Genomic DNA, 55,868 nt, shown 5'->3' with positions numbered 1-55,868 from the left:
AGATTACTATCGAGATTGATCCCGCCGTGAAGGACTATTTGGTTCAGCGGGCGATGAAGCGGATGGAATGGGGGGCTCGGTTGTTGAAGCAGCGGGTGCGGAAATACGTCCGCCTGAAGGTAGTCAGGCTGTTGATTACTAAGCAGCTGAAGTCGGGAGACACCGTGTCGGTTGTTCTGGAAGACAGCAAAAAAATGGTTTTCGACAGTTTGGAAACCGCAGCCTAATCCCTTAGAGATCAACCTCTAAGGGATTTTTTATTTGTGTGTCTTAGCTGTATATATCATTAAAATTTAACAATATGTCTTGCAAGTTTTAATGATAGGCGTTATATATAAATATATGTCGATTTTAATCATTGAAGACGAAAAGAAGTTGGTGAGTATATTGAAAAGAGCGCTAAAAAGTGAACGCTATTCCGTTGAGGTGGCTTATGACGGCAAAGAAGGTTTGGATAAGGCAATGAAAAATAATTATTCTTTGATTCTTTTGGACATCATGCTTCCGAAGAAAGACGGCCTTGCTGTCTGCAAGGAGTTGAGAGAGCATCAGATTCATACACCCATTATTATGCTCACCGCGATGGGTAGCACAGAAGAACGGGTCGCCGGCCTTGATGTTGGCGCTGATGACTATCTAATAAAGCCCTTTGGCCTCAATGAACTATTCGCTCGCATTCGTGCTGTGTTGCGTCGTAGAAAAACAACTGATCCGGATATAACAAAGATTGCTGATTTAGAAATGGACAAGAAGAAGCACGAAGTTACCCGTGCCGGTAAAGTTATTTCGCTTACGCCGAAAGAGTATAAGCTTTTGGACGTACTACTTTCTAATCATGGAGAAGCAGTAAATAGACGAAAGCTTATTGATAATGCCTGGGGACCTGAATTTGAGGAGACAAATAATGAGTTGAGTGTTCATATAAGATACCTACGTAGGAAGATTGATGGAAATAGAAAGAAACCTTTAATACAAACAATACGCGGCACGGGCTTTGTTCTAAAAGAGTAGCTCGGTACGTCTTGAAAATATAATGAAAAAAAAACAACTCGCCATAACCGCTAAGGAAAAGGAAGATGTTCGGCGTAAGCTGGCGGTGACCGCCAAGCAGCTTGCGGTAACTGCCAAGGAAAAGGAAAGTGTCAGACAAAAGCTGGCTGTGACAGCAGAAACACTCCGACTCAAAGCCAAACAGCTTGCCCTAATCGCTAAAGAGAAGGAAAGTATCAGAGACAAATTGGCCGTAACCGCCAAACAGCTTGCCGCGATTGCTCGAGAAAAGGAAAGTATCAGGAGTAAACTTGCTGCGACGGCCGCAGAAAAGGAAAGTATCAGGCGTAAGCTGGCGGTGACCGCCAAGCAGCTTGCGGTAACTGCCAAGGAAAAGGAAAGTGTCAGACAAAAGCTGGCTGTGACAGCAGAAACACTCCGGCTTAAAGCCAAGCAACAAAATAAAATAAAAACTAAGTTAAAAGAGTCGGAAATCAGATACCGGCGACTTTTTGAGACCGCCCACGATGGAGTGCTTATCCTTAATTCTCAAACCGGTCAAATAACAGACGTAAACCCTTTTTTAGAGAAATTACTCGGCTATTCTAAAAGTGAATTCTTAAATAAAAAATTATGGGAAGTTGGGGCGTTTAAAAATACAAAAGCATCTCGGACGGCTTTTAAAGTTTTACAAAAAGAAGGTCATTTGCGTTATGAGGATTTACCACTAGAAACAAAATCCGGACAGTCTATTGAGGTTGAGTTTGTGAGCAATTCTTACATGGCCGGTGAGACGCGCGTTATTCAATGTAACGTACGGGACATAACTGAACGCAAGAAACTGGAACTGGTGAAAGAGACAGCCAGACTCCTCGAAGAAGAAAGATTGAAAGTAGCATCAATTGCGGATGCCACCCATGAACTCCGTACCCCTTTGGCAATAATCCAAGGCAATGTGGATTTGGCTATGCTAGATAAGTCAAAAAACCCAAAGTCATTGAGGAGCGCTTTTTTGGCTATAAACTATGAAATAAAGCATCTCTCCGGTATTCTTTCGGATCTCACCCTGATAACTTCCAGAAAGGGGGAGTTAGAAAATAGAATTGTATATGACAAAGTAAATCTTAGGTCTCTTATCGCGGTCATCATAGGAAGATGTAAGGCGATTACTTATAAAAAAAATATCTCCATAATTGCCAGGAAGATACCGAGCCTTATTATTTTAGGGGATAAGGTGTATCTGGAAAAAATGCTCACCAATCTTATAAAAAATTCTATCCTCTATGGCAACAAGAACGGTCATACAGAAATTCTCGCTGAGCAGTCCAAGGGATTCGTTACAATAAGCGTGGCTGATGATGGAATCGGCATATCCAAAGAAGACCTACCTCATGTGTTTGAACGATTTTATAGAGCAGATAAGTCTCATAATTCTGACGGAAACAGCATCGGGCTAGGATTATCAATTGTAAAATGGGTCGCCGAGGCCCATGGCGGTAGTGTCAGTGTAAAAAATAAAAGTAAGGGCTGTATTTTCAGCGTCTCTTTGCCAATAAAGAGGGCACGATAGGATGGTTAAGTTTAGATTAAAGTTATCCACAGTTGGTATATTAAAATTTAACTTGCTTTTAATATAGCCCGGGTGTACCTTATAAGAAGGTCGATACTAGAGAGTAGGTAGTAATAAACAAGTAATAATAAATAAATAATAAATACATGAAAAAGTTTAATAAGAATTCAATAGTAACTTTGGCTGTCTTCTCCTTGGCACTCGGTCTAGCTGGGGTAACCACTCTGTTTGCAGCTGTCCCGGCGACTTCAGTTGACCTTTTGTCGGCGGGTAATTTCGTGATTCTATCAAAAACCGGAATTACTGATGTTCCTACGTCTGCGATTACTGGCAATATCGGAACAAGTCCGATTACGGGCGCGGCTATTACCGGATTAGATTGTGTAGAAGTGACTGGGATGATATACACAGTTGACGCTACTGGCCCTGCATGCAGAACAACAGATGCAACACTGCTGACTCAGGCCGTAAGCGACATGGAAGCCGTATACCTTGATGTTGCTGGGCGACCAGCAGGAGTTGGTTCTTTCTTGAATGTAGGGGCCGGAACTGTCACCGGTCAAACCCTTCTCCCTGGTACTTACACATGGGATTCCGCTGTGACGATACCGACAGATCTTATGCTCGACGCCCAAGGCGACGCGAATGCGGTCTGGATCTTCCAGATAGCGGGAACTCTTGATATGGCCGCTGGCAAGCGGATGCTCTTAAGCGGTGGCGCCCAGACCAAGAATATTTTTTGGCAGGTTGCCGGTGCTGTGACCCTTGGAGCGGGTTCGCACTTTGAGGGAAATCTTCTGGCTAAAACAAACGTTGCTATGATAACCGGCGCAACGTTAAACGGAAGAGCATTGGCGCAAACGGCTGTTACGTTACAGTCCAACGCCATTTCACTTCCGAGTAAGTAACTCTAGCGGAAATGTCCGAGGCGAATGCCGAGGAAGAATTCACTTAGGTTATGTAAAAAACTGCGGCCTAGGCCGCAGTTTTTTATTAGTGCCCCCGGTAGGAATCGGCTACAAGTCGCCCCGCTTTCGTCCAACCGCGAAAATAGTTTTTGAGCAGCATATCTCGGAGGCAGTTCAAGCGGGTTTTTGGTTATAATATCTCTTTAACCAAAATTGAACTGCCGAGAGAAAAGAGCCTTTTTGGCGCTGGCCAAAAAGAGCTCTGGTGATGCGAGAGAACTGTTTGAGCAATATGCCCCCGGTAGGAACAGGGGTTTCGCTTTGCTCAACCTCGAACACCTTCGCCGCACCCCGACCCCCTCCGCCAGTTGGCGGATCGGACACCTTCTGGTTTCCGAATCCTTCCAACACGGGGTGCGGCTGTTCGATTCCTACGGAAAGCATGAATTTAAAACCAGGACTTAAGTCCTGGTTTTAAATTGTGCCCCCGGTAGGAATCGAACCCACATCTAACGGGTAGAAACCGTGCGCTCTGACCATTGAGCTACGGGGGCAATTTGAAAATTACTTCGATATTTATCGGGGCGCTGGGAATTGAACCCAGGCTACAGACTCCCAAAGTCTGAGTACTACCGTTATACTACGCCCCGTTTTCAAAACACGTGCACTACTCGCTTCGTTCAAGCTTCGGCGAATCGGGCCGGTACCTGCCTGCCGGTTCACCCGCCCATGGAGGGCAGGCAGGTACTACTCCCCGATATTAAAAATTACGTCTAACTCGCCCATCGAAGAAACGAATTTTTTATTCAATTCATTGATGGCTTGAGCTTCATCGTTAATTTTGTTGATTAAGTCATTAACCTGGCCATCTAAATAGACAACCCAGGGCTTTTCAAACTTTACTTTCAAGGTTTCAAAAAGTTGCGCTAAATAACTATTGTAGTAGATAAGCCTGCTTACCAAAGCAACCTCTGAAGCCACTGCTTCGGTGGCAATTTCTTTGGCCCTCAATGGTCTAATCCTTTGCATCTGCTCCGCCATTGTAGTTAATTGCTCGGAGAGCCGAATTGCTTCCACTTGATTGTCTTGGTTTTGAATAATCGCTGCAGAGATGGCAATCAAAGCTTCGGTGTGGTCACTGGCCCGGTCATATTTCGCGACTGTGTCCAGCAGGGCAAGATTGGCGCGGGAAATTTCCACAATTTTTTGCGCCACGTTGGATCCTTTGATGCGAGCCTCCGAAAATTCTCCAGGCAGAAACTTAGCCGGAAAAACCACATAACGCAAAACTAAGACCAGTGCCGTGGCCATGATTACAGTCACAATATGCTTGGTTTTAATCTTATCCATAAGACAGACCCGCCTCCTATGAGGGGCAAGCTACTATAACTTTATCTATTTCTTTACTTTAATCAAGACGCTGGTATGATATTGTAGAAAACAGGATTTGACGACTGCGGGTATCGTATAATGGCATTACCTTAGCTTTCCAAGCTAAAGACAGGGGTTCGATTCCCCTTACCCGCTCAGCCCCCCCCTGCCCGCTCAGAGATAGTCCAACATTTGACTTTTAAAGTCAAGTGTAGTACAATCTATAAACTTAGAGCCGCAAGGCTTTTTTATTATGAATTTACGTAACATCGCAATTATCGCTCACGTTGACCACGGCAAAACCACTTTAGTGGATGCGCTTTTGAAGCAGTCGGAAAATTTTAAAATCAAAAGCGACGGAAATAAAGATTTGATTATGGATTCCAACGATCTTGAACGAGAGCGGGGAATTACTATTTTTGCAAAAAACGTCGCGGTAAAATATCACGACTATAAAATTAATATCGTGGACACCCCAGGTCACGCTGATTTCGGAGGAGAGGTGGAGCGCATTATGCGTATGGTGGACGGTGTGCTTTTGGTAGTAGATGCCAAAGAAGGTCCGATGCCACAGACGAAATTCGTATTACGTAAAGCTATCCAGGCCGGCCATAAGGCAATTGTGGTAATTAACAAAATTGATAAGCCGGGCGCTCGCCCAGAGTGGACCTTGAACGCTACCTTCGATTTATTCGTTGAATTGGGTGCTAATGATGATCAGGCTAACTTTCCGGTCATCTATGCTTCCGGAGTACAAGGCAAGGCAGGCTTGGAGGCAAATTTAGATGCAATGAAAGACATTGAGCCGGTCTTTGACGCGGTAGTGAAATATATTCCTGCGCCGCAAGTGAATGAAGGTAAACCGTTGCAGGTACTTACTGTGAATCTTTCCTACGACAACTACAAAGGCAAGATTGCTGTCGGCCGAATTTATGCCGGAGTTTTGAAAAAGGGAGTTCCGGTAATGCATATCAATCGCGCCGGTGTTATGAAAAAGATTTCACTTACTTCGGTGATGCTTTTTGACGGTTTGAATCGGGTTGAAGTGGAGTCTGCCGGAGCGGGAGACATTGTGGCAATCGCCGGAATTGCTGATGTTTCTATCGGAGAGACTCTTGCTGACATTGATCATCCGGAAGCTTTGCCGATTATTAAAATCGATGAGCCGACTATCAAGATGACTTTTGGCGTGAATACTTCTCCATTCGCCGGAAAAGACGGTAAGCACACCACTTCCCGTAATTTAGATGAACGTCTTAAGCAAGAATTAGAAACTGACGTTGCTTTGTCGGTAGCTTCGACCGGCTCACCGGATCGTTGGGTAGTCGCCGGCCGCGGCGAGTTACATTTAGCGATTCTTATTGAAAAAATGCGTCGCGAAGGATTTGAACTGGAGGTTTCTAAGCCTCAAGTTATTTTCAAAGATATTGACGGCAAGAAGCAGGAGCCGATGGAGTTAGTTTCCATTGAAGCGCCGGAGGCCTTTTCCGGAACGGTTATTGAAATGCTCGGCAAGCGTTTAGGTGAAATGAAAGATATGAAAGTGGATCGAGGCCAAGTTTTTATTGATTTCGCTATTCCTACTCGCGGTTTAATCGGTATCCGTAATCCTTTTTTGACCGCCACGAAAGGCAATGGAATTATGAATAGTATCTTTTTGGGCTACGAGCCGATTAAGGGAGATTTGGATGACGGACAACACGGTTCTTTGGTTTCTACTGATAACGGAATCTCCAATAGCTATGGTTTGTTGAATTCACAGGATCGCGGTCATCTTTTCATAGGTCCGCAGGTGGATGTATATGAAGGCATGGTTGTTGGTGAGAATGCTAAGGCCGGTGATATCTTGGTAAATATCTGCAAAACAAAAGAATTGACTAACTTCCGTACCAAAAACTTCGGTGTGCAGGAGGGATTAGAGGTTCCTCACACGATGGGCCTGGAAGATGCCCTGGATTATATTTCCGATGATGAATTAGTGGAGGTTACTCCGAAAAATATCCGTCTCCGCAAAGCGTTTCTTACCACGCATGAACGCAATAAATTCGACCGGGCAGCGAAGGATAAAAAGCAGGCATAAAAATAACCCCTCACGGGGTTATTTTTTTATTCTCTGAATCTTCCCTGTCTTCTTTCAGGCGGCGCTGGCGGCGCAAATCAGCTTTTTCATAGCGGCGCTTTTCCTCATCAGTTTCCGGAATGGCTTGAGGCAAAGTAATCGGCCGGCTATCATCTCCGATTCCCACGAAGGTGAAGTAGGCGCTGACAACGTGGCGCCGTTCTCCGGTTCGCGGGCTTTCAGCGTAGACCTTCACCCCAATTTCCATTGAGGTTCTCCAAACCCGGTTTACTGCGGCTTTGTAGACCAACACCTCGCCCTTTACGGCTGGGCCGATAAATTTGAGAGAGTCCACTTGCAGGGTGACGCAATCCACTCTGCTGTGTCGGCGGGAAACAATTGCGGCTACCTTGTCGGCAACTTCCATGACTCGTCCGCCGAATGCGGTGCCACGCGGATTGATATCGGTTTCAAAGAGAATGTAGGGGTAGTCGTTAATCGCTGACTCTTTCGCGGTCTTCGGTTCCAGGCTCATCCATTACTCCTTTAATGTTCCGGCTGAAGTTTAGCAATTAAGTTATCAAAAAACCAGACTTTAGTCTGGTTTTTTGATCGGTGGACCTAGGGAGAATCGAACTCCCCCCTCCTCGTTGCAAACGAGGCGTTCTACCACTGAACTATAGGCCCTGGCGGAGGGTGGAGGATTCGAACCTCCGAGGGAATTTCTTCCCAACCGCATTTCGAGTGCGGCGCGTTAGACCACTCTGCCAACCCTCCATGGACCCCTGCCAAAATATTAGCAAAGGCCTAGCAAAACGCCCATCCGCCAACTGGCGGACGGGCGTTTCACTCAATTTGTTTAGGCCTAAACAAATACTAGACTTTATTGCCCATGATGCGGAACATCTTTGTGCCGCAAACTTCGCACGTGCCAGTCATAGCCCGGCGAGGCTTTCCTCCTTTTCCCTGCATTGCTACTTCCGTAGCATTGACCATCTTTCGGTCTTTGGCCTTACATTTAACGCAATAGCCTGTTGTAACGTCTGCCATTTTGTTTTGATTTTTTAAATTTAGACCTTTTAAGCTTTAGCCGCCTTCGGCGAGCCTATTTAAGCTTATGGGGTAATTGTAGCATATTTACTCCGTTTAAGCTAGATTAAGGGTAAAGCTCCTATAATTCATGCCCTCGTAGTTCAATGGTTAGAACGACTCACTCCTAACGAGTAAATTGAGGTTCGATTCCTCGCGAGGGCACTCTGGGATCCTGTTAAATAAGGCTTTGACGAAAATCAAGGCAAAATATACAATACTTTCAACGAGGGCCTATAGTAAAACGGTATTACGCTCCCATGGCATGGGCGAGGCCGGGGTTCGACTCCCCGTAGGTCCACGAAAAAGTTTTTGCCGGAATCCCTGATTTTTGTTAGAATCATTTTAGTTTTTTTGAAAGGGAAAATAGTGAAACAGTATCTAGCTGTCTTGAAGGATGTTTGGGAAAATGGTGATGGCCGACCCGATCGTACTAGTATTGGGCATAATCGTTCGGTATTTGTTAGAGAGATGCGCTTCAAAATGACCGACGGTTTTCCAATCGTTACGACCAAGCAGGAGCCATTCAAATTGGTTAAAGCAGAACTCTTGTGGTTTTTGACTGGTAGCCAAGACAATAAAGAATTGCAGAAAATGGGTTGTCATATTTGGGACGATAACGCTAATTCAGATTATTGGAAACCAAAAGCGAAATTTGACGGGGATGTCGGGAGAATTTATGGAGTTCAGTGGCGTAAATGGCGAACCTATGGTGGTGTAGAAATTGATCAAATACGCAACCTAATTGAAGGAATCAAAAAGGATCCTTTCGGGCGGCGACATATGGTTACCGCTTGGAATCCTGGCGAATTGAATGAAATGTGTTTGCCTCCTTGTCATACGTTATTTCATTGCTATGTTAATAGCGACCACAAACTTTCTCTGCATCTTTTCCAAAGGAGCTGCGATATGGTTCTCGGCGTCCCGTTCAACATTCCGTCTTACGCATTACTTCTCAATATGATTGCGCAAGCCACTGATACTGTTGCGCACGAATTAATCATGACTTTGAGCGACGTTCATATTTACACTGACCTCGATCATAAAAATGCAACTGAATTGATGCTTCAGCGGGAGCCATATCCTTTGCCGAAATTGTGGCTTAATCCGGACATTGATGACATCGACAGGTTTACCATGAACGACATTAAGCTGGTTGATTATAAAGCGCATCCCCATATTTACGCGCCGATGGCAGTATGAAACTCTCAATCATCGCGGCCTGCTCACAGGGAAGAGTTATCGGTAAAGATGGTCAGTTGCCTTGGCGTCTGCCTGCTGATTTGAAGAGATTCAAGAAGATTACTTCTGGCCATGCGGTAGTAATGGGCAGAAAAACCGCTGAATCAATCGTCGGATTGCTTGGCGGGCCATTACCCGGACGGGTTAATTACGTGCTCACGCGCAGCTCCGACTTCAATCCGCTATCCGCCCTTTCTGGCGGAGGCGGAGCCGGATTTCACAAAGTGAAATCTTTACACGAAGTTGTGGCATCTATTGAAATGACCGGCGAAACAGAATTGTTTTTCATCGGCGGCGCGCAAGTTTTCAGTGCGGTGCTACATCTGGTAGACAAGCTGTATCTGACTTGTATCGATGAGGGCTTTGAGGGAGATGCTTACTTTCCGGAAATAGTTTGGGAAGAATGGAATTGGGTTGAGCAAGAAATGCATCAGCCCAGCAAAGGTAATCCTTATACTTATCATTTCGCCGTATTGGAAAGAAAAAAATAACCCCGTGGCGCACTTCGCGCTTTACGGGGTTTTTATTCTGATTTTTTATCGAAGCAGAGCAGGGAACGGACGATGCCCAATTTTGGCTTCAATCTTTCCTCCATCTGACCGATCATAATTTCGGCATCACCGAATCGGAGTACGACCTCCGCTTTGCTTTTGTTGGGGGCGTAGTAGTCGGCACAACGGAAAGGCCGGGTACTGAAAAGAGATTTCTCTCGCAGCTTCCAATAGAGCAGCCAGGCGTAAATATAAGTTATCGAGTGCTCAATTTTAGAGGGCAGATTTCCAAGCCTTTTTGTGCCGGGAATACTGCTAAGCTTAAGCACTTGGCTCGACAGCAAGTACCATTTGTTCGGCTGGTAGTGGTTGTTGAGTTTGTGGGCGAGTACTCGGTAGAGCTGTTTGTAATTGGTCGGCTGATTGGTGTTCGCTTCAAGATTCAGGGCGTGGGGAGATACCCGGTAGAGTTGCTTATGGTCAGCCGTAGCATTGGCAATCGACCAAGCATTAAGGATTGGCTCGCTGCGGATAGTGGAAACCATGATCTTTTGGAATTTATTTTGAAAGAGCTGTTCGATCATCTGCACGGAAAGGAATCCCCGCCCTTCCGGATTTGGCGGGTAAACATTTTGTAGCCGGCAGGGGATTGCCGGGAAAAGAATATATTCCCAGTGGCGTTTGGCGAGATGATAGAGAGTTCTTGTGCTGAAGGGCACTCGCTGATAATCGGCAGGATTCACCCAAGCCTTGGCTTCCGGAAAAAGTTCCAGCACTTCCTCAATAGTAATGCAGGCGCGCCCCATGATTCTGGAGGCGCTTGCGGCACTGGCGCCGGTCTGCGCTCCGTTCATGAAGCCTCCTCGATTTACGCAATCTCTAGTTTCAAGGTACGCAAATAGTATATGAACAAGTTGACTGGATAGGCAAGGAACGGCATACTATTCCTCGGAACTTTGAGGCGGCGAAAGGGAGACTGGAATGATTGAGATCGAGGCACGGAGTGGGTTTAATCTTCCTCCACACGTTCAGACTTGGAATTATTTGGATAGCTGCCGGTCGGAGTTTAAAGTCGGCATCTGTAATCTACTCAAACAGCTTTCTAAGTCTAAATCAGCTCCTTTGCTGAACACCGATGAATTTTGGTCAGCGTGCCGGCAGGAGCGTACGATTACCGCGCTGGCTATCGATTATGGAAATCCTCTCGAAATGAAAGTGGCGGGGATGGCGATGATGTTTATTCATCAGAAGTTCTCTGTTATCAATGGCTATATTGAAGATGTAGTAGTTGACGAAAATTATCAGCGTCAAGGAATCGCCGTTAAGCTAATGGAGAAATTACTTGAAGTTGCTCAAGCGTTGCATCTGAAGAGTGTTAACTTGTCTTCCGGTAATGGTCCGGACAGAGCCGCGGCCCACAAGCTTTATTTGAAGTTGGGTTTTGAAAAGCGCGACAGTACTCTTTTTCGCAAGAAACTATAAAACTGCCCTAGGGCAGTTTTTTGTTTTGGCGGAAGCGGAAATTGGATTTACGCTTCGGTTTGTGCCGGACGGCCCCAAACCTCGCCGAACCATTCGCGTCACCCCGACCCCCATTCGGACACCTTCGGTTTCCGAATCCTTCCTGGACGGGGTGACGCTCGGTTCGAATCCTTCAGCAAAATTAAAAACACCCCGGTTGGGATGTTCTCAATTTTGGCGGAAGCGGAAGGATTCGAACCTTCGAAGCCCTTGCGGGCTTACCGCATTTCAAGTGCGGCGCGTTAGACCACTCTGCCACGCTTCCATTTGACTAAAGACATTATAAGTTTTTTTAGTGATTATTTCAAATAAAAAATCCCCGCATCGCTGCGGAGAATATGTGGAAATAGGGGACTAGCTCATATCTACCGTGAATTCATGTCCGCAATGCGGGCATCTATAGGGAACCAGATTTCCGTCGTATTCAGGGCAGGTCTCTTCGGCGTCGTTATGAATGATGGTTTCCTTGGTGGGATCGAATGGGGCGTGGTCCCAAGGATTCTCTTTCGTGCAGTGGCGTTCAATACTCGGATTCTGGTCTTGACTCATCGCGGTTCCTTTTCCCAAGGATAGACGATCCACTCCTTTTTCTTTTCGTGGATCCAGATGTCCGGAATGAACGTACTCTGGCGGTGATAAAAAAGTGTGGCTATAAAGTATCCTCTGTCTTTGAGAGGCTTGAGCTGTTTGCCGGTATCGGCAATATCGTCGACGATGAAAGTTGTTTCGAGATGCTCTTGTTTGCGAGAGCCCCAATTGATGATCGGATCGAATGGATCTTCGGCTCTGATGGGAATTTCCATTCTGTGCGACAGGCAGACAGCCAGCGGCCAGCCGCCACGCGGAATCCCATATACATATTTGAAATTTCTTCCGCTCGCTTCGACTGCTCGCGCGATCTTTTCCACGTCCGCGTCAAATTGTTCCCACGGGTAGTAGAATTTCTGTACGTTTTCGGGAACTTCGACCATCCAATTTCCCCTTAATAAGAACTGGCGTCATTCTATGATAAAATCATTAAGTATGCCAGTAATGCGGGACATATTGCAGAGATCATTTTGGGCCCTGCCTATTGGGGAGGCTTTGGATATTTTAGAGACTACTCGCAGCGGTTTGTCAGAGGCCGAAGTAAAAGAGCGCCGGAATTTATTCGGTGTCAATGAGCTGCCGAGGAAGCTGCGACTTTCAGCCCTGAAGATATTCTTTTCGCAATTCAAGAGCCCGATGTTGATTTTGTTGATGACCGCTAGCGGTGTGACGTTGTTTTTAAAAGACTGGAAAGACGCCGGCGTAATTCTTGCGGCAGTGGCGGCCAATATTATTTTAGGATTTTATCAGGAGAATAAGGCGGAAGCGGCTTTATCACATTTGAAAACTTATATAATAGAACGTACCCGGGCTTTTCGGGATGGTCAAGAGTTAGAAATTGATGCGATTGGTCTGGTGCCGGGAGACATTATTCATCTTACTCAAGGCGATCGAGTACCCGCTGATTGCCGGCTGGTTTATCTGAATGATTTCGTAGTAGATGAAGCGATTTTAACCGGAGAATCTTTGCCGGTGAATAAAACCACCGAGCCCTTAAGCTTTAAGGCCGTCTTGGCCGACCGAAAATCAATGGTTTTCAGCGGCACCCTGGTGGTGCAGGGCTTTGCCAATGCCGTAGTCTGCGCTACCGGTCATGATACGGAGCTTGGCCGCATTGCCGGCTTGGTGGCCGCTTCAGAAAAAGAAACCACACCGCTTCAACGGGCAATTTTCCGCTTTAGTATGAAGACTAGTGCGGTATTGATGTCGCTGACGTTGATTGTTTTCTTTATTGGGCTATATTCCGGCCGGCCGATTTTGGAAATGTTTTTAATCTCGGTTGCTATTGCGGTTGCGGCTGTGCCGGAAGGTTTACCGGTAGCGCTGACGGTTATCTTGGCGATTGGCGTGCAGAGATTAGCAAAAAAGAACGGGGTAGTTCGTAAACTGCTTGCCGCGGAAACTCTGGGCAATACTTCAATTATTTTGACCGATAAAACCGGCACGTTAACGCAAGCCAAAATGGAGTTGGCTAAGATTGTGGTTTTTTCTAAGAGCTACAATGAAGACGAGATTCTGCGTCTGGCCCTTTTAAATACAGATGTAGTGGTGGAAAATTTCCGCGAGCATTACTCCAAATGGCGAATAATCGGCCGCCCCTTGGAGGCGGCATTAGTGAAGGCGGCCGCGCGAGTGGGAATTTTGCTGCATGATGTAAAAAAGAAAGTTGAATTGCTGGATTATTTGCCATTCACTTCCAAAAATAAATACTCCGCTTCTTTAATGAAAGACGGCGATGAATTCCCTTTTCGGTTGAATGTTTTCGGCGCGCCGGAGATATTAATCCGCAATTCAGATCTGCCGGAAGAAGAAAAGAAAAGGATGATTAAGGAGGTAGACCAGATGGCGTATAGCGGAGAGCGGGTCCTTGGGTTGGCAATCAAGGAAATAAAAGGTCAGAAGGAATATTCTTTGCGGGAAAAATCCAATATGCAGGGTCTGCATTTTCTGGGAACGGTTTCTTTCCGAGATCCGTTGAGATTGGGAGCGAAGGAGGCGATTCAGAAAGTCCGGCAGGCGGGCGTGCGCACCGTTATTATTACCGGAGATCACCGCGGTACGGCGGAGGCGATTGCTGAAGAGCTGGGCTTTCACGTTGATGAAGATGAGGTAATCGACGGCGCGGAGTTGGATGCGATGTCGGATGTGGAGTTGAAAAATAAGCTGGCAATTTTGAAGATCGTGGCTCGGGTCAGTCCGGAGGGTAAGCTACGCGTCGTAAAGGCTTTTAAGGAAGCAGGTGAAGTGGTGGCGATGACGGGGGACGGTATTAACGACGCCGCCTCATTGAAAGAAGCCGATATTGGGGTGGCGATGGGTTCCGGCACGGATGTAGCAAAGGATGTTTCCGATTTGGTGTTGCTTGATGATAACTTTTCCACAATTGTGTCAGCTATCGAGGAGGGTAGGAGAATTCTGGAGAATATCCGGAAAGTAATCGTTTATCTTTCGACTGCTTTGTTCGGTGAGTTGATCTTAATCGGAGGCGCATTATTGTTCGGTTTGTCTTTACCCCTGACCGCTATTCAGATTCTTTTCGTGAATTTCATCGCCGATACTTTCCCGGCATTAGCATTGGCTTTTGAGGATCGGATTGATCAGGTAATGACGAAGCGGCGTAAAACATCTATTAATTTGTTTGATAAAGAAATGGCCCTGCTGACTTTGCTTATTGGCGTGCCCACTAGCGCATTGTTCTTTATTTTTTATTACTATCTGGCCACTCATGGTTTCGATTTGGAAATTGTGAAGACGGCGCTTTTCGCCTCTTTCACCACCTCCTCTTTGTTTGTGATCTTTTCCGTCCGTAGTTTGCGCGGGCCAATTTTTTCTTATAACCCGCTATCTAATCCATTGTTGATCCTGGGAGTTGCCGTCGGTTTCACTTTAGTACTCGCCGCTATTTATTGGGCGCCATTACAGGGAATTATGGGCACGGTAGCTCTTCCGCCGATCTGGCTGGCGGGAGTGGTGGGTGTGGGCATATTAAATATTTTCGCAATCGAAATCGGAAAGCTAATCTCCCGTCGCTGGAAGTTGAATGGGGATTGAGTTAAAGTGTTGTTAGAAGTTTGAGAGGGCGAACTGATGAAATTCCTGTTCTTTACCGGATTTGCCGGAATACTTGGCGGCTTGGCGCTTGGTTTAATTTCCGGAGATCATTTGCTGGGAATTTTGGTGTCAGTTGCCGGAATCGGAACGCTACTTTTCTCTCTGCCATTCATAATGGCTCCGTTCCCTGTGTATTTAATCAATCCCATTCCGCTGGACTTAAGGATGACGCTTTCTCACAAAGGTGGCGAGCCTGATGATATTGGAGAGCCCAACCAAGGGGAATCGCACAGAAAGAAAGAGGAGGAGTCGGATGATGAGATTGACCCTGATGACCAATTCGGACTTTTCAAAGATAATCCGGATGACAAGCCTAAGCCGCGCTAAGCGCGGCTTTTATTTTTACTGATTTTATAGCAACAACGAGGGCGTATTGCTTCGAGGAACATGCCGGAGCTTCGCCAGCTTGGCCTTAATAGTGGCGAAGCGAGGGAGAGGCAAGTCAAACCGCAGGAGTTTGGCTATGCCGTTTCCGAGAGGTAATACGCCCGAGTCCCTATCCGGCCTTGGCAACGACTAACCCGATAATCTGCTTTGCGCCGGAATCCTTAAGTTGATGAGCGGCCTCATTCATAGTGGCGCCGGAGGTGAAGACGTCGTCTATCAGAATTATATTTTTTCCTTTGATTAATTCCGGTTTCGCCACTCCGAACGCCCCGATGATATTTTTCTTTCTGGCTTCCCAGTCCCGTATTTCCATTTGTGGTGGTGTGTTTTTTGTTCGGACCAGCGCTGTTTTATTCAGTTCTATTTGAAAACTTTCCGAAAAAATTCTGGCAATCAATTCTGACTGATTGTACCCGCGATTGCGCAGGCGGGCTTGGGAGAGCGGGACCGGAATAACGATGAACCTTCCCCAATCCAAATCCAGCTTAGCGGCATATTTTATTAAAATGTCGGCCAAGGGCTTGGCTAAGCCGGTGCGGTTTCGGTACTTAAGGCGCCAAATAGTCTGGCGGACTGCTTGCTGGTCATAGTTAGTCGCGGCGCCCAATAAGTATTGAGCTCCCTTGTGGCAGATTTTTTTATTGTTCGGAAGGCGGGCGCGGCAGATTGCGCAGAATAAAGTCTTGTATATAGGAAGCCGGTTGGAAATTACCGGATTGGGAAAAATACTATCCAGTAAAATATCTTTGATTTTCGCGAGCCAGTTAATATAAGATGTCACCATGTTGGATGAGTCATATCTTTGCATAGACATCGGCACCAGTTCAATCAAGGTGCTGGAAAAAAATGCCTTTGGAAAAGTGTTGAGTTGGGGAATATTGGAGCGTCCCTCTAAGTCATTTCACTCCAGCATTCGGCCAATTGATGCCGAAGATGCAGCCGGAGCGCTAACCAATCTTTTGTCTTGCATGGGCGTAAGCACGCAATCGGCGGTAATGTCCCTGCCTTCCTTTTATGTTTTTACCGTCATTGCCGATGTGGTTGACCCGAAATTTATACCCGCTAATCCCGCAACTTATAGGCTGGAAGCTACGCAGTTGGATGACGGGCGTTACTTTATTGTGGCGATTCCTAAAGAGGTTTCGGAAAAATATGAAGCTATCGCCGATTTGTGCGCCCTGCGTTTAGTCCGGTTGGAATTGGAAAGTTCGGCAATTGCGCATCGTTTTCAAAATGACTTAGGGCGTAAGTTGGTGGTTGATATTGGAAGCCGGTCCACCACTTTCTCTGTCGTTCGCAATGGTTCAGTAGAATATGTTTTCCACAGTGATTTTGGCGGCGCTTCGCAGGCTTTAGACGGCGTCCCATACATAAAGAGTTATGTGTGGGATGTTATAATGAATAAAACGCGGGAGATTGCTGAAAAACAGAAGATTGAGCAAGCGCTTTTTTCAAATTCCGTTTTCAATATTGCCAATGGACTACAAAAAATATCTTCACAAGCTTTTAACGGACACAGTTAACGCGGGGGCATCCGATTTGCATATTAACGTCGGAATCAAGCCCCATGTGCGCGTGGACGGAGAGCTTGCCGCCATAAAAGACGAGGCGGAAGTTAACGCGGAAACCGCCAGCGGGATTGCGGAGGCTTTATTCAGCGAAGAACAAAAAGAAAAATTTTATGGGCAAAAGGAGCTGGATTTTAGCTATAGCCATGAGGCTGGGGTGCGTTTCCGTATCAATACTTATTTCCAAAAAGGGCATGTTTCCATGGCCGCTCGTTTAATTCCGGCGAAAGTGGACAGCATTGATGCCTTGGAATTGCCGCCCATCTTGCATGATTTTGCTAAATTGACTCAAGGCTTCGTGCTGATCGTCGGTCCGGCCGGTCACGGGAAATCAACTACTCTAGCCGCCATTTTGGATGAAATAAATCGCACTCGGGCGGAGCACATCGTTACCATTGAAGACCCTATTGAATATTTATTTGATCCCGATAAAGCAGTTATCTCTCAGCGTGAGGTGAATACCGATACCGTTGGGTTTCACCGCGCTCTAAAATCGGTTTTGCGGCAAGATCCAGACGTAGTGATGATTGGCGAAATGCGTGATGTAGAATCTATCTCTACTGCTATGACTGCGGCAGAAACGGGCCATTTAGTGCTTTCTACTTTGCACACCAACTCCGCCGCGCAAACGATTGACCGTATTATTGACACCTTCCCTCCGGAGAAGCAATCGCAGGCGGCATCACAATTGGCGGCAACCTTGGTAGCCGTAGTTTCCAAGCGATTAATTCCGAAGATTGGCGGCGGACGCGTGCCCGCTTGTGAGGTGATGTTGGTAAATTCCGCAGTCCGTAATCTAATCCGTGAGAAGAAAACTCATCAGATCGATTTGGTGATTGAAACTAATCTCAAGAGTGGAATGGTCACCTTGAATCGTTCGCTCGCGCAACTTGTGAAGGCGAAAAAAATCACCTTGGAAAGCGCGGAATTAAACTCGCTCAATCCCGGAGAGTTGAAATTGTTGGTTGATAAGATTTAATGTTGGCTTCAGTTATTTTATTTTTGGGAGGTACTGCCATAGGCAGTTTTTTGAATGTTTTGGCTTTGCGGTATGAGGACGGCGGAAAAATATTCCGGCAAGATATTTTAACCGGCCGCTCCCGATGTCCTTATTGTAAGAAAATTCTCCGTTGGTATGAATTAATTCCGCTTTTGAGTTTTTTGTTTCAATTAGGACGTTGTCGGCGGTGTGGCAAGGCTTTGGGTTGGCAGTATCCGATTGTGGAGATTGCCGGAGGTTTAATTTTCGCCCTGACGCCGCTATATCTTCCAAACGCGCCAATTTGGATCGCGATTTTGCTTACCTTATTACTAATCACCCTGGTCGATCTACGCCTTTTGGTAATTCCCGATCAACTGAATGTTTTGCTGGCGCTGCTGGCAATCGGGTTATTTATTAAAGACTTTTCGGGGCCTATTTTAATAAATCATTTGCTTGGAGCGGTGGTGGGATTCCTGATTATCGGATTGTTGGTATTGGGGAGCAGAGGAAGGGGAATGGGTATAGGTGATTGGAAGTTTGTTGCAGCCTTGGGTTTGTTGTTTGGTTGGCCGAAAATCTTGATTTTATTGGCGCTGGCATTTGTAGCGGGTGGAGTTGCCGGAGCGGTTATTTTGCTCTTGAGAATAAAGAAACTAAAAGATGCTATTCCGTTCGGCCCATTTTTAGCGCTAGCTTCCTTGCTGACGATTATTTTCGGAGACGTGATAATTCGCCTATACCTGTAAGATAGTTTTGGGGTAAAATTACCCTATATGAATAGGGTGGATGCCAAACAACGCATTGAGAAGTTGCGCGCGGCGATAAATAAATATCGCTATTTTTATCACGTTTTGGATAAGTCTGAGATTTCCGATGAGGCCTTGGATACCCTGAAAAAGGAGCTGTTTGATTTGGAGGCTCAATTTCCCGATCTAATTACATCGGACTCGCCGACCCAGCGGGTTGCGGGAAAACCGCTGGATGAATTTCATAAAGTGAAGCATGAAGTCCGGATGACTTCTTTGAACGATGCCTTCTCCGAAGACGATGTGCGCAGTTGGATGGAAAGAATGACAAACTATCTTGGCCATGAGCCTAAGGCGGAGTTTTATTGTGATTTAAAAATGGACGGTCTGGCGGTGGAGCTGGTTTATGAAGACGGCTTGTTCGTGCAGGGAAGCACCCGGGGTGATGGAGAAATAGGGGAAGATATTACCCAAAATTTGAAAACCGTAGATGCTATTCCGCTTAGGTTAGAAGTCGGTAGTCGTGAGTCGTCAGTCCCTAGTCATCTCGTGGTGCGAGGCGAGGTTTTTCTTTTTACAAAAGAATTTCAACGGATTAATAAAGAACAGGAGAAGAAAGGAGAAAAGGTTTATGCTAATCCTCGAAATTTAGTTGCCGGCTCTATCCGTCAACTCGATCCGAAAATCGCCGCCTCTCGGAAGTTGCATTTTTACGCTTATGCAATTTCAGGCGAAGGAGAGAGATATTTGAAAGATTATCCGACTCACGATTCTGAATATAAAATGCTTCGGAAATTCGGCATCGCTCCGAATCCGGATGGTAAAGTCGTGAGCTCTTTGGAAGAAGTTTTTAAATTTCATTCCGAGATTGGCAAAAAGCGGGAGAAGTTGGCCTACGAAATTGATGGCATCGTTGTGAGTATTAATGACAAGCAGCTCTACAGCCGGCTTGGAATAATCGGAAAAGCTCCGCGTGGTGCCGTTGCTTATAAATTTTCACCAAAGGAGGCGACTACGATAGTAGAAAGTATCCAGGTGCAGGTTGGGCGCACCGGGGCGCTGACGCCCGTAGCAGTCCTGCGGCCGGTAGAAGTGGGCGGAGTTACTGTTAGCCATGCCACGTTGCACAATGCCGATGAAATAGAACGGCTAGGCTTGAAGATTGGGGATACGGTAATCGTGAGCAGGGCGGGCGATGTCATCCCGCAGGTGATGAGGGTTTTAACTGAATTACGCACAGGGAAGGAGAAGAGTTTCAAAATGCCTGCTAAATGTCCAGTGGACGGCTCGGCGGTAGTGCGTGATGGCGTGGCTTATAAGTGCTCCAACAAAAATTGTGGTGCCCGTCAAAGGGAGTCGTTGTATCATTTTGTTTCCGGCAACGGATTTAACATTGAAGGGTTGGGGCCGAAAATTCTGGACCGTTTTATGGATGAGGGGTTAATCAGCGACGCGGCGGATATTTTCACTTTGAATAAAGGGGATATCGAAGCGCTGGAGCGTTTCGGTGAAAAATCGGCGGAAAATATTATTGCCGAGATTGAGGAGCGCAAAAAGATCCCGATAGAGAAATTTATTTATGCCTTGGGCATCATCCACGTCGGCGAAGAAACTGCCCGTCTGTTGGCGCAAAAGATAGTAGCAAGTAGTAAGAAGCAAGTAGTAAGGCCGGCAGAGGTGCTGGAGTTTTTTGAGACGATGAGTGAGCGGGACTTGCAGGTCATTAAAGATGTAGGCCCGGTGGTGGCAAAGAGTATTGCTGAATATTTTGCTGATCATCGGCATCGGGATTTTATAATGAAAATGGATAAGGCGGGCGTGGTGCTTGAAACAAAATCTTTGGCGCCGAAGAGTCAGAAGTTTCAAGGAAAAATTTTCGTCTTAACCGGCACCATGGAGGGGATGTCGAGAGAGGAGGCGAAGGAAAAGATCCGTGCTTTGGGTGGGGAAACCAGTGAATCAGTTTCCAAGAATACCAGTTATGTAGTGGCCGGAGCCGAAGCGGGTTCAAAATTAGACAAGGCGCAGAAGCTTGGCGTTAAAGTTCTAAACGAAAAAGAATTTTTAGACATCTTGTCTAAATAGGATTTTTATTGTATTCTCTTCCTAGTTCTAAAAGCGGAGGCATGATATGAGTTGGCAGCTGATTTGTTGCTTTGGATTAGGATTCATATTGACGTTGACCGGTTGTTATGGGGTTTGGGACGCATATTTGGAAGAGAAGCGTAAAGACGCTCGTATAGTCTACATTGCCATTGGACTGATAATGGCAGTTTCTGGGATATTTTTTATGGGACTCGCCTTGTGGAAGATGATTCAGTTCTAGCCCTTAAAGGGGCTTTTTTGTTCATTCGCCATACTTTATACTTGATACTATATACAAAATACTTATGAGCGATATTACTAAACATTCTTTGGAGCACTTAGCCGATTTATCTCGTCTAGAGCTTTCCGAAAAGGAAGAGGAAAAATTTCTGAAAGACCTGGAGAGTATCCTGGGCCATTTTAAAGAGCTGGAAGCCTTGGACACTTCAAATATTCTGCCGATGACCGGCGGCACGAGCCTGACGAATGTTTTTCGGGAAGACGGCGAGCGAAAGTCCAGTCTAGCCGCCGCTCCGGTAGTGGATGCTTTTCCGGATAAAGAAAGGGGTTATTTAAAAGTCCCGGCTGTTTTCGAATCACCCGATGCCAATATTATTCGCAATATTAAATCTTAAATCAGCATTATTCGCGATTACTCCATGCATTTACACGATCTAACAATTAAAAAGTTTCATGAAGGACTTGAGAAAAAAGAATTCTCGGCTTTTGACGTTACTAAAACTTTTTTTGAATATATTGAAACCAGAGACAAGGAAGTAGGCGCTTACTTGAGTATTCATAAAGACGAGGCTTATAAACAGGCGGAGTTAGTTGATTTGAAAGTTGCGAAGAATGAGTCGGTTTCTTGGCTTGCGGGTGTGCCGATGGCGATAAAAGATAATTTACTTATTACTGGTTTGCCGGCGACGGCGGCCTCCAAGATGTTGGAAAATTATAAAGCCGCTTATGATGCGACGGTTATCAGTAAATTAAAATCTGAAGGGGCCGTATTTTTAGGAAAAACTAATATGGATGAATTCGCGATGGGTTCTTCCACGGAAAATTCTGCTTTTCAAAAAACGCGGAATCCGCACGATTTGGATCGGGTGCCAGGCGGTTCTTCTGGTGGTTCGGCTGCGGCAGTCGCCGGGCATATGGCGGTAGCGGCGTTGGGCTCGGATACCGGCGGCTCTATCCGTCAGCCGGCTAGCTTTTGCGGTGTTGTTGGCTTAAAGCCTACTTATGGAGCGGTTTCTCGGCATGGCGTGATTGCGATGGCGTCCAGCTTGGATCAGATTGGTCCTATCACTAAAACCGTAGAGGATGCGGCGATTCTATTCAAGACTATTTCCGGTCAGGATAAATTTGATTCTACGAGCGCTGTTCCGCCAGCCGGCGGAAAATATGGCGAAGAGCTCTGGAATCCGAAACTGGAAGATATTAAAAAATTAAAGATTGGAATCCCGAAAGAATATTTTGGTCCTGGCTTGGATCCGGTGGTAGTGAAGGCGATGGAGGAGGTTATGGAGTCACTGAAAAGTCTAGGTTTGGAATTCAAAGAAATTTCTTTACCGCACACGCAATACGCGCTCTCCTGCTACTACATCATCATGCCAGCGGAGGTCAGCTCCAATTTGGCGCGCCTTGATGGAGTTCGTTATTCTCCGGTTAATGGAGTCTCTCGCGGGGATCATGATTTAGCCGAGCTTTACAAGAAAAACCGCAGCCACGGTTTTGGCGCGGAGGCTAAGCGGAGAATTATTTTAGGAACCTACGTTCTGTCATCGGGATATTACGATGCCTACTACGCCAAGGCGCAAAAAGTGCGCCAGTTGATTAAAGATGATTTTGATAAGGCATTCCAAGAGGTGGATGTAATCTTTACTCCCGTTGCGCCAACGCCCGCTTTTAAGTTCGGCGAGAAAATGAGCGACCCGCTGGCGATGTATCTGTCCGACATCTTTACCATCCCTGTGAATATGGCCGGACTGCCGGCGGTGTCCATTCCTGCTAAGATTAAGTTAGGCCACGCCGAAGGACAGGCAGGCTTGCCAATAGGTTTTCAATTAATCGGTAAGCATTGGCGAGAAGCGGATATTTTGGGTATAGGGCAGTTTTACGAAAAACTTTCCGGTTAAAATCAATGGAGCAATATTTACAACAGTTCGCGGATGGGGTGCTTTATTTTCGTTCGATTATGGGTGATATAATCGGCCCGAATTTGTATATTTTTGAACTTATGTCGTTGGTGATTTCCGGAGTATTACTTTGGGGGATAATTTTTACCGCTACTCAAAGTAATTATTTAAATAAAAGGATCGAGGAGTGGATGGATTACTTAGGTTATGGTGACGTGGGGAAGTTGCGGCGGTTGAAGGCTTGGAAGCAAATCGTGAAGAAGATGGCTAGCCCTAATTCTACCGATTGGAAGTTGGGAATTATGGAAGCCGATCGGATATTTGATGATATGATTCGTGCCGCGGGTTATCGCGCAATCACTACAGAAGAAAGGTATAAACAGATTCCTCCGGAATTCGTGGCTAACTTTGAAGATATTCAAGCCGCTCATAAAATTCGCAATCGTTGCGTGCAAGAACCGGATTTTGCATTATCGAAAGAAGAAGCAATTAAGGTTTTGCGTGTCTATAAGAAGTCTTTCCAAGAGTTTGGTTTGTTGGACTAGCATTGGGTTTAGCGCATAATTAAAAATGACCCATTGGGTCATTTTTAGTTATGCGCGGTGGACGGGACTCGAACCCGCGATCTCCTCCGTGACAGGGAGGCGCTTTGGCCAGCTAAGCTACCACCGCATACTTGGAAAGTATAATGATTTTTAGATTTTTGGGAAGATGTGGCGCAATTGCCTTTTCAACTTTTTTCTTGTAAGTTGTGAGTAGAATTTTTAAAAATAGGATTGAGCCATGGCTACTATTCACCATCGGTTCTTGGGCAAGCAGGAGGGGGACTTTAATCCGAACCAGCCGGACACCCACCAATTTCTGGATCTGTTGGACGTTTCTTTTTGCAGCCGGCCTGATGATCCTCAAAAAATCTTTTTCCCAAGCTGCCAATTTACTACTCGGGTAGTCGCTTTGGGAGCCGAAGACAACAAGATTGTTTCAGAAGTCGTCACTACAAAGAGGCCGGCAGACGGAGTTGTAATTGATAAGACTTATGTTGCGGGCCTAATTTTTAATGCGGATTGTCCCGTGGTTTGTATTTTCGAGCCTGCTAAGAGCAGATTTGCCGTGTTGCATGCCGGATTCCGCTGCCTGATGCCGGCGGTTGATTCGAAGGGTAAGCGAGGGCGCGGAATCATCAAAGCTGCTTTCGAGGATTTCAAATTTGATGTATCCGATGTGAAGGTCTGGGCTGGAATGGGTATCGGGCCATGTTGTTACGGCGCCGAGCATTGGCCGGAGATGAAAGATCAGTCAGTGGATATTCCAATCGGTAAGGCCACTCGTGGAGCCAGAGCCGGAAAGAAATCTATTGATTTGATTCAGCTTATCTATAAGCAAGTAGTAGCACAGGGAGTTAAGCCCACTAAGATTGAGCTGGACGCGGAATGTACTTGTTGTAAGGGATATTTTCTGGCTCCTCGTTTTCACTCCAACTGCCGAAGTGGAAAGCAGGCCGGTCGTAACGCTGTCGGTTTCTGGATGACCTAGTTTCCCATTCCAACAAAAATCCCTGCAATGCTGCAGGGATTTTTATTTCAACTTTCGCACTATTTTTTTAAATTGCTCACCTCGGTCTGCGTAGTCCGTAAACATATCGAAACTGGCTGCTCCAGGAGAAAGTAGGATGGCTACGGGGGAATCCATTTCCTTGGCGGTTTTATAGGCGATTTCTGCTGCTGCCTTCAAGTCCCGCACCTGTTCAATCGGCAAACGAATTTCTCTCATTGAGCCGCTAATTTTAGCTTTATTCTCTCCGTAAAGCACCAAGCTTTCTATGCGGTCGCGGTGATTGTTTAGTTCATCGGCAAGAGGAGCGTAATCCAAATTTTTATCTTTCCCCCCCGCGATTAAAATTACCGGCGTCTCGGCAATCAGGGTTGATACTGCAGCAGCGGCGGTATTCGGATTAGTGCTGGCAGAATCATTGTAAAATTTCACCATTCCTTTTTTTGTGACCAACTCCAAGCGATGCTCCAACCCTCGGAAATTTTCGAGAGTAGTGGCGATTACTTTCTCCTGGCAACCCAGATGCTTGGCTACGGCGGCGGCGAGTATCCGGTTCTTGTTGAGGTTATTCGGAGCATTCACGGCAATCTTTTTTCCTAAGCACAATGAAGCGATTTTTGCGCCGGGCCGGTTGTCGGAAAAATAAAACACCACTCCAGGATTTACTTGGTGATTGCAGATGTTGGATTTGGCGGCGAGGTATTCCTCCAAATCTTTATGAACATCCATATGATCGGGGAAGATGTCAGTGATTACAGCAACGTCCGGAGATTTGTCCAAGTCTTGAAGTTGGAAGCTGGAGAGCTCTAGAACTACCAGAGTTTTGGCATCCACTTTCGGTAGTATTTCCAGAGGTGATAGTCCGATGTTTCCGGCGAGCAAAACTTTTTTACCGGATCTTTTTAAAATTTCAGAGATTAATGTTGATGTTGTGCCTTTCCCTTTTGTGCCGGTCACGCCGATGATTTTAGCCGGGCAGAGTTCAAAAAAGAGTTTCGTCGCGCTGGAAACTTTCTTCCCTGATTTAATTGCCGCCTGAATTTCCGGAAGGTTGTAGGGGACGCCGGGAGAGCGGAAAATCAAATCGAAAGAATTAAGTTCTTTCAGATAATCCGGGCCGTCTTGTTGGTCCAAGACAACAACCTCCGCCTTTCTGTATTGCGGAGCTTTTTTTAAGAACTTCAGGACCGATTTGCCTTCGCGTCCGGAGCCGATAATAGCGATCTTCATTGTTGCCTGTATTATACATCAGAATCGGGGTTTAGAAAATAAAACCCCTAACGTCTTCGTTGTGCCCCCACAAGGAACAGGGCCTCGAGTACTCGGCTCGAACACTTTCGCCGCACCCCGACCCCCTCCGCCAGCTGGCGGAGCGGACACCTTCTGGTTTCCGACGAGCACTACCCCGCGGGGTAGTGCTCTGCCTTCCAATACGGGGTGCGGCTGTTCGATTCCATAAAGACAAAAATTTTAAAACCGGCCTAATGGCCGGTCTTAAAATTTGTGCCCCCACAAGGAATCGAACCTTGGTCAACTGCTTAAAAGGCAGCTGCTTTACCATTAAGCTATGGAGGCGTCCGCTTACTTTTTAATAGTATACATTTTAATACATTTCGCGAAATTAGTAAATTCCTTGTAAAATTATCCCGCAGATAATATAATTAAAATCACTTTTAATCGCATATGCCATTTCGAACTAAAAATCTTTTATTGCTTTTATTGGTAACGCTTCTCGCCGGAGTTTCGGCGCTTTTTATTTTGCCTCAAGGATTCGGCAATCAAGTTTTGCCGTGGCGCTTAGGCTTGGATTTGGTGGGTGGCAGTTACCTTGTATATGAAGTGGATATGAACGGTATCGCTTCCGCAGATCGCGGCTCGGTTTTGTCTGGCTTGCGGGATGTAATGGAGCGCCGTGTGAATGTGTTCGGCGTGAGTGAGCCGAGAGTTACCACTGCCAAGCGTGGAGACTCCCATCAATTAATCGTGGAATTGGCCGGAATTAAAGATTTGGAGGAGGCAGTGAAGCAGATTGGCCGGGTGGCGTTGCTGGATTTCCGTGAGGTGAGAATCACCGGAACAGGAGAGCAGGAGAAGGCCGAATTTATTCCGACGGGATTGACTGGCAGATTTTTAAAGAAAGCGCAGATCGTTCCTGATCAGACCACCGGTCAGTCCATTATCGCTATCGATTTTGATGCGGAAGGCGCCCGGCTCTTTGAGGCCTTAACGAAGCGGAATATCGGCAAGCCTTTGGCTATTTTTCTCGATGGCGATTTGATTTCCAATCCGACCGTGCAGGAGGCGATTTCCGGAGGCAGTGCGCAGATTAGCGGAAATATGGACCATAAGGAGGTTAGGCGATTGGTGAGCTTGTTTAATGCCGGCGCTTTACCGGCCCCCATTCATATAATTAGTCAGCAGACTATCGGGGCCTCTTTGGGCATAGACTCTTTGGAGAAAGCAATTAAAGCCGGATTGGTTGGCACTTTGGCAATCATTATCTTTATGTTGCTCTACTACCGCTCGTTGGGCTTCGTGGCTTCTTTGGCATTGGTATTCTACATTGCCTTTGCTCTTGCCGTCTTTAAGCTATTTGGAATCACTATGACTCTAGCCGGCATCGCGGGATTTATTCTGTCTATCGGAATGGCGGTGGATGCGAATATTTTAATTTTCGCCCGTATGAAAGAAGAGTCGGCAAGAGGGGTTTCGCGGTCCGGCGCCTTGGAAGAGGGTTTTCGCCGCGCTTGGCCATCTATTAGAGATTCCAACATTTCCACGATGCTCACTTCGATTATCCTTTATTATTTCACTTCCAGCTTCGTAAAAGGCTTCGCTTTGACGTTATTGCTGGGCGTAGTGGTTAGTATGTTTAGCGCCATTATTGTAACCCGTATAATTTTACGGGCATTTTCTAGGCAATAAACAATATGAAAATACTCAACATCATAAAATATAAATTTGTTTTCTTGGTAATTTCCGGCACTTTACTGGTGGCTAGCGTTGCGGCAGTTGGCTACTTTGGTTTGAAGCCCGGAATTGATTTCTCCGGCGGTGTTGCTTGGCAGCTACAGTTCACGGAAAAAGTTCCGACCCGTGAAGAGTTGGCCAGTCTTTTCCCGAGCTCGATTGTTACCCCTCAAGACGGAGGCCAGTTCTTAATTCGAATGCAAGAATTAATTGACGCTGACCGTCAGAAAAGTTTTGACAGCTTAGAAAAATCATACGGTCCCATCGAGGAATTGCAATTCCAAAATATCGGTCCAGCGGTAGGGGAGGATCTTAAGCAAAAAGCAATCTGGGCATTCGCGCTGGTTCTGCTCGCCATTTCTTTATACGTCGCCTTCGCTTTTCGGAAGGTATCCAAGCCCGTCAGTTCTTGGAAGTACGGAATTATCACCTTAGTTACTTTGTTTCATGATGCTTTGATTCCGGCGGGATTGTTTGCTGTTTTGGGACACTTTTTTCACTTAGAAGTGGATACTAATTTTGTAGTCGCAATTTTGGTGGTAATAGGATTCTCGGTTCATGACACAATCGTGGTCTTCGACCGGATTCGGGAAAATTTGAGACTTTCAGGCGGCGATAAGGCTGATTTTAATGGTTTAGTAAATACCAGCATAAATCAGACTTTGGCGCGCTCCATCAATACTTCCTTAACGCTCATTTTGACCTTAATAGCCCTCTATTTCCTCGGTCCGGCCACTCTTCAATATTTCATATTAATGATCCTCGTGGGTACCGCTTTCGGCACTTATTCTTCTATCTTCGTTGCCAGCCCACTTTTGACTCTTTGGCGGGGAAAGGCCTAGGCTTGACTCTAAAGGGGTAGTGTGATAGAATTCACTCGAATTTAAAATAGGTATTTTTACACAGCTTGTGTGGCTTGACCCTCAAGTAGGAGTGTGGTAATATCAAACCAATAAAAAATATGGAGGTTCCCAAATTATCTAGTTTAATAAAAGTTTGTTTGGCTGGCTTGAACGATCGGCAGCAAGAAATTTTAGAAGGTCGCTACGGCTTAGTAAAAGCTGATTCTTTGACGTTGGCGGAATTGGGCGGCCAGTATGGCTTGACTCGGGAGCGCGTTCGTCAGATTGAAGCTTTGGCTCTTAAGGCTTCCCGCCAGAAGACTGGTAATTCCGAATTTTCTGAATTTGTAAAAAATGTCAGCGTCGTTTTAAAAAGCGCCGGTGGTTTGAAGCGTGAAGATTTGTTGATTGGGGATTTAGTGAAGACCTCCAACATTACTCCGGAACAGGCAAACCGCGTTAAGTTCTTGCTGGAGATTTGCGCCAAGTTCTCTTTCTCCAAGGATGACAAGGATTTTTTCCCGTATTGGTATCTGACCGAAGCCGATCAGAAGAAAGCCGTTGGCTTTATCGGTTCTTTGGTGAAAATCGCCGACCGAAGTGATTTTTCTGCCAGCTTTGCGGCTGTCTCTAAGAATTCTGGATTAAATGAAGCGACTGCCCGCAATTACGCTGCTATTTCCAAGAAAGTAGCAATGAATATTTACGGAGACCTTGGCTTGTCTGACTGGCCGGAAATTAATCCTAAGACCGCCCGAGATTGGGCGTACTTGGTTTTGAAGAAAGAGCAGAAGCCGTTGCATTTCAATGATATCGCCGTTGCAGTTACCAAATTGCGCAATAAACCGGCCCACGCTCCGACCGTTCACAATGAATTAATTAAAGACGAGAACTTTGTGCTGGTTGGCAAAGGAACTTATACCTTGAAAGAGTTTGGTGTTACTCCGGGAACCGCCCGCGAAATCATCGCTCACTATTTGAAACAGCACGGTCCTTTGAGCGCCAAAGAGGTAGTGAAGAAGGTTTTGAATGAGCGTCTTTTCAAGGAAAATACCGTCTTGATTAACTTGCAGAACCGCAAGAATTTTAAGCGCTTGGATGATGGTCGTTATTCTATTTTAGCCTAATAGTCGGGACGTGTCCCACACATAACCCTTATAGGGGCATGTGTAGGATGGTACGTGTACCAGACATATAGAAACTAAGTAGAGTGGTATAATTAGTTTGTGCCTGAATTTTTTACAGGAATTTTAAATAGTATCTTTTCGGTTATTGCCGTTGCTTGGTGGGCAATCCTTCCCGTCGCCCTATTTTACGTTTTTTGGAAGCTTTGGATGTACTACATCTTCGTTAGTTATCTGAAGACAATGAATTGGGTGGTGCTGGAAGTGAAAATCCCGGCCGGTATTGAGAAAACCCCCAAAGCTATGGAGCAGATTTTTTCTGCGGTTTATGGAATCTATTCTTTTGATTTTCGTTTGTTTCAAATTTATTTGGAAGGGCATTTGCGTGAAGACTGGATATCTTTTGAGTTGGTTGGATTTGCTGGAGGGGTTCATTTCTATATCCGCACCCCCAATGGTTATAAAAATATTGTGGAATCAGCAGTTTACGCTCAATATCCCGACGCGGAGGTGCACGAAGTTCCTGATTATATGGATATTTTTCCGCGCACTCTGCCGAATAAAACTTACGACATCTGGGGCACTGATTATCATTTGATACGTGAGAATGCCTACCCGATAAAAACTTATGAATATTTTGAAGAGATAGCGCCCGAGCGGCGGTTGGACCCGATTGCGGCTATTACCGAAGTAATGTCTAAGCTGAAAAACGATGAGATGATTGCTATTCAGATTTTCGTGAGTCCGACCGGCAACGGCTGGAAAAAAGAAGCGGAGGCGCTTCGAGATAAACTAGTGGGCCGGAAAAAACCCACGCCGAAAACTTTTGCCGGCGTCGTCCATGAATTTTTTATGAATTTCGTTCACGCTCCGGCGCGGCCTCCGGTTTGGGCGGAAGAAGTGAAAAAAGAAGAATCTAATAAATTAGTAGCAATGACTGGCGGTGAAAAAGACGTGGTGGAGGCGATTGAAAAAAAGATTAGCCAGCTCGGATTTGAAACTAATGTTCGGTTCGTTTTTATTGATAAGCGCGAGAAGTTTACCCGTTCCCATATCGGTTCGGTGATGGCGACCTTTCATCAGTTCAGCACTCAAAATCTGAATGGATTTCGGCCGAATGTGGATACAATGACTTTAATCCGCGGCAACGTGAAACTCTTCAAACAAACCCGACTTTGGTATAAGAAGCGTAAGATGTGGGAGTCTTTTAAGCGTTTGTACTGGCCAAGGCGGACTTCGATTTTGAATATCGAAGAGTTGGCTACTATTTATCACTTCCCGAGTATCGTGGTTGAAGCGCCGTTACTACGTCGGCTTGGCGCTAAGAAGGGCGAGCCTCCGGCTGGTCTTCCTGTCGAATGAACTCATCCCATGTTTAAATATTTAAATTTTTAAATAGTAAAATATCCTACAATGGCTAAAGATATAAACATTTTCGGGCAAGTTAACTTCCGCGGTGCGACCACTAAGTTCGGCATCAAAATTGATGACCGCCGTCGGCATATGTACCTCATCGGTAAGACCGGTATGGGCAAGACGACCACACTCGAAAACATGGTTATCTCCGATATGGTCAACGGCCACGGCGTGGGCGTGATGGATCCGCACGGAGACTTTGCTGAAAAAATGTTGGACTTCGTTCCCAAGGACCGCGTGAAAGATGTGGTTTATTTTGACCCTGCTGATATTAATTTTCCGATTGCTTTTAATCCGCTTGAGCAGGTACAAGATGAGTTCCGTTATTTAGTGGCTTCAGGTCTGATGGGTGTGTTCAAGAAAATATGGCCGGACGTCTGGTCTCCTCGGATGGAATACATTTTGAACAACTCTCTGCTCACGATGTTGGAGTTTCCGGACTCTAATATGTTGGGCGTTCAGCGTCTTTTGTCGGACAAGGATTATCGCAAGTCTAAAGTAGACCAGCTGAAAGACCCGGTTATTAAAGGTTTTTGGGTGAATGAATTTGCGCGTTATTCAGCAAAATTTGAAACGGAAGCAACGGCCGCCATTCAAAACAAAATCGGTCAGTTCGTAGCCAATCCGCTGGTTCGTAATATTTTAGGTCAGAATAAATCGGCTCTTAATCTTCGCCAAGCGATAGACGAGCGGAAGATTCTTATTTTCAATTTATCTAAAGGAAAAATCGGAGAAGATAACTCGGCCTTGCTTGGTTCAATGATTATCACCAAGCTTCAGCTGGCGGCTATGTCCCGCGTGGATATTCCCGAGCCGGACCGTAAAGATTTCTATCTATATGTAGACGAGTTCCAGAACTTTGCAACCGATTCTTTTGCCAACATTCTTTCTGAAGCCAGAAAATACCGCCTCTGCCTGATTTTGGCGCACCAATACATCCGCCAGCTTACTCACGACTTAAATACTAAAGTTCGCGACGCGGTGTTCGGTAACGTCGGCACGATTATTACCTTCAGAGTAGGAGGAGAAGACGCGGAATTTTTAGAAAAGGAATTCGAGCCTGATTTTATGGCGACCGACATTGTGAATTTGGCTAAGGCGAATGTGTATATCAAATTAATGATTGACGGTATTTCTTCGCGCCCTTTTTCCGCTCAAGGCTTGCCTCCGGTAGCTACCCCAGCTATTTCTTATAAGGATTTGATTATTGCCCACACCCGTAGCACTTACGCCACGCCTCTGAAGCAGGTATCCGATAAGATTGCGAAAGAATTTCTGGCGGTGCCACCGCCATCCGATGAAAGATTTGGCAGTGAGGGTGGCGGAGGAGGGGACTTTCGTAAGCCTCGCCCCGTGCCAAATGCATTTGGTTCGGGGCCCAAACCGGCGGCCGGAGGTGGAGATTTTCGCACCGCTAAACCCGTGCCCCGCCCGGCGTTTTCCGATATTCAGCCTGTAAAACTCACTCGGCCGGGGGATCCTATGCCCACTCCTAAGCCCAGTTTAGTGGAAAAGTTAGTCAGCTTGGTTCCGAAGTTCATTAAGCCCGAAGCCCCTAAAATCGTTAAGCCTGTCCTCGCGCCGCCTAAGCCTGTGGCGCCAAAGCCGGAGCCTCCAAGGGTGGAGTTGCAAGCCGCCGTTCCTAAGCCCAAGCCAATGTCTCTTGGTGATTTACCGCTTCGTTCCGAAGCGGCAGCTGATTCCAAACCCGAAAAGATTATCCGTGAAAAAAAGCCGGTAGACCTCGGCGCCCTGCGCGATGCTCTCAGGGAATCACTGAATAAAAAGAAGCCAGAATAACTCCCCGTCATTTCTTTCAGGAACCCGCTCTGGTTAGATAAAGCCAATTCACTCCGGTTGATTTTTTAGATAAATCGAACAGCTCCCGTTTGCCTCTGATATTAAATATTTAAATGTCGAAATATTGAAATATCAGAGTTTTCCGGCCATTCGATTTCTTCGCTAAAAAATCCGCCCTCCGTTCATTGTTTTATGGCTAACCTGCGCTTATGGTTCCTTACAAAGAAATGGCGAGTCGCCTTGTTCCAATTGAAAACCTCCTCAAAGCGAGGAGGTTTTTTTATTTACGCTTTCCCTTTTTCTACTCTTTCGTAGTAATCTCCTGTTTCCGTATTAATGCGCACAATATCTCCCTGATTCACGAATAGGGGAACTTGAATTACGGCGCCGGTTTCCAGAGTCGCGGCTTTAGTGCCACCCTGCGCGGTATTTCCTTTTTCTCCGGGTGGAGTTTCAGTAATTTTCAAATCTACTTTGATTGTCGGCTTGATGCTCAAAATTAAATCGCCGAATTTTATGGCGTTGACCATGCTATTCGATTGCATGAATTTGCCGGCGATTCCTACCTGCGCTTCGGTAAGCATAAAGCGCTCGGCCGGTTTATCTTTCGGGCAGAACCAGAACTGGCCCTTAGTGTTATAGAGATATTTTACTTCTACCTTCGTGATTTCCGCTTCATCAAAAGATTCGCTGGAGTGGAAATTTTGCTCGGTTACTTTGCCGGAAATCAGGTTCTTGATTTTGCATTTGGCCACCGGTTTACGCTGTTGCATACGCAAAAAAGCGTATTCCATTACTTCATACGGTTCGCCCTGCATCACGAAGATGACGCCTTTCTTTAAATCGTTATAAGCCAACATTCCTAGTATTTTACCTCTTTGAAGCTATTTTTTCAACATTTACATATTTGAATATTTATTCTATTATCACGACAGTTCATTTTGAGGAGAAAATCATGGCTTGGTACTGGTGGATTACGTTTCTTGTGGCGTACGGGTCAATTGGGGGAATGGCGCTGTTCGTTTATGAGAGAATGTTCGGGATTAGCCCAGAAGTTGAGACACCAGTCGCAGTGGCCGCAGTATTTTTCTTTTGGCCACTTTGCCTGCTCGTTCTCATTCTTTATCATTTTTGCTTCACCCTGCCGCTTCTGGTCCATTACCTATTCGGTGAGCTGATGTTTTGGATAAGTTACTGGATAGCAAAATGGAAGCGAAAAGATAATTAACCCCGCCTTTACGACGGGGCTTTTTTATTGCAAAATATACCCGTGATTAAGTCTAAGAAAAAAGGAAAAGTATTCGTAGGTATGTCCGGTGGAGTCGATAGCTCCGTAGCCGCGGCATTGCTGAAAAAGCAGGGCTATGATGTGGTGGGTGTTCATCTGAAATGCTTCAACGTGGATGGTTGCGCCGAGCGGGATGCGGAAGATGCGCGCCGAGCCGCGGAGCATTTGGATATTCCTTTCTATACTTTTGACTACGAAGACGAATACAAAAAGCGTGTGGTGGATTATATGGTGGCCGGATACAAAAAGGGGATTACGCCGAATCCGGACGTGATGTGCAACAAAGAAATTAAATTCGGCTTATTTTTTGATAAAGCGATGGAGTTGGGCGCTGATTATGTGGCGACGGGGCACTACGTCCGCCTGCGGCGGACTAATAGTAGTAAGAAGCAAGCAGTAAGTAGTAAGGGAGAAAAATCCGCAAAACGCTTACTACTTTCTACTGACTACCAGCTACTAATAGCGAAGGATTCAAATAAAGATCAATCCTACTTCTTGTGGGCTTTGAAGCCTGAGCTGTTAGCTCGTTGTCTGTTTCCGATCGGCGAATATAAAAAACCGCAGGTGCGTAAATTTGCCGAGAAATTTGGCTTGCACAACGCTTTGAAAAAAGATTCGCAGGGCATCTGCTTCTTGGGGCAGGTGGATCTGCCGGAATTTTTGAAGAAATATATTAAGCCAAAGAAGGGATTGATTGTAGGTGTGCACGGCAATGAGCTGGGTGAGCATCACGGAGCGCATTTCTACACGATTGGGCAAAGGCATGGCATCGGGGTTGGCGGCACAGCCAAGCCGCTTTATGTGGCGGATAAAGATGTGAAGAAAAATATTGTCGTAGTCGCAGAAGGCGAAGATCATCCGGCACTTTATAAAAAAGAAGTTGAATTGGAATCTTTAAATATTTTTAATGTTGAAATGTTTAAATCTCGCAAAACCGTTCCGGTTTTTGCGCGGGTTCGTTATAGGCAACCCGTCTTTCCGGCCAAGCTAGAAGTTGGTCGTAAGTCGTCCGTCGTTAGTTATAAGTTAGTTTTCTCCAAGCCGGTAAAGTTTGTAGCCGCTGGCCAATCCGCCGTCTTCTACGACAAAAAAGGTGCAATGTTGGGAGGGGGAATTATCAAATCTGCTAAATAGCTTTATACTCTCGTGCAATGAACCCCGTTAGAAATAAGCCGCCCCTAGCGGCTGCCGCCGTTCCTACGGAAGGGCGGATTTCTAACGGGGTGAAACTGCACGACATTTTCTTCTGGTTCGCCTGCTTTTTTCTGGCGGGAGTGCTGGTGGCGAGCGTGGTCAGCGGGTTTACGCACGCATATCTAATCGCGGGATTGTTTATTTTGCTTTTGTTCCTCCTGGTCATCGTTGTTCGTCGTAAGTCATTAGTCGTTGATGGTTCGTCATTGGTTTCCTTGTCGTTGGTCGTTTTGTCGTTAGTCGTCGGTTCCGTGTACTTCTTTGCCTTTGATTACGCCAAGCAAGACAATCGGATAATCTTTGGTGAAAAAGTGCAGTTTTCGGGAGTGATTCGCGAAGCGGAGCAGAGATTGAGCAGTCAGAAGTTGGTGATTGAAAATATTCAGATCAACACCAGCCGCTATCCCGCGTTTGATTATGGCGACGAGATAAAAGTGGTGGGAGTGGTTAAAAAGCCGGATGCAGAATTCGCCAGCTACTACAAAAAAGAGGGGATAGCGGGCGTGGTGGGATTTCCGGAAATAGAATTGGTATCTAGCGGGAATGGTTCGCCGGTGAAGGCGCAGCTGCTGAAAATAAAATCTTTCTTTGAATCCAGTTTCAAAAAAGTCTTGCCGTTTGATCAGGCGGTATTTATGGCCGGCTTAACTCTGGGAGAGACGGCGGAATTTTCCGATGAGTTGAAAGAAAAATTGCGGGCAACGGGCACCAGCCATCTGGTGGCGCTTTCGGGATACAACATTTCGGTAATTATCAGTACGGTGATAAATCTGCTTGCTCTGTGGTGGTTTACGAAAAGATTTTCATTTTGGATAAGCTCCGGAATGGTGCTCGGCTTCGTGGTAATGACGGGCGCGGAGGCTTCGGTGGTGCGCGCGGCGATGATGGGATTTCTAATTTTGCTCGCAGATAAATTGCATCGGGTTTATTACTTCCGCAACGCCGTGGCGGCGACGGCGTTGGTGATGGTTGGTGTCAATCCCCACATTTTAGCCTTTGATATCGGCTTTCAATTGTCCTTCGCGGCTCTTTTGGGTATTACTTACTTCCAGCCGTGGATAGAAAAGAAGCTGAAATGGCAGGACAAGTCGGGATATTTCAATTGGCGGAAGCATCTGACTACCACCACTTCGGCGCAGATAGCTGTACTGCCGATTTTGCTCTATCACTTCGGGCAATTTTCTCCGATTGGTTTGATTTCCAACGTTTTGCTTTTGGAATTCATTCCCATCACAATGGGCTTAGGATTTTTTATCGGTTTCGCCTCGCTGATTGCCTACCCGCTCGCTTGGGCATTGAGCTTTCCGGCAAGTATCCTTCTCGGCTACGAATTAGGAGTCATCAATGTCTGCGCGAAAATAATCACTGCATTCTCCAAAATCCCAAACATCTTCAGCATTTTTCAATAATCTGAATTTTTGCTATGTCCAACGCGTTGGACATGGAAAAAAGATTGGAAGATAATTAATCGATAAAAAAAGTTTATGAAAAACATTAAACCGGAAGATTTTAAAAATAAATACAGGAAGGAGTGGCAGGGAGTGGTTTGGGAAAATTTCTTAGAACAATTCTCCGACTTTAAGTTCCGAAATGCCGTTAACTCACTTTTTAGCGTTTACGAAAAACAAATAATCATAAATAGATTGGCCGCCGCGTTGCTTATTAGACAGGGCGCATCGACCCGGGAGATCGAGCGTTCTTTGTGGTTATCTCGTACTACAATAGGTGCCCTAAGAAAGAGTTTATTTAACAAGAGCGTCGACTATGGAAGTCCAAGGTCTTCGAAGAGGCCAGCGAAGAACAAAGGGAATATTTTGGATAGGAGTCTTGTTTCTCAATGGTCGGTTGGTTTTTTAGATGGCATTGATTTGCTGGAGTTGTTGAAAAATCCCCCGCGCCCCACTGGTCTTGGGGTAACTAAGCAATCGGATGTCTAACGCGTTGGACACACTTTAGAAATGAATAAAAATAGAGGATAAAGAATTTGGTGATGAATAAAACGAATAATTTGTTTATGAAAAAAGTGGTGTATGTGACATTCCTGATATTAGTGGCAGGGAATATTTTTGTGGCACGGGGGATTTTCGCGGAAATGAGGCCGAAAAATCTGGCGTTGTATTTTTTGGATGTGGGGCAAGGGGATGGGGAGCTGATAGATTTCGGCGATGTGCAAATTTTAGTAGACGGTGGAAAGGATCCGAAGGTTTTGAGTGAGTTGGGCAGGGTACTTACTCCGACCGATCGCTATATTGATTTAGTGATAGCCACCCATCCCGATTTAGACCATTTTGGGGGTCTGATTGATGTGCTGAAGACTTACGAAGTCGGAGCGGTAATTACTACGGGGCGGAGAGGTGTGGCGGATGCTTATTCGGATTTTGAAAGAGTGATTGTGGAAAAGAAAATTCCGGAGATAAAAGTGTTTGCCGGAGATGAAATAAAATTTGAAGACGCGGTAATTAAAATCCTTTGGCCCACGGCAATCGCGGCGCAGGGGAAGAAGGTGAATGAATCGGGGATAGTGTTTATGCTGGAAAAGGACGGCCCGCCAGGGCGGGCAGGCCTGCGGGCGCTTTATACCGCAGATATCGGCTTTGAGACGGAGGAGATATTGGCGAGAAAATATGATTTAGATGCGCATATTTTGAAAGTTGGGCATCACGGTTCCAGATTTTCCAGTGAAGCGGATTTTTTGAAAGAGGTAAGTCCGGCGGTTTCGGTGATTGAAGTCGGCAAGAACAGCTATGGCCACCCTACGCCCTCGGCTCTGGGTCGTTTAGCTTCAGTGGGTTCGCAAATATTTCGTACCGACCAAAGCGGCACGGTAAAAGTGATTTTTGACGGCGACCGATTAAAAATATACGATTAACTTAGTTCAATTCAGGAGGCTCATATGACTTGGCAGCCCGAGCCGGAATTTCTCGAGTTCCTTGATGAAATGGAGGCATTGGTCGGAGATAAGATACCGCAGGAAGTTTGGGTGATGATCAAGGAAATCCGAACCGGAAGTAAGCTTGGAAAGATATTTTATGACAAGGCGATGAACGATAAGCAGTTTCGAGGAATGTATGAAGAGTGGAAACAGCTCCGATAAGGAAACGAAAGCCCCGATTTAAAGTTTGGGGCTTTTTTAATTCCGAAAAACTTGGCAATATTTTGGTGCTGTATAAGATGATATCTTCTCTAAATTAATAAGAGCAATTTTATTTCAAATCCAAGACGCGAGGGCGTAGAAATAGACTCTATTTCAAGCCCGAGCAACAAAGGAGTTGAATAAAATTGCCTTACCCTCCGGGAGCATAAATTATTGAGCATATACTTTGTCGCTCTTCCTAGGCGTAGAGTCTACGCCTTCGTCGTCGCTTCTTGTACCTGACTCAAAATTTATGCTTTAATTAGGGAAAATATCATTTTATACAGCACAAATGCGAACTCTAATTGCCGACATAGTAAACAAAGAAGGACAAGAGGTGGAGTTGATGGGTTGGGTGGCTATCCGCCGCGACCATGGGAAAATTATGTTTATCGATTTGCGAGACCGTTCCGGTATTGCGCAGGTGGTGTTTTTGCCGAAACCAAAAGAATTGTCCGATGTGGCGGTGACTTTGCGCTCGGAGTGGGTAGTGAAAATCACCGGAATGGTAAACAAGCGGCCGGAGAATATGGTGAATCCTGCAATCGCCACAGGAAAAGTAGAAATTTTAGCTACCAAGCTGGAGGTTCTCAATGAGGCCAACACGCCGCCGATTGATGTGACTAGCGATGGGAAAGAGATTGGCGAGGAAGTGAGAATGAAATACCGATATGTGGATTTGCGCCGAGACCGGATGCAGAAAAATATCCGCAATCGCCATGAGATGATTCGCTTTTTCCGTGATTATCTTTCCAATGAGAATTTTTTGGAAATCGAAACCCCCGTTCTTTCGAAAACTACTCCCGAGGGCGCTCGTGATTATCTGGTGCCATCCCGTTTGTATCCCGGAAAGTTTTACGCGCTTCCGCAATCGCCCCAGCAATACAAGCAGTTGTTGATGGTTTCCGGTTTTGAGCGTTATTTCCAGATAGCGCGCTGTTTCCGAGATGAAGATACCCGAGGCGACCGCCAGCCGGAGTTTACTCAAATGGACTTGGAGATGAGTTTTGTGGAGCGAGAAGATGTGATGAATGTGATTGAAAAGATGGTGACGGAGATGGTGGCAAAAAACTATCCGCACAAGAAAATTCAGGAATCTCCGTTTCCGAGGATGAGTTATGCCGATGCGATTAAAAATTACGGTAGTGACAGGCCGGATGTCCGGAAAGACAATCCGCCAACTGGCGGAGACCCGAATCTGCTCGCGTTTTGTTGGGTGGTAGACTTTCCATTTTTTGAAAAGACCGAGAAGGGCGGATGGACCTTCACGCACAATCCTTTTTCCGCGCCGAAGCCGGAGTATATGGAGTCGTTGATGAAAAAAGAAAATCTCGGTGAGATTTTGACTACACAATACGACATCGTGCTCAACGGATTTGAAATCGGCGGCGGGAGTATCCGAAATCATCGTCCGGAAGCGTTGAAAAAAGTTTTTGAAGTGATGGGATTTGAGGAACAGAGGATTCTCGGCAATTTTGGGCACATGATTGACGCTTTGGGCAGTGGCGCTCCGCCACATGGCGGAATCGCTTTGGGTTTGGATAGGGTATCTATGCTTTTAGAAAACGAACCGAGCATTCGCGAAGTAATTGCCTTTCCGAAATCGGGCGACGCCCGCGATTTGATGATGGATGCCCCGAGCGATGTCGAAGATGAACAGCTCAAAGAATTGCATTTGAAGGTTGACGTGAAAGAAAAGAAGCAGTAATATCTTTTAAGTTTCTTCGAAAGGAGGGCGGAATGATTCGCGGCAAAGATGATTCCACCACGATTGTGATCTCCGTTGGAGGGAGTTTGATCTATCCTGATCAAAAAAATGGATTAAGCGAGCAATTTCTTTCCAATCTCAATGAGTTCGTTCGTCGACGACTCGGCGAGAACCCGGATCTGCGACTTGTCCTGGTTGCTGGTGGCGGCGCTCTCGCCCGACATTTTCAGGAGGTCGTGAGCCGGGTTCTTGGCCACAACTTGAGCAATGACAACAAAGACTGGCTTGGCATCAACGCCACACGGTTGAATGCGCAGGCCCTGCGAGCGATCTTTGAAGACGTCGCCGAGCCACGCCTGATCAAGCACTATGAGATTATTTTGGACACTGAAAAACAGGTGGCGATTGCGGCCGGTTGGAAGCCGGGTTGGTCCACCGATTACTGCGCGGTGCGTGCCGCGAGGCAATACGGCGCCCAATCGGTGATCAATCTTTCCAACATCGTTCAGCTGTGCGACAAGGATCCGAAGAAGTTCCCGGACGCTAAGCCGATCTCCTCGATTTCATGGAAGAAGTTCCGGCTGATGGTCGGGAGTGTCTGGATTCCCGGGATGAATGTCCCGTTTGATCCGATTGCCGCCAAGGAGGCCGAGCGGTTGAAGAAAACGGTGGTGATCATGAAGGGCGACAACTTCGCCAATTTGGACGCCTACCTGGATTACAAGGACTTCGTCGGCACAGTGATCTCATAAGAGCTTCCCGCCCGTAAGGGCGGTTTTATTTTGCTCGAGATTCTGATAGTATAAGTTCAATAAAAGATATGGAACTCAAAAAAGAAAGAACTTTCGTGGCAATCAAGCCGGATGGCATCCAGCGAAGCTTGATGGGGGAGATTATCAGCCGGTTTGAACGAGCCGGTTTGAAATTAGTAGCGCTGAAAATGGCGCTCGCAACCCCGGAAATGATAGAGAAGCATTACACCGTTGACCCGAATTGGCGCGTGGTTACCGGCCAGAAAACTATTGAGGCTTATAAAAAACAGGGCAAGACTCCGCCCTCCGAAGATCCTTTGAAAATTACCGAGGTCATTTTAGGCAATCTGAAAAGGTATATGTCCTCCGGTCCGGTGATTGCGATGGTTTGGGAGGGCGTGCATTCCGTTGGTATTGTAAGAAAATTGATCGGTGGCACTGAACCGCTGACTTCTGACGTTGGAACCATCCGCGGAGATTTTACTATCGATTCCTATGTTCTTTCTGATACCGACGGCCGCTCCGTTCGCAACTTGGTGCACGCTTCCGGAAGCACTTCCGATGCTGAGAAAGAGATTGAACTGTGGTTCAAAAAAGATGAATTGGTTAACTATCGCTTGATTCAAGAGGCGATTATCTACGACGTGAATTTAGACGGGATCCTAGAGTAATAAAATCCGCCCTTCGGGGCGGTTTTGTTATTTATCGGCTTCTTTCTCACACTTTTCGCAGAGGGTTTTGATGAGGTAGCCTCGGTTGAGGCTGACTCCATGTCCGGATTGGCCGCATCGTTCGCAAATCAGAAAACTTTTTTCTACAGCGTCACCAATCAGGGCGTATACATCATCCTTTTTTTCTTCCGAAATCGTGCTGTCTAACGGATAGAATCTCAATCCACGGAGTTTTTCTTTTACTTGGGAGATTTTGAAGTCCGGCCCGAGCTGTAAATTTGCCAGCTTTTCGCAGAGAGCGCTCAAAAGGCCAAACCATCCTTCATCACATTGAAACACCGCAACTTCCGAGAGGAATGGGTATTTTGCGTAAAGCTCATCATACTTCGAGGCCGGTCGGGGCATTTGACTCTCCGTTTTTTAATTTGCTGAATAGATTATAACAAAAAACTGCCTCTTGAGGCAGTTTTATTTTAAGTAATAAGATTCGTCGTCGGTGCAGAGGGGAATGTAGAATCCTTTTTTGCTGTGGCTATTAGAGAAGGGTCTCGCAACCCGCACGATTTTTCGGAGGTCACATGGAATGATGTGGCCGAACTTTTCATGAACAGCGAGCGGGAGGGCCTGATTTTTCCCGGCAACCTTGCGCACTAGCGCCTCGGCTTCAGTTTGAGTAATGGGTGGCTTGATTACTTCTTTGGCCATAGGCATGGTTGCCTCGTCATCATAACCGAAATATTCAGGCACGATTTTGTGAAATTCCGGGTCCCCATCTCCCCAGTTCCAGCTTATTAGCACCAAAAACGGGTTCGTATTTGCGGGAATACCATCGTCCATTGGTTGCATCCTCGAAGAGCTGAAGATATTGTATGGTCGGGTTATGCACCCGTCAAGGGCTCACTCGGCCTATCTACTTCAAGGATCTCGGGAAGCAACCTTTTCGGAAACAGAATGACTTTTCTCCTGCGGAAAAGTCTTCTTCTCTCTCGGCGGTTGTTCGTTCGTAGAATAATAACGAACGAACCAAGCCCAACCGCCTCCGAGATGTTCCTTAAAGGTTATTTCCCACGATTTACCTTGAAGTAGAACCTTCGTTCGCTTTATAAAGTGTGGTATACTAAAGGTATCCCGCAATTAGATTCCGGATCAAATAGTTTACAAAGGGTGAGGCAAATTTCCCTCTGCCGTGGCAGAACGGATGAGCCAGCCCACTTAAATACTTAAACCGGGGATCTGATGGCGGGATTTTGGTTTTAGGCTAAATAGTTATACTATACGGGTACTTATAAATGACTGAAAACATCCGAAATTTCGTGATTACCGCTCACATCGACCACGGCAAATCTACCTTAGCTGACCGGCTTTTGGAGGTGACCGGAACGGTAGCAAAAAGGCTGATGCAGGCGCAGTATTTGGATTCCATGGACTTGGAGCGCGAGCGTGGTATTACGATTAAAATGGCTCCGGTTCGGATGAATTATCTATTAGACGGAAAGCAGTATGTTTTGAATTTAATCGACACTCCCGGTCATTCCGATTTTGCCTATGAAGTTTCCCGTGCTCTGACTGCAGTAGAGGGAGCGGTGCTATTGGTTGACGCAACACAGGGGATTCAGGCGCAAACTCTGGCAAATTATGAGAATGCGAAGCGGGCGAATTTAAAAATTATCGGAGCGGTAAATAAGGTGGACGTGGCAGAGCAAGAGCAAGTGCAGAATGCGATTTTAGATTTGGCGGAATTGATTGGCGTTGGCGCCGAAGAAATTTTGAAGGTTTCCGGAAAGACAGGCGAGGGAGTAGAGCAACTTTTGGAAGCCGTGGTCAGGTTAGTTCCTCCTCCGCGCAAATCAGAGATTCCGGTCGGCCGGGCTTTGGTTTTTGATTCTCTATACGACGAGCACAAAGGAGTAGTGGCTTTCATCCGGGTTTTTGACGGCAGTTTTCAGGGCAATCAAGATATCCGTCTAATCGCCACCAATACTACTGCTAAAGCCAAAGAAATCGGATATTTCACTCCAAAAATGAAGCCGTCCGGTATTTTAGAGACAGGAGAGACGGGCTATATCGCAACCGGCATCAAGGATCCGGGGAAATTGAAGATTGGTGATACTTTAGTTGGCGGCGATGCCTCTCCGTTAGTCGGCTATACAGAGCCGAAGCCAGTGGTTTTCGTGTCATTTTATCCGGAGGAAGGGGATAAATATGATGAACTGAAGCAGGCACTTGGAAAGTTGAGGCTGACCGATGCCGCCCTGACTTTTGAGGCGGACTCCAGCGAATTTTTAGGCAGAGGATTCAAGGGCGGATTTTTAGGCAAACTCCATTTTGAAATTACATCCGAGCGGCTGGAAAGAGAATTTAAAATTCCCACCGTGCACAGCTTTCCGTCGGTGGCCTACAAGGTGGACGGAAGATTAATCACTAATCCGAAAGATTTCCCCAATGATTACGGCGCAGCCGAAGAGCCGATGACTAAAATAGAGATAGTCACGCCGCCGCAGTATTTGGGGGCAGTTATGCAACTAAAAGAGGTCTATCGGATTACCAATATCACCACCGAAACTTTGAAGAATAAAATGTTGGTGCGCGCCAGTTTGCCGCTGTCTGACTTAATTCGCGATTTAGATGATCAATTGAAGTCAGTTTCTCATGGTTTTGCGTCCTTTTATTATGAATTGGCGGGTTATGAAAAATCGGAAGTGGCTAAATTGGAAATTGCCGTGGCGGAGCGGGTTGTGCCGGGATTAACAAGGATTTTACCGAAGAAAGATTTGGAAAAAGAATCCCGCTCGACAGTGGAAAAACTGAAAGAGCTTTTGCCTAAGCAGCAATTTTCTCAATCCTTGCAGGCGATTTCTGCCGGCCGGATTATCGCGCGCGAAACTATTTCTGCAATTAAAAAGGATCTTGGAAATTTTGGAAAAAACGGAGGTGATATAACCCGCAAAATGAAGCTTTGGAAAAAGCAGGATCGGGGCAAAGAGAGGCTGAAGGAAAGAGGGGAGAGCTCGCAAATTAAAATCTCCGCCAACGTTTTTAAGGAATTGTTGAAAAAGTAGCTCGGCGGTAGAATGAAGTCAGATGAAGATAGGCGTGTTTTTAGCCTCAATATTAATAGCGGTTTTTCTGAGTATCCAGCTTTTTAATTTCTACAAAGGAAACTCTATTTTGAGCTTAAAGTTGGAGGAGGCGGTCGCTGAATCGGACAGGCTAGGCAGAGAGAGTATGCAGCTAAAAGCTGATTTGGAATACTTTTCGGAACCGGAGAATCTAGCTAAAGAACTACGGGCGAAGTTTGATTATAAGAAGCCGGGCGAAAAGCTGATAAAAATCCAATAATGAGCCTAGAGAAATATTTCACAACTTTTTTGTTAATTCTCTTCGTAGGCTTAGGCGCCTATTACATGGTGCATTTTGGTTACTATCCGGTGGCTATTGTGAATAGCTCATTAGTAACCGCTAACCGGTTTGAGACGGAGTATGCGGTCGCTTATCATTATTATTTGCGGGCATTGGGGAGTAATAAAGACTCTGATCCGCGAAGCCGAGGTTTCAAAAGAGAGTTACGGAGGGCAGTCTTAGAAGACTTGGTTGACCAGTCGTTAATTAAAAATGACTTGGTGTTTCGGGTTGGGAAAGATCTTCCGGAAATTGTAGAAAATAAAATTATGACCGCGCAGAAGATTGACCTGAAAACTATTGAGGAAACTGCCAAAATGCTTTACGGTTTAAGCCTGGCCGATTTCAAATCTTTGGTTTTGGTGCCTCAAGCGCAGAAAGAAATTTTGCAGGGACGGTTATTTTTAGAGAAAAAAGATTATGAAAAGTGGTTGCAGGAAGCTAAGAAAAACGCTAAAGTCTTTATCGTTACGCCGGAATTTTATTGGCAGGATATGGGCGTGAAATTGCGGGATTAGCGCGAGGTTAGTACAGTGGCAGTACATATCCTTCCCAAGGATAAAATGCGGGTTCGATTCCCGTACCTCGCTCCAAGATTAGACTTATGCACAGGGGACTACATTAGTAATTTGTCGATGGGGGGGGGTAAACTATAAGGAAGAGATTAGGCTGATTTACTACTTCTTATGGTCGAGCTAGTTAAACTAGTTCAAGGAAAAGTAAATAGAGTAATATAATATCTGATTTTCAAACGAGATAATAAATTAAAAACCTTAACATAAAAAATATAATACATGACCCAAAAGTTTACTAAAAGTTCAATCATAGCCGCATCAGTAGTTTCTTCTCTGCTTGGTCTTACTGGATTGTTTATGGCGTCTGCGGCAGGCCCTGCGCCAGTCGATCTTTTGACGGCGGGAAATTTCGTGATTCTGTCAAAAACAGGGATTACTAATATCCCCACATCTGCCATTACCGGAAATTTGGGAACCAGCCCAATTACTGGCGCATCTATCACCGGATTAGGCTGCCCGGAAGTGACCGGGACTATTTACACAGTTGATGCCGCTGGCCCTGCGTGCAGAGTAGTCAGTCCGACTTCTTTGACTACGGCTGTGAGTGATATGGAAGCCGCATATACCAACGCCGCCGGAAGAACTGGTCCAACCGCGACTGAATTAGGCGCTGGGAATATCGGTGGCTTAACCATCGCCCCAGGACTCTATAAATGGAGCACCAATGTTACGATTCCGACTAACGTTACTCTTTCCGGTAGCGCGAGTGATGTTTGGATATTCCAAATCTCCGGTGATCTCACCATCGCCTCTGCTCAGCAGGTAGTCCTCGCCGGCGGTGCCCTAGCTTCGAATGTCTTCTGGCAGGTTGGCGGTCCTACTGGTGCAACTCTGGGAACGACTTCTACATTCAAGGGAACTATATTGAGCGCAAAGCAGGTCATTATGCAAACTGGCGCAGTATTGAATGGTAGGGCGTTAGCACAAACCCAAGTTACAATGGATGGTAATACTGTTTCGGTTCCGGTTGCCCCAGCGCCAGCCCCGGCCCCAACTCCGACACCTGCTCCGACCCCAACCCCAGCTCCGACACCAACACCTGCTCCGACCCCAACCCCAACGCCAACTCCCGCACCGACACCCGCGCCAACTCCAGTGGTAGCCCCTGTGGTGGCTCCGGCTCCAGCCCCTGTAGTAGCTCCAGTTCCGACACCTAGCCTTCCGAATGCCGGAATTCCCCCTGAAGAGAGTGACGCCCTTTGGAATACTTTTATGCTGATGGGAGCCTTAATGTTAGTTTCGACATCACTTGTCGTAGTTCTTAAAAAACGCGCGATTTAGTAAGGGTGCTTTTCGGGATTAACGAAACGTGTTTGGTTTAGATACAGGAAATACCCCGGCTTAGCGGGGTATTTCCTGTATGAATTCTTCGAAATATATGAAATCGGAAATTTTATCAGGACGTTCGATTTTAGTGGGAATTCTTACCGGGCTCGTTCTTTCTCCGGCGCTTATTTTTTATTTTCTCCAACAGAGCCCCGGCCTGCCGGTTGGTATGCAGAATCAGGGAGGCTCGGCATTACTTATTGAAAATTCCGCCGCTGTCTCGGAGCAAGAGCAGGCGGGGTTGCCGATGCGCCTCAAGATTCCCAGGATCAATATTGATACTTTTGTTGAGCACGTAGGCGTTACACCTGACGGAGCTATGGATGTGCCAAAGGAACTCGCTAACGCAGGCTGGTTTAATTTAGGGCCACGTCCTGGAGATATTGGTAGCGCTGTTCTAGCTGGACACTATGGATGGAAGAATGGGAAGGCATCGGTGTTTGATAAGTTATATAAATTGCGTAAAGGAGATAAATTATACATAGAAGACGACAAAGGGGAGATTATTACTTTTGTGGTGCGTGAAAGCCGAAGATACGATCCGAAGGCGGACGCTTCTGGTGTATTTAACTCAAGTGACGGGAAGGCGCATCTTAATTTAATTACTTGCGAAGGAGACTGGAATAAGGACCAGAAAAGTTATTCTGCTCGGCTAGTCGTATTTACCGACAAAGAATAAGCATAAGCAGTCCTGTTTGAAAGGGATTTTTATTACCCAGCTTTGTTGAGTTTAATTGCGTTAGTGGTTTGAACCCACCTTGAGTGCGATTGAAAAACAAGCCAAAATCTGTTAAAATAAGCGGGATGCCGAATTAGTTCAGTGGCAGAACACTACTTTCGTAAAGTAGAGACGTGAGTTCGATTCTCACCTTCGGCTCACGAGTCTGACTCGCTTGCGAGACAGACGAGTGCCAAGTCAGACTTGGCCTTTATCTATAGAAATATAATCAAAACGAAGTTTGACTTCGTACAACCATGGAACGTTATTACGTATATACATTGCTATCTTTGTTGGATAAGAAATTTTATACCGGCTTCACTACGAATCTAAAACAAAGATTACAGCAACACGCTCGGGGCGAGGTTCAATCCACAAAGAATCGGCGGCCATTTAAACTTATTCATTACGAATACTTTGTAGAAAAAGCAGATGCCGAGGCGAGAGAAAAGTTTCTTAAAAGCGGATTTGGTAGAAAGCAGATGAGGTTAGCATTGAAAAAAACATTGGAGAAGTTAGGCATCGAATAACAGACCAGTATGGAGCTGTTTTTTTAGCTAGCCCGTCTTTATGTGCCGCAAAATTTGTGTTTCAATTAGTAAATATTATGTCTTTTAAACCTCTAACGGGAAAATATGACCAAGGCCCATTACATCTAACCGTTCATGCCGGAGTGGGTGGCGAAGACGCGAAAGATTGGGCGAATATGTTGATGAAAATGTACATCAAATATGCCGTCAAGCGCGGGTGGAGAGTTTCTGTTACCGACGATAACGCGATTGAAATCAAAGGAGATTTTGTTTATGGAACTTTAAAGAATGAAATGGGCGTGCATCGCTTGGTGCGCATTTCGCCGTTTTCTTCAAAGCAACTACGCCACACCTCTTTCGCTTTAGTGGAAATTGTGCCGATTTTTCCCGATTTGGAGCATAAAAATTTAACAATTCCTCCGGAAGATTTGAAAGTAGAATTTTCGCGTTCCAGTGGCCCGGGTGGGCAGAATGTCAATAAAAGAGAAACTGCGGTGCGCATTGTTCATTTGCCTACAGGCTTGAGTGCCGGCTCCCAGCAGGAACGCTCCCAGCTGCAAAATAAAGAGAAGGCGATGGCGCTTTTAAAATCTAAATTGATGGCGTTAATGGTGTCCCAGCAGATGCAAAAACTTTCGGATTTACGCGTAAAAGTGAAACCGGAGTGGGGGAGTCAGATTCGCTCATATGTTCTCAATCCTTATAAAAAAGTAAAAGATCATCGCACAGATGTTGAATCTCATCAACCTGATAAAGTGCTGGAAGGCGACCTGGATAAATTTATCGAAGCCGAGTTAGAATTGAAGTAGACACATGATTGCATTTCACAATGTTTCTATGTCCTACAACGACCAAAAGGTTTTGGAGGATATTAGCTTTAAAATTTCTCCCGGAGAGCTGGTTTCTATTGTAGGAAAATCCGGCGCCGGGAAGTCCACGATTATTAAGCTTCTCATCGGCGAGGAGAGGCCGGCAAAAGGCAGGGTAATTTTTGGTTCTTATGAGGTAAATAAGCTCAAGCCAAGTGAGTTGCCGCCGTTACGCCGTAAAGTGGGGATTGTTTTTCAGGATTTTAAACTTTTGCCTACAAAAACTGCCGGGGAAAATGTGGCCTTTGCTCTAGAGGTTGAAGGGCGTGACCAGGCGGAAATTGATGAATTAGTTCCTCAAATGTTGGATTTGGTTGGCCTAGCCGACAAGCAGGATCATTTTCCGCACGAACTTTCCGGCGGGATGAAGCAACGAGTCGCGATTGCCCGAGCCATGATTCATAATCCGTCGGTCATTATTGCCGACGAGCCGACGGGCAATTTAGATCACGGCAATGCCGAAGAGATCGTCAACTTACTTATGAAAATTAACGAGTTGGGTACGACCCTGATTTTGGCCACCCACAGCCGCGATATCATCAACAAAGTTAAAAGACGGGTGCTCACGCTGGATAATGGTAAAATTATAAAAGACGACCCGCACGGTAATTATATTTTGTAATGGCTACAACTTTTTTCAGGATAATAAAATTCGGTCTGCAGAATTTTTCCCGCAATGGGCTTCTTTCGGCTACCACGGTGGCAATTCTGGTGTTGGCCTTGCTGGTATTCAATGGTTTGATAACTTTTGGAATTATCTCTAATTCCGCGATTGCTTCCCTGCAGGACAAAATAGACATCAGCGTTTATTTTACTGCTTCGGCTAACGAGGACTCGATGTTGTCTTTGCAGAGGGCCCTAGAATCTCTCACTGAAGTTAAATCGGTGGAATATATTTCTCAGGATAAAGCGCTGACGATATTTAAAGATAGGCATAAAGGCGACGATACGATTTCCGCTGCGCTTAATGAGCTTCAAATAAATCCATTACTCGCATCGTTGAATATCAAAGCCAAGAGCGCCAGTAATTATCCGACTATTGCTGAATATTTGGAATCTGAAAAGTTGGCCGGCGTGGTGGATAAGGTGACTTACGGAGAGAATCGTACCGCCATTGATCGCTTAGCTAGGATTATAGATACCCTGCAAAACACGGGTTTTGCCGCCACTTTTTTCTTGGCGGCGATGGCTATTCTGGTTACTTTCAACACAATTCGCTTAGCTATTTATTCCAATCGCGAAGAGTTGGGGATTATGCGTCTGGTGGGGGCTTCCAATAAATTTATTAATGGCCCGTATATCGTTGCCGGAGTTATCTATGGATTTCTGGGTGGAGTAATCAGTTTGGCGATAGCGGCACCGATCGTGGTGATGGCTTCGCCGTATGTAAGTGTTTTTATACCCGAGTTATCGTTGTCGGCCTATTTGCTCTCCCATTTACCGCAATTGGTATTTTATAATTTGGCTTTCGGTATTGGCTTAGGCTCAATTTCGGCGGCAGTTGCCGCGCGGAGATATTTGAAGCTTTAGTGGACAATGGGGGTTGATTTTGGCATTATCTGGTAAGCAATCATTCCATTTGGGGAGATACTTTTGACTGCAAAAGTAGACATTGCGGTGATTGGCGCGGGCGTAGTTGGCTGCGCGATTGCTCGGCACTTTAAAATAAAACACCCAAATTTTTCTGTGGTGGTTTTTGAGAAAGCCGAAGGGGTTGGGTTGGAGACCAGTCGTCTGAATAGTGGAGTTATCCATTCTGGAATCCACGAAAACCCAGATTTTCTTAAGTCAAAACTAGCCCTGATCGGAAGTAAGATGGCGGTAGAGTTTGCTGCCGATAATGATGTTCCGATAATCAACTGCGGAATGCTGGTCGTGGCTGGCCACAAGTCTTTGATTGGTGGAATGTTGAAAGAATGGAGGTCATTTGTGCGCCTAGTTAGTAAGGCCAAAGCCAAGGGGATTAATTATCGATTCGTTTGGGGCAGGCGGGGAATCCGCAAATTGGAGCCGCGAGTGCAGGCGCTGGGAGGGGTTTTTATGCCGGATGTCTGCGTAGTTGATCCCTATGATTTTACGAAGAAGCTTTTTGCGGATGCTTGGGGGAGAGGGGTGCATTTCCAGTTTGGAAATCCGGTTGAGAAAATCGAGCGCTTGGAAGATTGTTGGCAGCTTGGCGGAGCTGTTGCTTCGTGCAGGGCGAAAATTGTGATTAATGCGGCGGGTTTGTATGCCGACGACGTCGCAGAAATGGCCGGATTTACCGGATACAAGATTCATCCTTGGCGTGGCGAATACTATGAGGTGATGGGAGAAAAAGCGAAGTGGATTAATCGTTTGGTTTATATCGCCACGCCTCCCAAGAGCGCAGGAAAGGGGATTCACTTTGGAGTAAAGCCGGGAGGAAAGTTGTTTCTTGGCCCCAGTGCCAGACTGGTGCCTGCGAAGAATTACTACACCGAAGACCCCACGCCGGTAGAAGTTTTTCTGGATGCGGCGCAAAGGTTTTGCCCCGAGATCCGGAAAGAGGATCTGCGCTGGTCGCATTCCGGAATTCGTCCGCGTTTGACTGTCGGCGAGCAGGAGGCAGACTTCATCATCAAGCTGGATAGCGATTCTCCGCCATTCGTAAATTTGATTGGCATTGAGTCTCCGGGATTTACTTCCGGAATGGCAATCGCGGAATATGTGGAAAATCTTGTCAGAGATAATTTCTAGACCCTCGGAAACGGGGGATTTTTTATTTGCCAAAACCCGTTTTTTGTTATAAATTCTTGGAAGAAAGAATGCGGGATCGTCTAATGGTAGGACGTCGCTCTCTGAAAGCGAAAATTTTGGTTCGATTCCAAGTCCCGCAGCAAAAATGAAACATGCCCCTTGCGGGCATTTTTCGCTCCTTGGAGTCGGACCAGCCGCACCCCGTGTTGGAAGGCACTCGGAAACCAGAAGGTGTCCGAGACGGGGGTCGGGGTGCGGCGAAAGTGTTCGAGGTTGAGCTTGGCCGCCTGTGGAGGCCGTAGCGAAACCCTTGTTCCAAGTCCCGCAGCAATTTGACGTTTGTCATGTCGTAGGTTATAATCTCTATTAATGTCTAGCAAGAGCGGTAAAATAATTGCGGCCGTTGGCGTAGTTGTCGTTTTGGGCGTGCTTTTTGCCCTGCCGAAGATGACCGACCCAACCAGAGCCACTGCTTCTCTGTGGCAGCAGGCCGGGTTGGATTGTCTGAATAACGGCCACACTGGCGTCGGCCTTCATTTCCATCCCAATTTAAGAATTCTAGTTGAGGGCGTCGAAGAGGGTATCCCCGCTAACGTTGGAGTTTTGAAGAGCTGCATGGGAGAAGTGCACACGCATGATGCCAGCGGGAAAATTCATATTGAATCAGTTAACGGATCGAAGGAGTTTTATCTGAAAGACTTCTTTGTCGTTTTTGATAAGCCACTACAACGCGAAGGTTATAATTTGGTTATGAAGGTTGATGATAAGATTAATTTTGAGTTGGGGGAATTAGTGTTAAGGGATAAGCAAATGATTACGATTGAGTACACAAAAAAATAATGATTGGAGTAATCGCGAATAATGCGAATGAAAGAGGTAATATTGCGAATAAAAAAGTATGAGAAAGGACTTTGAGGCGGATAAGTTCAAGTTCACTAAGGACCTGGAGGGGATTAGTTTGCGTACCTTACAGGAGCACTTCAAACTCTATGAGGGCTATGTAAAAAAGACTAACGAGATTCAGAAAAAAGTTTTGGAAGCGGACAAATCCGAAGCCAATGGGGTCTATAGCTACATCGGAGAATTAAAACGCCAGGAAACCTTCGCGGTCAACGGAATGAAACTTCACGAAGTTTATTTCGCGCATCTTGGCGGTGATGGAGAGCCGAAGGGGGTGTTGGTAAAAATGATCGAGCGCGATTTCGGTTCTTTGGATGCTTGGAAAGAAGAAATGATCGCCACCGGCTTGAGCGCTCGCGGTTGGGCGATTCTAGCTTTTGATTTTAAAGATGATCGTCTACATGTTTATGGTGCCGATGCGCAAAACGTGGGAGCGGTTTGGGGCGCGACGCCGTTAATCGCGATGGATGTTTATGAGCATGCGTATTTTATTGATTACGGAACAAACCGCAAGGAGTATGTCAATGCCTTTTTTAAAAATCTGGATTGGGGGTTCGCAAGTGGACTCGTCTCAAAATACGGCTTAGATAGGCTCTAATCTAAAAAAGATAGGAAGAAATCAAAATCCGCCAAAAAAGGGCGGATTTTGCTATTTTAGCGAGTTTATTTCGATATCAATTTCATAGGTGCGTGAATAATTAATTTTTAAGCTATTTTCCGCCCATCTTATCCACATCTTTAAAATTTTTTGCCAAGTCCGGAATGATAAAATTATATAGTAAGCGAATTAAGGATGGAGATGATAAGAAAAACCGCTTTCAACCTGGCGAAAAAGGGATTTTTTGGCTTATTAACCTTAAGCTTGGTTTTTTCTTCACTTGCATTTCCTCTTCCTATCGCCAAGGCCGTTGCCGGCGTTCCCCGGATTATTGGTTATCAGGGTCGGTTATCCGATTCCGCCGGCACTCTTCTCGGCTCTTCTTCCGGCACCACTTATTATTTCAAATTCTCCATCTATGATGCCTCCACCTCCGGCGCTAAAGTCTGGCCATCTTCCGCTCCGAGTTCTTTTGCCGCTACCGTCACCTCCGGAGTATTTAATGTAAATATCGGTGACACCGACAGCGGCTTTCCTCACCTCCTCGACTACAACTTCTCCGACAACAATAATGTTTACCTCGAGGTAGGAGTTTCTTCCGATGATGTCACTTTCCAAACTCTTGAGCCTCGGCAATTAATTTCCGCCAACGTCTTTGCTCAATACGCTGGAGCGGTTTCCGGAACTAGCACTCCATCTTCATTTGGCACGACTACGCCAATTGATTTTGCTCAAGCCACTTTTGAAGCCACCACCACTACTGCGATTCCGATTGCAATACGTGGCGCTTCTGGTCAAACTGCCAACCTGTTCCAGATTCAGGAAGGAGAGGATGGGCTTTCTAGAGTTGTTGTGGATAGCGGCTTCCGTCTCGGAGTTGGCACCAGTTCCTTGGGAGCCGACCTTGGGTTATTTGGTTTGGGCATTGAAGGCGCCGCCATTATCGGCAACTACCTGAATGTTTCATACATCAATGCTACTTCTACTACCGCCACCTCCACTTTCAAAGGCGGAATAAATCTCGCCAGAGAAGCGGGGAATGTGGGTATCGGCACCAGCTCTCCCTTCGCGTTGTTGAGCGTTGCCGGAAGTGGATTCTTCCGCGGCGGCTTGAGTCTCGGCGTTTCCGCCACCACCACCGACGGCCATCTGCGGGCCACACTGCTTCATTCCGATACCCAAATCGTCGCCAAAGGATTGGTGAGTTGTGATTCCATCGACACCGACGCAGATGGGGTGTTGAAGTGCGGTTCGGATGATTCCGGTTCTAACACCTCCGGCTTCACGGATACCGGAACCGTTGTCCGTCTCCAAACCGCCACCGACAACGTAGAACTGGCTGATCTCTTTGTTCTCGGCTCGGACATCAATATCGGCAACGGCATCACCGCTACCTCCACCTTCTCGGGAAGTTACGGAAAACTCGGTCTCGCCTCCACTACTCCCTGGGGCCAGTTCTCCATTGAAGTCTCCGGCGTTCCAGGTTCCACCACCCCGGTCTTTGTTATCGGCGACTCCGGCACCTCTTCCCCAATCTTCATCGCCAACGTCAATGGCCGGATCGGTATCGCCACCAACACCGTGGATCAATATGGAATCTTGGGTATCGGATTATCGGTAGCGACCAACACATATATCTCCGGAGGCCTGGGAGTGGGGATTGCCACCCAGACTTCCGGAACCATCATCGCCGACTTGAACATCACCGCCGATTCTTTCTATGGCTCCGGTCTCGCCACCTCCTCTTTTGAAGGAGGAATCAACGTCAAAGGACTCGGAGGATTAACCTCGGCTTCCGGCTTAACCATCACCGGCGGGGGAATCCAATCTTCAGGAAAAATCGTCACTACCGACAGCGCCACCTCCTCCATCCCGAACCTGAACGTTGCCACCCTGCTCAACGGTGCCGCTCTGAATCTCTCCGGTCGTTTGGATTCTTCCTTTGCCGGAACTTCCACTTTTGCCGGCGGATTAACCGCCAACTATCTGGACTCCGCCACCCGTCTCCGAATCGCCGAGCTCACCTCTTGCGACACTATTGATACCGACGCTGATGGAGTATTGAAATGCGGCGCCGATGCCGACACCAACACCTCCGGCTTCACGGATACCGGAACCGTTGTCCGCCTCCAAACCGCCACCGACAACGTAGAACTGGCTGATCTCTTTGTTCTCGGCTCGGACATCAATATCGGCAACGGCATCCTCGCTACCTCTACCTTCTCGGGAAGTTACGGCAAACTCGGTCTCGCTTCCACTACCCCCTGGGGTCAGTTCTCCATTGAAGTCTCCGGCGTTCCAGGTTCCACCACCCCGGTCTTTGTCATCGGCGACTCCGGCACCTCTTCCCCAATCTTCATCGCCAACGTCAATGGCCGGATCGGTATCGCCACCAACACCGTGGATCAATATGGAATCTTGGGTATCGGATTATCGGTAGCGACCAACACGTATATCCACGGAGGATTATCTGTCGGAGAAACCCCAACCTCTACTCCCGGTCATCTGGTCGCCACCCTGTTGCACTCGGAAACCCAGATTGTCGCCCGAGGCTTAATTGATTGCGACACTATCAATACCGACGCCGAGGGAGTTCTGAAATGCGGAGCGGACAATGCCGCCGGCACTCCCGCCGGCCTAGACACCCAGGTGCAGTTCAATGCCGCCGCCTCTTTTGGAGCCAACTCCGGTCTGGTCTACGGCTCCACCAACCTGACTATCGGCGGAGACCTCTCCCTGAATGGTTCTGATCTGAATATCGGCAATGGCATCACCGCTACTTCTACCTTCTCGGGAAGTTACGGCAAACTCGGTCTGGGAACGACTTCTCCTTTTGGTCAGTTCGCCATTGAAGTCAGCGCCGTCGCCGGCTCCAACACTCCGGTCTTCTTCATCGGAGACTCCGGAACCAGCTCTCCCTTCCTGGTTGCCAACGTCAAT

57 protein-coding genes and 13 tRNA genes (1 of these 70 running past the window's edge) are annotated in these 55,868 nt (G+C 46.4%); 52 read left to right on the top strand and 18 right to left on the bottom strand.

The annotated features are described in order from the left end of the window. The 4 genes from Q7S83_00350 to Q7S83_00335 form a co-directional block, all read left to right on the top strand. On the top strand, nt 1-227 hold the end of the coding sequence (locus Q7S83_00350; protein MDO8466575.1) for an AAA family ATPase. 1,258 nt of this gene lie to the left of the window's left edge; the window shows 227 of its 1,485 coding nt (coding positions 1,259-1,485); its start codon lies beyond the left edge, outside the window; it ends in the stop codon at nt 225-227. Nucleotides 228-342: 115 nt separating this feature from the next. Then, on the top strand, nt 343-1,011 hold the full coding sequence (locus tag Q7S83_00345) for a response regulator transcription factor (protein ID MDO8466574.1): 669 nt from the start codon (nt 343-345) through the stop codon (nt 1,009-1,011). 22 nt (nt 1,012-1,033) lie between these two features. Further along, complete coding sequence (locus tag Q7S83_00340; protein ID MDO8466573.1) at nt 1,034-2,560, top strand: ATP-binding protein; 1,527 nt, start codon at nt 1,034-1,036, stop codon at nt 2,558-2,560. Nucleotides 2,561-2,739: 179 nt separating this feature from the next. Continuing rightward, nucleotides 2,740-3,468, top strand: coding sequence for an ice-binding family protein (locus tag Q7S83_00335; protein ID MDO8466572.1), 729 nt, complete (start codon nt 2,740-2,742; stop codon nt 3,466-3,468). Between the two features lie 482 nt (nt 3,469-3,950). Here the strand turns inward: Q7S83_00335 and Q7S83_00330 are convergent. From Q7S83_00330 to Q7S83_00320, 3 genes are all read right to left on the bottom strand, one after another. Next, nucleotides 3,951-4,022: transfer RNA gene (locus Q7S83_00330), tRNA-Arg, on the bottom strand. A 25-nt stretch (nt 4,023-4,047) separates the two neighbouring features. Beyond that, nucleotides 4,048-4,118: transfer RNA gene (locus Q7S83_00325), tRNA-Pro, on the bottom strand. 97 nt (nt 4,119-4,215) lie between these two features. Continuing rightward, nucleotides 4,216-4,818: a hypothetical protein gene (locus tag Q7S83_00320; GenBank protein ID MDO8466571.1), complete on the bottom strand. Its 603-nt coding sequence runs from the start codon at nt 4,816-4,818 to the stop codon at nt 4,216-4,218. Nucleotides 4,819-4,924: 106 nt separating this feature from the next. On the opposite strand from Q7S83_00320, the gene Q7S83_00315 reads away from it, so the two are divergent. After that, nucleotides 4,925-4,995, top strand: a tRNA-Gly gene (locus Q7S83_00315). Nucleotides 4,996-5,092: 97 nt separating this feature from the next. Next, entirely contained in the window at nt 5,093-6,919 is a 1,827-nt protein-coding gene (gene typA, locus Q7S83_00310) for a translational GTPase TypA (GenBank protein ID MDO8466570.1), read from the top strand. Between the two features lie 10 nt (nt 6,920-6,929). On the opposite strand, the gene Q7S83_00305 is transcribed toward typA, so the two are convergent. The 4 genes from Q7S83_00305 to Q7S83_00290 all read right to left on the bottom strand — a co-directional run bounded on the left by Q7S83_00305 (nt 6,930) and on the right by Q7S83_00290 (nt 7,948). After that, nucleotides 6,930-7,433, bottom strand: coding sequence for an acyl-CoA thioesterase (locus tag Q7S83_00305; protein ID MDO8466569.1), 504 nt, complete (start codon nt 7,431-7,433; stop codon nt 6,930-6,932). A gap of 81 nt (nt 7,434-7,514) precedes the next feature. Continuing rightward, nucleotides 7,515-7,585 (bottom strand) — tRNA-Ala (locus tag Q7S83_00300). Then, nucleotides 7,586-7,675, bottom strand: a tRNA-Ser gene (locus Q7S83_00295). A gap of 99 nt (nt 7,676-7,774) precedes the next feature. After that, complete coding sequence (locus Q7S83_00290) at nt 7,775-7,948, bottom strand: DUF5679 domain-containing protein (protein ID MDO8466568.1); 174 nt, start codon at nt 7,946-7,948, stop codon at nt 7,775-7,777. A 132-nt stretch (nt 7,949-8,080) separates the two neighbouring features. Between Q7S83_00290 and Q7S83_00285 the strand changes: the two genes are divergently transcribed. The 4 genes from Q7S83_00285 to Q7S83_00270 all read left to right on the top strand — a co-directional run bounded on the left by Q7S83_00285 (nt 8,081) and on the right by Q7S83_00270 (nt 9,720). Further along, nucleotides 8,081-8,152: transfer RNA gene (locus Q7S83_00285), tRNA-Arg, on the top strand. A 65-nt stretch (nt 8,153-8,217) separates the two neighbouring features. Next, a tRNA-Ala gene (locus Q7S83_00280) sits at nt 8,218-8,288 on the top strand. Between the two features lie 68 nt (nt 8,289-8,356). Beyond that, nucleotides 8,357-9,190 carry a thymidylate synthase gene (thyA, locus tag Q7S83_00275; GenBank protein MDO8466567.1) on the top strand — a complete coding sequence of 278 codons (834 nt, stop codon included), beginning with the start codon at nt 8,357-8,359 and terminating at the stop codon, nt 9,188-9,190. Then, on the top strand, nt 9,187-9,720 hold the full coding sequence (locus Q7S83_00270; protein MDO8466566.1) for a dihydrofolate reductase: 534 nt from the start codon (nt 9,187-9,189) through the stop codon (nt 9,718-9,720). The genes thyA and Q7S83_00270 overlap by 4 nt, the downstream gene beginning before the upstream one ends. Before the next feature lie 32 nt (nt 9,721-9,752). On the opposite strand, the gene Q7S83_00265 is transcribed toward Q7S83_00270, so the two are convergent. Next, entirely contained in the window at nt 9,753-10,574 is an 822-nt protein-coding gene (locus Q7S83_00265) for a hypothetical protein (protein ID MDO8466565.1), read from the bottom strand. Between the two features lie 127 nt (nt 10,575-10,701). Here Q7S83_00265 and Q7S83_00260 point away from each other — a divergent pair, with 127 nt between their 5' ends. Next, entirely contained in the window at nt 10,702-11,202 is a 501-nt protein-coding gene (locus Q7S83_00260) for a GNAT family N-acetyltransferase (GenBank protein ID MDO8466564.1), read from the top strand. Nucleotides 11,203-11,416: 214 nt separating this feature from the next. Here the strand turns inward: Q7S83_00260 and Q7S83_00255 are convergent. From Q7S83_00255 to Q7S83_00245, 3 genes are all read right to left on the bottom strand, one after another. Continuing rightward, a tRNA-Ser gene (locus tag Q7S83_00255) sits at nt 11,417-11,506 on the bottom strand. Between the two features lie 89 nt (nt 11,507-11,595). After that, entirely contained in the window at nt 11,596-11,790 is a 195-nt protein-coding gene (locus Q7S83_00250) for a hypothetical protein (GenBank protein ID MDO8466563.1), read from the bottom strand. Then, on the bottom strand, nt 11,787-12,212 hold the full coding sequence (locus tag Q7S83_00245; protein MDO8466562.1) for a phosphoribosyltransferase: 426 nt from the start codon (nt 12,210-12,212) through the stop codon (nt 11,787-11,789). Before Q7S83_00245 ends, Q7S83_00250 begins: the two co-directional genes overlap by 4 nt. A 34-nt stretch (nt 12,213-12,246) precedes the next feature. On the opposite strand from Q7S83_00245, the gene Q7S83_00240 reads away from it, so the two are divergent. Next, nucleotides 12,247-14,880, top strand: coding sequence for an HAD-IC family P-type ATPase (locus Q7S83_00240; protein MDO8466561.1), 2,634 nt, complete (start codon nt 12,247-12,249; stop codon nt 14,878-14,880). A 36-nt stretch (nt 14,881-14,916) separates the two neighbouring features. Beyond that, a complete protein-coding gene (locus tag Q7S83_00235) occupies nt 14,917-15,267 on the top strand; it encodes a hypothetical protein (protein MDO8466560.1) in 351 nt (116 codons plus the stop codon). A 169-nt stretch (nt 15,268-15,436) separates the two neighbouring features. Here the strand turns inward: Q7S83_00235 and Q7S83_00230 are convergent, their stop codons facing one another. Continuing rightward, nucleotides 15,437-16,111: a ComF family protein gene (locus Q7S83_00230; GenBank protein ID MDO8466559.1), complete on the bottom strand. Its 675-nt coding sequence runs from the start codon at nt 16,109-16,111 to the stop codon at nt 15,437-15,439. Between Q7S83_00230 and Q7S83_00225 the strand changes: the two genes are divergently transcribed. The 8 genes from Q7S83_00225 (at nt 16,110) to Q7S83_00190 (ending at nt 23,391) form a co-directional block, all read left to right on the top strand. Then, nucleotides 16,110-16,850, top strand: a complete 741-nt coding sequence (locus tag Q7S83_00225) for a hypothetical protein (protein MDO8466558.1) — start codon at nt 16,110-16,112, stop codon at nt 16,848-16,850. The two genes, Q7S83_00230 and Q7S83_00225, sit on opposite strands and share 2 nt — an antisense overlap. After that, on the top strand, nt 16,804-17,874 hold the full coding sequence (locus Q7S83_00220) for a PilT/PilU family type 4a pilus ATPase (protein MDO8466557.1): 1,071 nt from the start codon (nt 16,804-16,806) through the stop codon (nt 17,872-17,874). The genes Q7S83_00225 and Q7S83_00220 overlap by 47 nt, the downstream gene beginning before the upstream one ends. Continuing rightward, the gene (locus Q7S83_00215) at nt 17,874-18,623 is read left to right on the top strand and encodes a prepilin peptidase (protein ID MDO8466556.1); all 750 of its coding nucleotides are present in this window, start codon (nt 17,874-17,876) and stop codon (nt 18,621-18,623) included. The genes Q7S83_00220 and Q7S83_00215 overlap by 1 nt, the downstream gene beginning before the upstream one ends. Before the next feature lie 27 nt (nt 18,624-18,650). Beyond that, the gene (ligA, locus tag Q7S83_00210) at nt 18,651-20,708 is read left to right on the top strand and encodes an NAD-dependent DNA ligase LigA (GenBank protein ID MDO8466555.1); all 2,058 of its coding nucleotides are present in this window, start codon (nt 18,651-18,653) and stop codon (nt 20,706-20,708) included. A gap of 46 nt (nt 20,709-20,754) precedes the next feature. Then, nucleotides 20,755-20,949: a hypothetical protein gene (locus Q7S83_00205; protein ID MDO8466554.1), complete on the top strand. Its 195-nt coding sequence runs from the start codon at nt 20,755-20,757 to the stop codon at nt 20,947-20,949. A 64-nt stretch (nt 20,950-21,013) separates the two neighbouring features. Further along, complete coding sequence (gene gatC, locus Q7S83_00200) at nt 21,014-21,343, top strand: Asp-tRNA(Asn)/Glu-tRNA(Gln) amidotransferase subunit GatC (GenBank protein ID MDO8466553.1); 330 nt, start codon at nt 21,014-21,016, stop codon at nt 21,341-21,343. Nucleotides 21,344-21,367: 24 nt separating this feature from the next. Next, nucleotides 21,368-22,846, top strand: a complete 1,479-nt coding sequence (gene gatA / locus Q7S83_00195; GenBank protein MDO8466552.1) for an Asp-tRNA(Asn)/Glu-tRNA(Gln) amidotransferase subunit GatA — start codon at nt 21,368-21,370, stop codon at nt 22,844-22,846. Nucleotides 22,847-22,851: 5 nt separating this feature from the next. Further along, nucleotides 22,852-23,391 carry a hypothetical protein gene (locus Q7S83_00190; protein MDO8466551.1) on the top strand — a complete coding sequence of 180 codons (540 nt, stop codon included), beginning with the start codon at nt 22,852-22,854 and terminating at the stop codon, nt 23,389-23,391. A gap of 53 nt (nt 23,392-23,444) precedes the next feature. Here Q7S83_00190 and Q7S83_00185 read toward each other — a convergent pair. Continuing rightward, a tRNA-Asp gene (locus Q7S83_00185) sits at nt 23,445-23,518 on the bottom strand. Between the two features lie 111 nt (nt 23,519-23,629). Here Q7S83_00185 and Q7S83_00180 point away from each other — a divergent pair. Next, on the top strand, nt 23,630-24,379 hold the full coding sequence (locus Q7S83_00180; GenBank protein ID MDO8466550.1) for a laccase domain-containing protein: 750 nt from the start codon (nt 23,630-23,632) through the stop codon (nt 24,377-24,379). Nucleotides 24,380-24,421: 42 nt separating this feature from the next. On the opposite strand, the gene murD is transcribed toward Q7S83_00180, so the two are convergent. Beyond that, nucleotides 24,422-25,627: a UDP-N-acetylmuramoyl-L-alanine--D-glutamate ligase gene (gene murD, locus Q7S83_00175; protein MDO8466549.1), complete on the bottom strand. Its 1,206-nt coding sequence runs from the start codon at nt 25,625-25,627 to the stop codon at nt 24,422-24,424. 274 nt (nt 25,628-25,901) lie between these two features. Further along, a tRNA-Lys gene (locus Q7S83_00170) sits at nt 25,902-25,972 on the bottom strand. A 108-nt stretch (nt 25,973-26,080) separates the two neighbouring features. Here Q7S83_00170 and secD point away from each other — a divergent pair. From secD to Q7S83_00145, 5 genes are all read left to right on the top strand, one after another. Continuing rightward, on the top strand, nt 26,081-27,322 hold the full coding sequence (gene secD, locus Q7S83_00165; protein MDO8466548.1) for a protein translocase subunit SecD: 1,242 nt from the start codon (nt 26,081-26,083) through the stop codon (nt 27,320-27,322). 5 nt (nt 27,323-27,327) lie between these two features. Next, nucleotides 27,328-28,209, top strand: a complete 882-nt coding sequence (secF, locus tag Q7S83_00160) for a protein translocase subunit SecF (protein ID MDO8466547.1) — start codon at nt 27,328-27,330, stop codon at nt 28,207-28,209. Between the two features lie 119 nt (nt 28,210-28,328). After that, nucleotides 28,329-29,336, top strand: a complete 1,008-nt coding sequence (locus Q7S83_00155) for a sigma factor-like helix-turn-helix DNA-binding protein (GenBank protein MDO8466546.1) — start codon at nt 28,329-28,331, stop codon at nt 29,334-29,336. A 99-nt stretch (nt 29,337-29,435) separates the two neighbouring features. Then, on the top strand, nt 29,436-30,695 hold the full coding sequence (locus Q7S83_00150; GenBank protein MDO8466545.1) for a hypothetical protein: 1,260 nt from the start codon (nt 29,436-29,438) through the stop codon (nt 30,693-30,695). 51 nt (nt 30,696-30,746) lie between these two features. Continuing rightward, the gene (locus tag Q7S83_00145) at nt 30,747-32,549 is read left to right on the top strand and encodes a type IV secretion system DNA-binding domain-containing protein (GenBank protein ID MDO8466544.1); all 1,803 of its coding nucleotides are present in this window, start codon (nt 30,747-30,749) and stop codon (nt 32,547-32,549) included. A 284-nt stretch (nt 32,550-32,833) separates the two neighbouring features. Here Q7S83_00145 and Q7S83_00140 read toward each other — a convergent pair whose 3' ends face one another. Then, nucleotides 32,834-33,409, bottom strand: a complete 576-nt coding sequence (locus tag Q7S83_00140) for an elongation factor P (protein MDO8466543.1) — start codon at nt 33,407-33,409, stop codon at nt 32,834-32,836. A gap of 95 nt (nt 33,410-33,504) precedes the next feature. Between Q7S83_00140 and Q7S83_00135 the strand changes: the two genes are divergently transcribed. The 9 genes from Q7S83_00135 to Q7S83_00095 all read left to right on the top strand — a co-directional run bounded on the left by Q7S83_00135 (nt 33,505) and on the right by Q7S83_00095 (nt 41,295). Continuing rightward, nucleotides 33,505-33,777 carry a hypothetical protein gene (locus Q7S83_00135; GenBank protein ID MDO8466542.1) on the top strand — a complete coding sequence of 91 codons (273 nt, stop codon included), beginning with the start codon at nt 33,505-33,507 and terminating at the stop codon, nt 33,775-33,777. A 42-nt stretch (nt 33,778-33,819) separates the two neighbouring features. Then, complete coding sequence (gene mnmA / locus Q7S83_00130) at nt 33,820-34,971, top strand: tRNA 2-thiouridine(34) synthase MnmA (GenBank protein ID MDO8466541.1); 1,152 nt, start codon at nt 33,820-33,822, stop codon at nt 34,969-34,971. Nucleotides 34,972-34,988: 17 nt separating this feature from the next. Beyond that, nucleotides 34,989-36,440 carry a ComEC/Rec2 family competence protein gene (locus Q7S83_00125; GenBank protein MDO8466540.1) on the top strand — a complete coding sequence of 484 codons (1,452 nt, stop codon included), beginning with the start codon at nt 34,989-34,991 and terminating at the stop codon, nt 36,438-36,440. Between the two features lie 75 nt (nt 36,441-36,515). Continuing rightward, the gene (locus Q7S83_00120) at nt 36,516-36,968 is read left to right on the top strand and encodes a hypothetical protein (GenBank protein ID MDO8466539.1); all 453 of its coding nucleotides are present in this window, start codon (nt 36,516-36,518) and stop codon (nt 36,966-36,968) included. 53 nt (nt 36,969-37,021) lie between these two features. Further along, entirely contained in the window at nt 37,022-37,900 is an 879-nt protein-coding gene (locus Q7S83_00115; protein ID MDO8466538.1) for an MBL fold metallo-hydrolase, read from the top strand. A 24-nt stretch (nt 37,901-37,924) separates the two neighbouring features. Beyond that, the gene (locus Q7S83_00110; GenBank protein MDO8466537.1) at nt 37,925-38,125 is read left to right on the top strand and encodes a hypothetical protein; all 201 of its coding nucleotides are present in this window, start codon (nt 37,925-37,927) and stop codon (nt 38,123-38,125) included. A 331-nt stretch (nt 38,126-38,456) separates the two neighbouring features. Continuing rightward, nucleotides 38,457-39,872: an aspartate--tRNA ligase gene (aspS, locus tag Q7S83_00105; GenBank protein ID MDO8466536.1), complete on the top strand. Its 1,416-nt coding sequence runs from the start codon at nt 38,457-38,459 to the stop codon at nt 39,870-39,872. 32 nt (nt 39,873-39,904) lie between these two features. Beyond that, the gene (locus Q7S83_00100) at nt 39,905-40,624 is read left to right on the top strand and encodes a UMP kinase (protein ID MDO8466535.1); all 720 of its coding nucleotides are present in this window, start codon (nt 39,905-39,907) and stop codon (nt 40,622-40,624) included. 68 nt (nt 40,625-40,692) lie between these two features. Continuing rightward, nucleotides 40,693-41,295: a nucleoside-diphosphate kinase gene (locus Q7S83_00095; protein ID MDO8466534.1), complete on the top strand. Its 603-nt coding sequence runs from the start codon at nt 40,693-40,695 to the stop codon at nt 41,293-41,295. A 27-nt stretch (nt 41,296-41,322) separates the two neighbouring features. On the opposite strand, the gene Q7S83_00090 is transcribed toward Q7S83_00095, so the two are convergent. Beyond that, complete coding sequence (locus Q7S83_00090; GenBank protein MDO8466533.1) at nt 41,323-41,700, bottom strand: hypothetical protein; 378 nt, start codon at nt 41,698-41,700, stop codon at nt 41,323-41,325. A gap of 63 nt (nt 41,701-41,763) precedes the next feature. Further along, nucleotides 41,764-42,132: a hypothetical protein gene (locus tag Q7S83_00085; GenBank protein ID MDO8466532.1), complete on the bottom strand. Its 369-nt coding sequence runs from the start codon at nt 42,130-42,132 to the stop codon at nt 41,764-41,766. 452 nt (nt 42,133-42,584) lie between these two features. Here Q7S83_00085 and lepA point away from each other — a divergent pair, with 452 nt between their 5' ends. The 16 genes from lepA to Q7S83_00005 form a co-directional block, all read left to right on the top strand. Next, nucleotides 42,585-44,354 carry a translation elongation factor 4 gene (gene lepA, locus Q7S83_00080; protein MDO8466531.1) on the top strand — a complete coding sequence of 590 codons (1,770 nt, stop codon included), beginning with the start codon at nt 42,585-42,587 and terminating at the stop codon, nt 44,352-44,354. Between the two features lie 22 nt (nt 44,355-44,376). Further along, the gene (locus tag Q7S83_00075; protein MDO8466530.1) at nt 44,377-44,634 is read left to right on the top strand and encodes a hypothetical protein; all 258 of its coding nucleotides are present in this window, start codon (nt 44,377-44,379) and stop codon (nt 44,632-44,634) included. Further along, the gene (locus Q7S83_00070) at nt 44,634-45,212 is read left to right on the top strand and encodes a SurA N-terminal domain-containing protein (protein ID MDO8466529.1); all 579 of its coding nucleotides are present in this window, start codon (nt 44,634-44,636) and stop codon (nt 45,210-45,212) included. The genes Q7S83_00075 and Q7S83_00070 overlap by 1 nt, the downstream gene beginning before the upstream one ends. Nucleotide 45,213: 1 nt before the next feature. Continuing rightward, a tRNA-Gly gene (locus Q7S83_00065) sits at nt 45,214-45,287 on the top strand. A gap of 201 nt (nt 45,288-45,488) precedes the next feature. Further along, entirely contained in the window at nt 45,489-46,550 is a 1,062-nt protein-coding gene (locus tag Q7S83_00060) for an ice-binding family protein (protein ID MDO8466528.1), read from the top strand. 97 nt (nt 46,551-46,647) lie between these two features. After that, nucleotides 46,648-47,274: a class F sortase gene (locus Q7S83_00055; GenBank protein ID MDO8466527.1), complete on the top strand. Its 627-nt coding sequence runs from the start codon at nt 46,648-46,650 to the stop codon at nt 47,272-47,274. A 127-nt stretch (nt 47,275-47,401) separates the two neighbouring features. After that, nucleotides 47,402-47,472: transfer RNA gene (locus Q7S83_00050), tRNA-Thr, on the top strand. 98 nt (nt 47,473-47,570) lie between these two features. Next, nucleotides 47,571-47,843: a GIY-YIG nuclease family protein gene (locus tag Q7S83_00045; GenBank protein MDO8466526.1), complete on the top strand. Its 273-nt coding sequence runs from the start codon at nt 47,571-47,573 to the stop codon at nt 47,841-47,843. Nucleotides 47,844-47,920: 77 nt separating this feature from the next. Further along, the gene (locus tag Q7S83_00040) at nt 47,921-48,652 is read left to right on the top strand and encodes a peptide chain release factor-like protein (GenBank protein MDO8466525.1); all 732 of its coding nucleotides are present in this window, start codon (nt 47,921-47,923) and stop codon (nt 48,650-48,652) included. A gap of 4 nt (nt 48,653-48,656) precedes the next feature. Then, nucleotides 48,657-49,334: a cell division ATP-binding protein FtsE gene (gene ftsE, locus Q7S83_00035; GenBank protein ID MDO8466524.1), complete on the top strand. Its 678-nt coding sequence runs from the start codon at nt 48,657-48,659 to the stop codon at nt 49,332-49,334. Beyond that, nucleotides 49,334-50,242: a permease-like cell division protein FtsX gene (locus Q7S83_00030; protein MDO8466523.1), complete on the top strand. Its 909-nt coding sequence runs from the start codon at nt 49,334-49,336 to the stop codon at nt 50,240-50,242. The genes ftsE and Q7S83_00030 overlap by 1 nt, the downstream gene beginning before the upstream one ends. Nucleotides 50,243-50,305: 63 nt before the next feature. Continuing rightward, nucleotides 50,306-51,430, top strand: coding sequence for an FAD-dependent oxidoreductase (locus Q7S83_00025; protein ID MDO8466522.1), 1,125 nt, complete (start codon nt 50,306-50,308; stop codon nt 51,428-51,430). A gap of 69 nt (nt 51,431-51,499) precedes the next feature. Continuing rightward, nucleotides 51,500-51,570: transfer RNA gene (locus tag Q7S83_00020), tRNA-Gln, on the top strand. A 229-nt stretch (nt 51,571-51,799) separates the two neighbouring features. Continuing rightward, nucleotides 51,800-52,270 (top strand): hypothetical protein, encoded by a 471-nt coding sequence (locus Q7S83_00015; protein ID MDO8466521.1) that lies wholly within the window; start codon nt 51,800-51,802, stop codon nt 52,268-52,270. 58 nt (nt 52,271-52,328) lie between these two features. After that, entirely contained in the window at nt 52,329-52,928 is a 600-nt protein-coding gene (locus tag Q7S83_00010) for a Fe-Mn family superoxide dismutase (protein ID MDO8466520.1), read from the top strand. Between the two features lie 195 nt (nt 52,929-53,123). Continuing rightward, the coding region (locus Q7S83_00005) for a hypothetical protein (GenBank protein ID MDO8466519.1) at nt 53,124-55,868 on the top strand (2,745 nt) is incomplete at its 3' end.

Source organism: bacterium (assembly GCA_030646995.1).
In the GTDB taxonomy this organism is placed as follows: domain Bacteria; phylum Patescibacteriota; class Minisyncoccia; order UBA6257; family WO2-44-18; genus JAUSKF01.
The sequence above is the reverse complement of the archived record's forward strand: the minus strand, read 5'-3'. Positions and strand labels throughout refer to the sequence as shown.

What these genes read in the sequence shown, in the direction of transcription:
- Q7S83_00265 (MDO8466565.1), bottom strand. Translation starts at nt 10,574, where the DNA reads ATGAACGGAGCGCAGACCGGCGCCAGTGCCGCAAGCGCCTCCAGAATC.
- Q7S83_00040 (MDO8466525.1), top strand. Translation starts at nt 47,921, where the DNA reads ATGTCTTTTAAACCTCTAACGGGAAAATATGACCAAGGCCCATTACAT.
- Q7S83_00230 (MDO8466559.1), bottom strand. Translation starts at nt 16,111, where the DNA reads ATGGTGACATCTTATATTAACTGGCTCGCGAAAATCAAAGATATTTTA.
- Q7S83_00340 (MDO8466573.1), top strand. Translation starts at nt 1,034, where the DNA reads ATGAAAAAAAAACAACTCGCCATAACCGCTAAGGAAAAGGAAGATGTT.
- Q7S83_00095 (MDO8466534.1), top strand. Translation starts at nt 40,693, where the DNA reads ATGGAACTCAAAAAAGAAAGAACTTTCGTGGCAATCAAGCCGGATGGC.
- Q7S83_00205 (MDO8466554.1), top strand. Translation starts at nt 20,755, where the DNA reads ATGAGTTGGCAGCTGATTTGTTGCTTTGGATTAGGATTCATATTGACG.
- Q7S83_00215 (MDO8466556.1), top strand. Translation starts at nt 17,874, where the DNA reads ATGTTGGCTTCAGTTATTTTATTTTTGGGAGGTACTGCCATAGGCAGT.
- Q7S83_00225 (MDO8466558.1), top strand. Translation starts at nt 16,110, where the DNA reads ATGTTGGATGAGTCATATCTTTGCATAGACATCGGCACCAGTTCAATC.
- Q7S83_00220 (MDO8466557.1), top strand. Translation starts at nt 16,804, where the DNA reads ATGGACTACAAAAAATATCTTCACAAGCTTTTAACGGACACAGTTAAC.
- ligA (MDO8466555.1), top strand. Translation starts at nt 18,651, where the DNA reads ATGAATAGGGTGGATGCCAAACAACGCATTGAGAAGTTGCGCGCGGCG.
- gatA (MDO8466552.1), top strand. Translation starts at nt 21,368, where the DNA reads ATGCATTTACACGATCTAACAATTAAAAAGTTTCATGAAGGACTTGAG.
- Q7S83_00015 (MDO8466521.1), top strand. Translation starts at nt 51,800, where the DNA reads ATGTCTAGCAAGAGCGGTAAAATAATTGCGGCCGTTGGCGTAGTTGTC.
- Q7S83_00345 (MDO8466574.1), top strand. Translation starts at nt 343, where the DNA reads ATGTCGATTTTAATCATTGAAGACGAAAAGAAGTTGGTGAGTATATTG.
- murD (MDO8466549.1), bottom strand. Translation starts at nt 25,627, where the DNA reads ATGAAGATCGCTATTATCGGCTCCGGACGCGAAGGCAAATCGGTCCTG.
- Q7S83_00190 (MDO8466551.1), top strand. Translation starts at nt 22,852, where the DNA reads ATGGAGCAATATTTACAACAGTTCGCGGATGGGGTGCTTTATTTTCGT.
- Q7S83_00125 (MDO8466540.1), top strand. Translation starts at nt 34,989, where the DNA reads ATGAACCCCGTTAGAAATAAGCCGCCCCTAGCGGCTGCCGCCGTTCCT.
- secF (MDO8466547.1), top strand. Translation starts at nt 27,328, where the DNA reads ATGAAAATACTCAACATCATAAAATATAAATTTGTTTTCTTGGTAATT.
- ftsE (MDO8466524.1), top strand. Translation starts at nt 48,657, where the DNA reads ATGATTGCATTTCACAATGTTTCTATGTCCTACAACGACCAAAAGGTT.
- Q7S83_00135 (MDO8466542.1), top strand. Translation starts at nt 33,505, where the DNA reads ATGGCTTGGTACTGGTGGATTACGTTTCTTGTGGCGTACGGGTCAATT.
- Q7S83_00155 (MDO8466546.1), top strand. Translation starts at nt 28,329, where the DNA reads ATGGAGGTTCCCAAATTATCTAGTTTAATAAAAGTTTGTTTGGCTGGC.
- Q7S83_00240 (MDO8466561.1), top strand. Translation starts at nt 12,247, where the DNA reads ATGATAAAATCATTAAGTATGCCAGTAATGCGGGACATATTGCAGAGA.
- Q7S83_00010 (MDO8466520.1), top strand. Translation starts at nt 52,329, where the DNA reads ATGAGAAAGGACTTTGAGGCGGATAAGTTCAAGTTCACTAAGGACCTG.
- Q7S83_00030 (MDO8466523.1), top strand. Translation starts at nt 49,334, where the DNA reads ATGGCTACAACTTTTTTCAGGATAATAAAATTCGGTCTGCAGAATTTT.
- Q7S83_00085 (MDO8466532.1), bottom strand. Translation starts at nt 42,132, where the DNA reads ATGGACGATGGTATTCCCGCAAATACGAACCCGTTTTTGGTGCTAATA.
- Q7S83_00270 (MDO8466566.1), top strand. Translation starts at nt 9,187, where the DNA reads ATGAAACTCTCAATCATCGCGGCCTGCTCACAGGGAAGAGTTATCGGT.
- Q7S83_00305 (MDO8466569.1), bottom strand. Translation starts at nt 7,433, where the DNA reads ATGAGCCTGGAACCGAAGACCGCGAAAGAGTCAGCGATTAACGACTAC.
- Q7S83_00100 (MDO8466535.1), top strand. Translation starts at nt 39,905, where the DNA reads ATGATTCGCGGCAAAGATGATTCCACCACGATTGTGATCTCCGTTGGA.
- Q7S83_00045 (MDO8466526.1), top strand. Translation starts at nt 47,571, where the DNA reads ATGGAACGTTATTACGTATATACATTGCTATCTTTGTTGGATAAGAAA.
- secD (MDO8466548.1), top strand. Translation starts at nt 26,081, where the DNA reads ATGCCATTTCGAACTAAAAATCTTTTATTGCTTTTATTGGTAACGCTT.
- Q7S83_00320 (MDO8466571.1), bottom strand. Translation starts at nt 4,818, where the DNA reads ATGGATAAGATTAAAACCAAGCATATTGTGACTGTAATCATGGCCACG.
- typA (MDO8466570.1), top strand. Translation starts at nt 5,093, where the DNA reads ATGAATTTACGTAACATCGCAATTATCGCTCACGTTGACCACGGCAAA.
- Q7S83_00235 (MDO8466560.1), top strand. Translation starts at nt 14,917, where the DNA reads ATGAAATTCCTGTTCTTTACCGGATTTGCCGGAATACTTGGCGGCTTG.
- Q7S83_00115 (MDO8466538.1), top strand. Translation starts at nt 37,022, where the DNA reads ATGAATAAAACGAATAATTTGTTTATGAAAAAAGTGGTGTATGTGACA.
- Q7S83_00075 (MDO8466530.1), top strand. Translation starts at nt 44,377, where the DNA reads ATGAAGATAGGCGTGTTTTTAGCCTCAATATTAATAGCGGTTTTTCTG.
- Q7S83_00245 (MDO8466562.1), bottom strand. Translation starts at nt 12,212, where the DNA reads ATGGTCGAAGTTCCCGAAAACGTACAGAAATTCTACTACCCGTGGGAA.
- gatC (MDO8466553.1), top strand. Translation starts at nt 21,014, where the DNA reads ATGAGCGATATTACTAAACATTCTTTGGAGCACTTAGCCGATTTATCT.
- Q7S83_00070 (MDO8466529.1), top strand. Translation starts at nt 44,634, where the DNA reads ATGAGCCTAGAGAAATATTTCACAACTTTTTTGTTAATTCTCTTCGTA.
- Q7S83_00250 (MDO8466563.1), bottom strand. Translation starts at nt 11,790, where the DNA reads ATGAGTCAAGACCAGAATCCGAGTATTGAACGCCACTGCACGAAAGAG.
- lepA (MDO8466531.1), top strand. Translation starts at nt 42,585, where the DNA reads ATGACTGAAAACATCCGAAATTTCGTGATTACCGCTCACATCGACCAC.
- Q7S83_00140 (MDO8466543.1), bottom strand. Translation starts at nt 33,409, where the DNA reads ATGTTGGCTTATAACGATTTAAAGAAAGGCGTCATCTTCGTGATGCAG.
- Q7S83_00260 (MDO8466564.1), top strand. Translation starts at nt 10,702, where the DNA reads ATGATTGAGATCGAGGCACGGAGTGGGTTTAATCTTCCTCCACACGTT.
- Q7S83_00110 (MDO8466537.1), top strand. Translation starts at nt 37,925, where the DNA reads ATGACTTGGCAGCCCGAGCCGGAATTTCTCGAGTTCCTTGATGAAATG.
- Q7S83_00120 (MDO8466539.1), top strand. Translation starts at nt 36,516, where the DNA reads ATGAAAAACATTAAACCGGAAGATTTTAAAAATAAATACAGGAAGGAG.
- aspS (MDO8466536.1), top strand. Translation starts at nt 38,457, where the DNA reads ATGCGAACTCTAATTGCCGACATAGTAAACAAAGAAGGACAAGAGGTG.
- Q7S83_00145 (MDO8466544.1), top strand. Translation starts at nt 30,747, where the DNA reads ATGGCTAAAGATATAAACATTTTCGGGCAAGTTAACTTCCGCGGTGCG.
- Q7S83_00090 (MDO8466533.1), bottom strand. Translation starts at nt 41,700, where the DNA reads ATGCCCCGACCGGCCTCGAAGTATGATGAGCTTTACGCAAAATACCCA.
- Q7S83_00060 (MDO8466528.1), top strand. Translation starts at nt 45,489, where the DNA reads ATGACCCAAAAGTTTACTAAAAGTTCAATCATAGCCGCATCAGTAGTT.
- Q7S83_00180 (MDO8466550.1), top strand. Translation starts at nt 23,630, where the DNA reads ATGGCTACTATTCACCATCGGTTCTTGGGCAAGCAGGAGGGGGACTTT.
- Q7S83_00290 (MDO8466568.1), bottom strand. Translation starts at nt 7,948, where the DNA reads ATGGCAGACGTTACAACAGGCTATTGCGTTAAATGTAAGGCCAAAGAC.
- Q7S83_00055 (MDO8466527.1), top strand. Translation starts at nt 46,648, where the DNA reads ATGAAATCGGAAATTTTATCAGGACGTTCGATTTTAGTGGGAATTCTT.